The sequence below is a fragment of the Acrocarpospora corrugata genome (assembly GCF_009687845.1).
GTDB classification, from domain to species: domain Bacteria; phylum Actinomycetota; class Actinomycetes; order Streptosporangiales; family Streptosporangiaceae; genus Acrocarpospora; species Acrocarpospora corrugata.
The window spans coordinates 119,806-176,715 of record NZ_BLAD01000044.1; the positions used below are offsets into that span (position 1 = coordinate 119,806).

Here is a 56,910-nt window from a genome sequence, read left to right on the forward strand (position 1 = left end):
AACGTCGCACCCGTCGAGGTGATGTTGGACGCGGTCGGGGTGCCCGGCGTCGTCGGCGGCGTCGTGTCGCCGGGCGTCGTGGTGTTGAGGCCGAAGAACTGGATGGCCAGCGCCGCCTGGCCGCTCAGCGGCAGGCTGTGGCCGGTGTTCGCGATGCTGTACGCCTCGACCTTCAGCGTGCCCCCGCTGTCCCGGTACTGGGTCCTGGTCCAGTTCGGCTGCGGCGTGGTCGTGGAGGACGGCGTCTGGCTGATGCCGTGCACGTTCGTCCACTGCTTGATCTGCTCGTTGAAGTTCGGGTACGCCAGCGTGGTGTCGGTGGTGCCGTGCCAGATCTGCATCGGCGGGCGCGCCCCCGTGTAGCCGGGGAAGGCGTTGCGCACCAGGTCACCCCACTGCTGCGGGGTCATGATCCGGTTGCCGCCGGAGCACTGGCTGTTCCACATCGAGCCGTCGGTGGTGGCGAAGCAGGCGAACGGCACGCCCATGAACGCCGCGCCCGCCTTGAACACGTCCGGGTACGCGCCGATCAGCACGTTGGTCATCATGCCGCCCGAGGAGGCCCCGGTGACGTAGACGCGGTTGGCGTCGCCGTTGCGGTTCTGCACCGCCCAGCGGACCATCGACACGATGCCCACCGGGTCGCTGCCGCCGTTGTGGGTCAGGGCCTGCTGGGAGGACACGTCGAAGCAGCTGCCGCTGCGGGTCGCCGTGGGGTAGATCACGATGAAGCCGTACTGGTCGGCCAGGGACGCGAACTGGCTGCCCGAGAAGAAGGCGGGGCCGGTTCCGGTGCAGTAGTGCACGGCCACCAGGATGGGCGGATTCGGCTGGACGTTGTCAGGCACGTAGATGTGCATCCGCAGGTTGGTCGGGTTGGTCCCGAAGCCGGTCACCTCGACCAACGACGCCGCGGCGGCCGGGCGGGCGAGCACCAGGCTCGTCAGCACCAGCATCGCTGCGACGGCCAGCCGGAATGGGCTTTTCAGCTTCCCCATTCGCCGTTCTCCTTAGAAACGTTTCGCAAGCACGAGCGATCGTATTCGCCGCGAACGTAGGCAGGGCTCGGGTTCGGGTCAAGCACGAGGCCTGGCCGCCTGACGGGGCCGCCGGTCTGAGCAGGGGCTCAGCGAGGTTTCAGCGATGTTTCAAGGTGCAACTTTCATCGGGGCGGCGCGGTGCTGGCCCGGACGATGAGAGTGGTCGCCAGCTCGACCCGGCTCTGCGCGGGCTGTTCCCCCGCGGCCAGCGCGATCGCGATCTCGGCGGCGGTGGCGCCCATGTCGGCCAGCGGCTGGCGGACCGTGGTCAGCGGCGGGCCGCACCAGCGGGTGAACTCCAGGTCGTCGAAGCCGACCACGCTCAGGTCCCGAGGCACGTTCAGCCCGGCCTCCCTGGCGGCCTCGTAGACGCCGAGGGCCTGCAGGTCGTTGCCGGCGAAGACGGCGGTGGGCCGATCCGGCAGGGCGAGCAGCTCGCGGCCGAGGGCCAGGCCGTCCTCGAAGGCGAACGCGCCGTCCCGGATCAGGCTCGGGTCCACCGGCGCCCCGGCCGAGTCCATGGCGGCCCGGAAGCCGTCCAGCCGGGCCCGCGCGCACAGGAAGGCGGGCGGGCCGCCGATCTTGGCGATCCGGCGGTGGCCCAGGTCGAGCAGGTGCCGGGTGGCGGCCACGCCGCCGCTCCAGTTGGTCGCGCCCACCGAGGGGATGGCGTGGCCGGGCTCGCCGGTCGGATCCAGGGCGACCAGCGGAATGGAGCTGCTGTCCAGCAGGCCCTGCTGCTGCGGGGAGAAGCCGGCGTAGACCGCGATGACGGCGGCCGGGCGGCGGGCCAGCACCTGCTCCAGCCAGCCACGCCCGGGGGCCAGCCGACCGCGCATCTCGGTGAAGCCGACGGCCAGCTCGTGCTCGCGGGCGACCGACTCGACGCCGCGCATGATCTCGATGGCCAGATGGCTCTCCAGCGCCGTGAACACCACTTCGAGGATGGCGGCGGGGCCGACCGCCTCCGGGCGGCGGTAGTCGTGCTCACGCAGCAGCGCCTCGACCCGCCTGCGGGTGTCCAGGGCCACTCCGGCCCTGCCGTTGATCACTTTGGAGACCGTGGGCGCGGAGACTCCCGCCAGCCTGGCGATGGAGGCGACCGTCATCTCGCCCCGCCGGCGCCCGCGCCGCCGCGCCTCCGGATCCGCCGTCGTCACGCGCGCAGTTTACCTCGGTCACAACTGGATTGCGGCACTTGACTGGTTCGGAAAGTTTCTTTACTTTCTTTGAGTGGTTAGGAAACTTTCCTAATCGGCGCTTGGAGGACAGCACCCGTGACCCAGCTCGTGCCCGGCACCCCGAGCCTGCTGCGGGCGATCAACGACAAGGCCGCGCTGCAAGTGCTGCTCGACCGCGGGCCGCTGACCCGGCCCGAGCTCGGCGCCCTGACCGGACTGTCCAAACCGACCGCCTCCCAGCTGCTGTCCCGGCTCCAGGAAGCCGGCCTGGTGGTGCTGGACGGCATCCGCGAAGGCCTGCCGGGCCGCACAGCCGAGTTGTACCGCATCAACGCCGGCGCCGCGCACGTGGCCGCGCTGGACGTGACCCCGGCCAGAATCGACGTCGCCGTCGCCGACCTTACCGGCACCGTGATCGCGGAGCACCGGCTGCGCACGCCGGGGCGCGCGGCCGGGGACCCCAAAGGGGTCGTGGCGAAGGTCCGGGCCGCGCTGGCGGGGGCCGGCCCGGACCTGCCGCCGCCGCACCGGGTGGTGATCGGCATCCAGGGCGCGCTCGACCCGGGCACCGGGCGGCTCGGCTACGCGGCGCACATCCCCGGCTGGCACATCCCCGACCTGCTGGGCGCCCTCAGGGACGGGATCGGCGTGCCGGTGGACGTGGAGAACGACGTCAACCTGGTCGCGCTGGCCGAGCGGGCGCACGGCACCGCGCGCGGCCACCGCGACTTCGTGCTGCTGTGGGCGGACGCGGGCATCGGCTCCGCGCTGGTGCTGGGCGGGCGGCTGCACCGGGGCGCGACCGGCGGCGCGGGCGAGGTCGGCTACATGCCCGCGGTGGGCGCGCCGACCGTCCGCGAGGTCGGCGAGGACGCCGACCACGGCTTCCAGGCCCTGTCCGGCGGCCCGGCCGTGCTGCGGGTGCTGCACGGCCACGGCCTGCGCGGCACCACCCCGGCCGCGGCCGTACGGCAGGCCGTCCGCACCGCCGCCGGCGCGACCAGACTCGCCCCGGCCGCGGACGCGGCGCTACGCGAGGTGGCGGCGCGGCTGGCCATGGGCCTGGCGGCGGTGACCGCGGTGGTCGACCCCGAGCTGGTCGTGCTCTCCGGCGGCATGCTGATGGCCGGCGGCGAGACGCTGCGCGCCCTGATCGAGCGGGAGCTGCACGCGCTGTGCCTGCCCCGCCCGCCGCTGCGGCTGTCCACCGTGGTCGGCAACCCAGTGCTCGCCGGCGGCCTGCATCTGGCCCTGGAGGCCGTCCGCGACGAGGTTTTCAGTTCCACGAAGGTTCAGCTGACAGGAGCACATGGGTGAAGATCGCCGTGGTCGGGGGCGGCTCGACGTACACGCCCGAGCTGATCGACGGGTTCGCGCGGCTGCGCGACGAACTGCCGGTCACCGAGGTCGCGCTGGTCGACCCGGACGAGGGCAGGCTGGCGCTGATCGCCGGGATGTCCCGGCGGATGCTGGCCAGGGCCGGGCAGCCGGCCCGGGTGACCACCTGGACGGACGTGGCCGCGGGCGTGGCCGGCGCAGGGGCGGTGCTGCTGCAGCTGCGGATCGGCGGGCAGGCGGCCAGGAACGTGGACGAGACGCTGCCGCTGGAGTGCGGCTGCGTCGGGCAGGAGACGACCGGCGCGGGCGGGCTGGCCAAGGCGCTGCGGACGGTCCCGGTGGTGCTGGACATCGCCGCCAAGGTGCGGGAGCACGCGCCGGACGCGTGGATCGTCGACTTCACCAACCCGGTGGGGATCGTCACCAAGGCGCTGCTGGCGGAGGGCCATCGGGCCATCGGCCTGTGCAACGTGGCGATCGGGTTCCAGCGCAGGTTCGCGCAGCGGCTCGGGGTGGACCCGGGCCGGATCTCGCTCGGGCACGTCGGGCTGAACCACCTGACCTGGGAGCGTGCGGTCCTGCTGGACGGCGTGGACGTGCTGCCCCGGCTGATCGAGGAGCACGGCGACGGGATCGCGGCCGAGATCGGGCTGCCCGCCTGGGTGCTCCGCCATCTCGGCGTGGTGCCCTCCTACTATCTGCGCTTCTTCTACGAGCACGACGCCGTGGTGGCCGAGCAGCGGGCGAAGCCGTCCCGGGCGGCCGAGGTGAAGGCCATGGAGGACGCGCTGCTGGAGATCTACGCCGATCCGGCCGAGGACACCAAGCCGGAGCTGCTCGGCAAGCGCGGCGGCGCGTACTACTCGGAGGCGGCGGTGGCGCTGATCGCCTCCCTGGCAGGCGACCGGGGGGACGTCCAGGTGGTCAACACCCTGAACAACGGGACGCTGCCGTTCCTGGACGACGACGCCGTGATCGAGGTCCCGGCGACCGTCGGCGCGGGCGGCGCCACCCCGCTGCCCGTTCCCGCCGTCGAGCCGCTGTTCCGCGGGCTGATCGGGAACGTCTCGGCGTACGAGACGCTGGCCCTGGCGGCGGCCCGGCACGGCGGCGCGGACCGGGTCAGGGACGCGCTGCTGGCGCACCCGCTGATCGGGCAGGCCACCCTCGCGGCCGGGCTGGCGGACCGGCTGATCGCGGCCAACCGGGACTACCTGCCGTGGGCGGCCCGGTGAGGACCGTGCTCGCGGTCGACGGCGGCAACAGCAAGACCGACGTGGCCCTGATCGCCGAGGACGGCGAGGTGCTGGCCGTCGGCAGGGGGGCGGGGTTCGAGCCGCAGAGCGCCGGGGTGCCGGCCGCCATCGACGTGATCGGCGAGACGGCCGGCCGGATGTTGCCCGGGGTGCCGCCGCCGTACGCGGACCACATCGCCGCCTACGTGGCCGGGGCCGACCTGCCGATCGAGGAGGAGCGGCTGCGCGCCGAACTCCTCAGGCGCGGCTACAGCCGCAGCGTCGTGGTGGGCAACGACACCTTCGCCCTGCTGCGGTCGGGTTCGTCGGCGCGGTGGGGGGCCGCCGTGGTCTGCGGCGCGGGGATCAACGCCGTCGCCGTCGCCCCCGACGGCCGCGTCGCCCGCTTCCCGGCCCTCGGCCGCCTCAGCGGCGACTGGGGCGGCGGGTACGGCCTGGCCGAGGAGGCCCTCTGGCACGCCGCGCGCGCCGAGGACGGCCGCGGCCCCGCCACCGGCCTGACCGGCGCGGTCGCCGCCGCCTTCGGCACCCGCACCGTCGAGGAGGCCGTGATCGCCTTCCACTTCGGCGACCTGCCCATGGACCGCCTGCACGAACTGGTCGCCCCGCTGCTCGCCCTGGCCCCCGCCGACCCGATCGCGCGCGGGATCGTCGACCGGATGGCCGAGGAGGTCGCCCTGCTCGGCACGGTCGCGATGCGCAGGGCCGGGCTGCTGGAATCGCGCTGCGAGGTCGTCCTGGGCGGCGGCGTGCTCACCGCCCGCGACCCGCTGCTCACCGCGCTGATCGAGGAGCGGTACGCGGCGGCGGCCCCGCACGCCACGCTCATCGTCACCGAGGTCCCGCCGATCGTCGGCGCGGCCCTGTACGGCCTCGACCACTTCGGCGCGCCGCCCGCCGCGTACGACCGGGTCCGCGCCCGGTTCGTGGGTCAGCGCGTCGAAGGTCAGGGCGCGATAGCGGGCGGCCGGTAGTCGTACGGTGTGCTCAGCACCACCGTGGTCCGGGTCGAGACGTTGGCGGCGGCCCGGATCTGGTTGAGCAGGTCCTCCAGCCCGAGCGGCGAAGACACCCGGACCTTGAGGATGTAACTCTCGTCGCCGGCCACGCTGTGGCAGGACTCGATGGCGGTCAGATGCCGCAGCCGGTCCGGCGCGTCGTCGGCGGCGGCCGGATCGATCGGCTTGATCGAGACGAACGCGGTCAGCGGCAGGCCGATCTCGTCGTAGTCGATCAGGGCCGCGTATCCCCGCAGCACGCCCCGTTTCTCCAGCCGGCGCACCCGCTGGTGCACCGCGGACACCGAGAGCCCGGTCTCCTTGGCGAGGTCGGTGAAGCTCATCCGCCCATCGGCGGCCAGCAGCGTCACGATGCGGCGATCGATCTCCTCCACCCGCAAACGGTACTGCCGCCGTGACCACTCCCGAGCCCGGATGTGGTCACGTCCTGATTCCATCACGTGGCCCATCCGCCCCACGCGATTGGGGACGGATCGTCCGGGCATGCTGGTCGATAGGCATCGCCGCAGGTCAGGAGGCTCTGATGGCCGATGAACGGCCGATTCTGGTGACCGGCGCCGCCGGGGACGTCGGCGCGGTCGGCCGTACCGTGGTGGAGCTGCTCCGCCGGGACGGGCTGCCGGTGCGCGCGCTCGTCCGGCGGGAGGACGAGCGGGCCGGGGCGCTGCGGGCGATGGGCGCGGAGGTCGTGGTCGGCGACCTCACCAGGGCGCCCGATCTGGTGCGGGCGGTGGACGGCTGCGGGCGGATGTACTTCGGGATGAGCGTCACCGCGGACTACCTGGAGGCGGCGCTCACCGTGGCCACGGTGGCGCTGCGCTACGGCGTGCTGGAGGTGTTCGTGAACATGTCGCAGATGACCGTCTCGCAGATGGATCTGTCCAGCACGCAGGAGTCGATCCACCAGCGCTACCACTGGCTGGCCGAGCAGGCGCTGAACTGGTCGGGCCTGCCGGTCGTGCACGTCCGGCCGACGGTGTTCATGGAGAATCCGCTCTTCGCCAGGCTCGCGGCCGCCTCGATCAAGGAGGACGGGACGATCCGGCTGCCGTTCGGCTCCGGCCGTACCTCCCCGGTGGCGGCGCACGACGTGGCCGAGGTCATCGCCGCCGTCCTGCGCTCCCCCGGGCAGCACGTCGGCAGGGTCTACGAGCTGACCGGGCCCGTCTCGCGCGACATGCCGGCCGTGGCGGCCGAGTTCGCCGCGGCGCTCGGCCGGCCGGTGAGCTACGCCGACGTCCCGCTGGCCGAGTGGGCCCGCCGGGAGCTGAAGCCGCTGGGCCTGTCACCGCACCTTTTCGACCATGTGCTCACCATGGCCGAACTCCACGCCGCGAACCACTACGACCGGGTCACCGGTGACGTCGAACTCCTCACCGGGAAGCCCGCTTCGGACATCCGCGACTTCGTCGACGCGCATCCGGGGCTGTTCCGGTGACTCAGTCGGCGATGAAGCTGATGCTGGCCACTTCGTAGCCCCTGGCCTTGGATCCGCGCACGTGCATGAAGACGGCGCCGCCCTCGTAGGAGTAGGCGCACGAGTAGCCCTTCGGCTCCTTGCTGCAGCCCTGGTAGAAGTGGGTGACCCCGTCCGGGTCGTACGCGACCTGGAAGCGCTTGTCGACGGCGACCTTGGTGGCCACCTCCAGCGCCCGCCGCCGGTCCCCCAGCACGTACGACTGGTGGAAGTACTTGGTCACCGTGGCCGGCGAGGCGTGCCGCGACCGGTAGACCCGCGTCACCTTGTTCCCCGTCACGACCATCCCGAGCCCGTTCAGGTCCCCCGGCACGTTCACGCTCGTGTGCACGAACCGGCAGTAGTTCCCCGAGCATCCGGCGAACTTGTCCGGCGCCTTGAACGAGTAGGCGAAGATGCTCTTCACCGCGCCCGGCGTGGCCACCTTGCCCGCGGCCACTTTGTCGTTCTTGAGCCAGGCTTTGAACAGCTGCTTCGCCACCGTGGCGGGGGCGGGCGCCTGCTGGGCGGACGCCGCGACCGGAACCATCAACACGGCGCCGACCGCGACCGCGGCACCACCGAGAACCATTCGACTGATCATGCACCGAAATTTAGCGGCATTCCCTTGCACGGAAGTTGACCCCGGCTTTCACCAGGCCGACTACTGCTTGGGGGCCAGGCAGAGCACGTAGCCGGTGCTGTCCTCCTTGCCTTCCCAGAAGGACTGGTCGGCGCTGGGGAAGGCCGAACACATCGCTCCCTCCTGGTCGGCTTCCCATTCCTTCTGGGTCTTGTCCTCGACCCGGCCCGCGACCGTGAGCGTGGCGGTGGGGTCGGTGCAGGCGACGACCTTGAGGTCGTCGGCCGAGGCGCCGGCGAGGCAGTCGCCGGCTTTGGCGATCTCGGGAGCTCCGGTCATCTGGTTGTACACGTAGCCGCCACCCGCGAGAAGGATGGCGCCGACGACGCCGGCCGCGACGCGCTTGACGATGAGCTTGCCCGCGCCTTTGCGCTTCTCACGGAACGTGACGGGCTGCTGGGGGGTTTCCGTCATTTCTCTTTTCCTGCTTTGAGACGACATGACGAGACAGCAACTTAACAGGGCTTCAACGATGCCGAGCGTGCCGAGTCATGCTGGGGCAGGGTGGGCGCGGGGCCGCCGGCCGGGCTCCCGGTGCCACCTGGGAGCCCGGCCGGCGGAGTCTTGCGGGTGCTGTTCTACCGGTGCGGTTTTACGGGGTGGTGCAGGTGTAGCCGGTCGGGACCGCCGTGTTGCCGTTGGGGCGGCTGCCCTGGAAGCCGAAGCTGGTGCTGGCTCCGGCGGCCAGGTTGCCGTTGTGGGCGACGTTCTTGGCGGTCACCGTCTGGCCGCTGACGGTCACGTTAGCGTTCCACGAGCCGGTGATGGTGTGGTTCGCGGGCAGGGTGTAGGTGACGGTCCAGGAGGTGATGGCGGCGCCGCCGGCGGTCACGGTGACCGGCTGGATGACGTAGCCGTTGCCCCACTGGGTCTGGGTGGTGGGCGTGACCGTACAGGCCCCGCCGCCTCCGCCGGCGGTGGTGGTGAAGGTGCCGAGGGGCGAGTTGCCGGACAGGTTGCCGGCGTTGTCACGGGCCCGGACGTACACCTGGTAGGCCGTGCTCGCGGTCAGGCCGGTGAGGGCGAGGGTGGTGCCGGTGGTCTGGCCGAGGAGTGGGTCGGTGGCGCCCTGCTCGCGGTAGACGTTGTAGCCGGCCAGGCCGGAGCAGCCGGAGTCGGTGGAGGCGGCCCAGTTGAGGGTGGCGCCGGAGGAGGTCACGCCGGACGCGGTCGGGGCGCCCGGTGTGCTGGGTGGGGTGGTGTCGGTGCAGGTGCCGGCCTGGGTGGTGAAGGTGACGAGGCCGGAGTTGGCGGACAGGTTGCCCGCGGCGTCCCTGGACCGGACGTAGATCTGGTACTGGGTGGCGGGGGTCAGGCCGGTGAGGGTGACCGTGTTGGTGGCAGGCGAGGCCAGGAGCGGGTCGGTGGCGCCCTGCTCTCGATGCACGTTGTAGCCGGCCACGCCGCCGGTGCCGCCGGTGGAGGCGGTCCAGTTGAGGGTGGCGCCGGTGGCGGTCACGCCGGAGGCGACGGGCGTGCCGGGGACGGTGGGCGGGGTGGTGTTGCCGCCGCCGATCAGCGGGGCGAGCACCGGGTACCAGGCGTTGGACATCTTCTGGTCGCCGGCGGCGTTCGGGTGCACGCCGTCGTAGGTGTCGGTGGTGGTGTTGAAGCCGGTCCAGTGGTCGACCACGGTGATCGGCGAGGCGGCGGTGGTCTTGCCCGCGGCCCAGGCGGGGATGGCGTTGTTGAAGTCGATGACGCGCTGCGGGCACGGGCCGCAGGCGCTCGCCGCCATCGGGATGATCTTGGCGACCAGGATCTTCATGTTCGGGTTGCTGGCCCGCATCTGGTCGACCAGCTTGCTGAACGCGGTCAGGATGGCGGCCGGGGCGATGTTGCTCCACACGTCGTTGGTGCCGAAGTGCATCAGCACGACGTCCGGGCTGGTGGCCGACAGCCAGGGCGGCAACTGGTTCCCGTTGGCCACGTTGGTGGCGAGGAACCCGCCGTGGCCTTCGTTCTCCCCGTCGTACGGCGCCCCGCAGCCCTGCGGGGCGAGCGTGCCGACGAAGTCGACGTTGGTGAGACCGGCGCTCTGCAAACGGTTCCAGAGCAGCGCCCGCCAGCAGCCGGGCGAGCCGGTGATCGAGTCGCCCAGCGCCATGACGCGTACGGGCGCGGCCTGGGCGGGGGACGAGAAGCCGAAGACGGTCGCCCCCACCATGGTGAGTAATACCGTGAGGAAGGTACTGATTTTTCGACGCACGTGAAACTCCTCTGATCGGCTCAGGCGATGCTAGGAGCGGACCGATTGGTAGGGCATGTCACACCTCAGACCGATATCGGTCACCTGCGGCTTCTCCGATACCGGAATGTAATTTTCGCCATTCCGGCTGATGGCCGCCGGGCATAATCCCCGCTGAGAGCCCTGCCCCGCCAATATAGATGATCTTCGTCATTGCAACTTTCGGATTACCGACCTAATTTTCGGGTGCCCATCCGGTGCGAGAAGGAGGCCCCATGTCCAGAATCGTGGCACTCGTGGCGGCGCTCGCGCTGATCCTGGCGGGGAGCCCGGCCGCGGCGGCGGCGGCGGCCGTGCCGGTCGGGGCGCAGTTCACCGACACGGGCGGTTCGCTGCTGCACGCGCACGGCGGCGGCGTGCTGAAGGTGGGGACCTATTACTACTGGTTCGGCGAGAACCGCAACAGCAACGGCACATTCCGGTACGTCTCGGTCTACCGGTCGACCGATCTGCGGATCTGGGAGTTCCGCAGCAACGTGCTCACCCAGTCGAGCGCGGCGGAACTCCAGGTCGCCAACATCGAACGGCCGAAGGTCATCTACAACGCGAGCACCGGCCAGTACGTGATGTGGATGCACAAGGAGAACGGCAGCGACTACGGCGAGGCGCGGGCGGCCGTGGCGGTGTCCTCCACCGTGGACGGCAACTACACCTATCTCGGCAGTTTCCGCCCGCTGGGGCACATGTCGCGGGACATCACGGTGTTCGTGGACACCGACGGCACCGGCTACATGATCTCCGCGGCGGACGAGAACTTCGACCTGCACATCTACCGGCTCACCCCCGACTACCGGTCGGTCTCCGCGCTGGTCCGGATGTGGGACGGCGACCACCGCGAAGCGCCCGCCCTGTTCAAGCGGAACGGCGTCTACTTCCTGCTCACCTCGGCCGCCACCGGCTGGCAGCCCAACCAGGCCAAGTACGCCACCGCGACCAGCATCACCGGCCCGTGGAGCGCCTGGCAGAACGTCGGCGACAGCCTCACCTTCGGCTCCCAGTCCACGTACGTACTGCCGATCCAGGGCACCCAGACCACCTCGTACCTGTATATGGGCGACCGCTGGGCCGGCGCGTGGGGCGGCCCGGTCAACGATTCCCGCTACGTCTGGCTGCCGATCCAGTTCCCGAGCAGCACCACCATGAGCCTCACCAACGCCCGCCAGCTCAGCGTCGACACCGCCACCGGCACCCTGTCCGCGACCGGCTCCGGCTACGACCGCCTGACCCTGCGCCACTCCGGCAAATGCCTGGACGTGCGCAACCAGTCCACCGCCAACAGCGCCGCCGTCGTCCAGTACGCGTGCAACGGCGGGACCAACCAGCAATGGCGCATTCAGTCGATCAGCGGGGGCTACGTCCAGGTCATCGCCCGCCACTCCGGGAAATGCCTCGACGTGAACAGCGCCGGCACCGCCGACTACGCCACGATCCTCCAGTTCACCTGCGGAACGGGCGCCAACCAGCAGTGGACCCTGCAGGACGCGGGCGGCGGCTACCTGCGCCTGGCGGCCCGCCATTCGGGCCGCTGCCTGGACCTGCCCGGCAGTTCCACCGCCGACAACGTCCAGCTCCAGCAGTACGCCTGTCACAGCGGCAACCAGCAGCAGATCACGCGTACCGCGCTGTAAATGATTTGTCCTGATTGAATGTGGTGCATGGCTCTGTGGGGGCGGGACGCCGAACGATCGGCCCTGGATGATCTCGTCGGGGCGACCCGGAGCGGGCTGAGCGGCGCGCTGGTGCTGCTCGGCGAGCCGGGCGTGGGCAAGACGGCGCTGCTGGAGTACGCGGCCGGGGCCGCGGCCGGCCTGCGGGTCATCCGGATCTCGGGGATCCAGTCGGAGGCCGACTTCCCGTTCGCGGCGCTGCACCGGCTGCTGATCCCGTTCCTGGCCGGGCCGAACCGGCTGGCCGACACCCAGCGCGACGCCCTGCTGGTGGCGTGCGGCCTGGCGGAGGGGCCCTCGGCGGACCGGTTCCTGGTCGGCCTCGCCACGCTGAGCCTGCTCGCCGAGGCGGCGGCCGAGCGGCCGATCCTGTGCTGCGTGGACGACGCGCAGTGGCTGGACAGTGAGTCGATCAACGTGCTGGCCTTCGTCGGGCGGCGCGTGCACGCCGAGGGCATCGGCCTGCTGTTCGGGGTACGGGAACGGTTCGGCGCGCTGGACGGGCTGCCGGTCACCGAGATGTCGGGGCTGGCGGCGCCGTACGCGATGGAGCTGCTCAGGTCGGTGGCGCCGGGGGCACTGGACGCCCGGGTGGCGGCGCAGATCATCACGGCGACCGGCGGGAACCCGCTCGCCCTGACCGACCTGGCGCGGGAGCTGTCGGCGGCGCAGCTGACCGGCGGGGTGCCGCTGCCCGAGCCGCTGCCGGTGGGCAGCCGCCTGGAGGAGCACTACCTCCGCCAGGTACGTGCGCTGCCGGCGGCCACCCAGACCTGGCTGCTGCTGGCCGCCGCGGAACCGAACGGCGACCTCGGATACATCGGGGCGGCGGCCGTGCTCCTGGCCGTCGGCGCGGACGCGACCGGCCCCGCCGAGGCGGCCCGGCTGATCGCCCTCGGCTCCGAGGCGGTCTTCCGGCACCCGCTGGTCCGTTCCGCCGTGTACGGCGGCGCCACCAGCGTGGCCAGGCGGCGGGCGCACACGGCGCTGGCGGCGGCCACCACCAGGACCGCCGACGCCGACCTGCGCTGCTGGCACCGGGCGGCCGCCGCGACCGGGCCGGACGAACCGGTCGCCGCCGAACTGGAGACCTCGGCCGAACGCGCGGGCCGGCGCGGCGGTTACGCGGCCCGCGCCACCTTCCTGGCCAGGGCCGCCGAACTGACCGAGGCGGGACCGGTCAGGACCGGACGCCTGCTCGGCGCGGCCGAGGCCGCCCAGATGGCGGGCGCGACCGTGCAGGCGATCGCCCTGCTCGACGCCATCGACCCCGCCCACCAGGACGAACCCGGGCGCGGCCGGGGACTGACGATCCGCGCCAGCGTCCAGATCGGCATGGCGGAACCCGGCGTGCACGGCGAGGTCGCCGCTCTGTTCCTGGCCGCCGCGCTCGCCATGGGCGACACCAAATCGGGCGGCGTGGCGCTGCTGCGCGCCTGCGAGAACACCATCGTGAGCGAGGGCCTGCTGCGAGGCACCACCCCGGCCAAGGTCGCGGAAGCCGTGCTGGCGCGGCCCCGCCGCCGGGACCTGACGGGGTTGCTGACCTACGCGTTCGCCGTACTCGCCACCGAAGGGTACGAAGCCGCGGTGCCGCACATCCGGCGGGCGGGCGCGGCCCTGCTGGACCCGGACACCCCCGACGAGGACGTGCTCCGCAGCTACCAGCTCGGCGTCTCGCTCACCATGATCCTGTGGGAGCGGGAGATCCGGCTGGGCATCATCCGCCGCGCCGCCGCCATCGCCCGCCGGACGGGCGCCCTCTGGCAGCTCGACACCGCGCTGTTCTGCGCCACCATGACCGAGACCATCCTCGGCGACCTGACCGCGGCCGACGCCTCACTGGTCGAGGGCCACCAGATCCGCGCGGCGATCGGCGCGACCGACCAGGCCTGGGATCTGTACCGCCACCCCGAACTGCTCGCCTGGCACGCCTCCGACGACGCGCTGGAGATCGTCCTGCGGCGCGCGACGGACGCGGGGAACCTGCTCGGCAACGGCGCGATCGTGTCCATCTCCCGGATCGGCTCGCTCATCCTGGAGCTGGGCCGGGGCCGGTACGCGGAAGCCGCCGCGATCGCCCGCGACCTGGTCGAGCAGGACGCCCTGGGCATGCACACCCGGCTGCTGCCCGACCTGGTCGAGGCGGCGGTGCGGGCCGGTGACCGGGTGCTGGCCGCCGGCGCGCTGCGCACCCTGGCCGCGCGGGCGACCGCGAACGGCACCGCGTGGGCGCTCGGCCTGCTCGCCCGCTGCGAGGCGGTGCTGGCCCATCCCGACCACGCGGAGCCGCTCTACCTGGGCGCGATCGACCTGCTCGGCTCGGCCGGGTGCGAGGCCGACCTGGCCAGGGCGCACCTTTTGTACGGGGAGTGGCTACGGCGCCGGCGGCGGCGCAGGGACGCGCGCGACGGGCTCCGTACGGCGCTGGAGATGTTCGAGCGGATGGGGGCGGCGGGGTTCGCCGAGCGGGCCCGGCTGGAACTGGCCGCCACCGGCGAGCAGGCCCAGAGCCGGTCGGCGGGCGCGCCGTCCGGGCTGACCCCGCAGGAGACGGCGATCGCCCAGCTGGCGAAGGGCGGCGCGACCAACGCGGAGATCGCCGCGCACCTGTTCATCAGCGTGAACACGGTCGACTACCACCTGCGCAAGATCTTCCGCAAGCTGGACGTCAGCTCGCGGCGTCAGCTGGCGCGGGTCCTGCCCGGCTGAACACGTCACGACTACGCGTTCCACGGGATTCGGGCGCGGCGCACGGCGTACCAGGATCGGAGCGGCACCGCACGCATTCCGCCAGGCACGGAAGGGACTCCGCCATGACCGCACCCGACACGATCGTCCTGATTCACGGCTTCTGGGTGACGCCGCGTAGCTGGGAGCACTGGATCACCCACTTCGAGGCGAAGGGCTTCCGCGTGCTGGCCCCCGCCTACCCCGGCTTCGAGGCCGGGGTGGAGGCGCTCAACGCCGACCCCACCCCGATCGAGCAGGTGACCATCCCCCAGATCGTCGAATCCCTGGAGACCCTGATCGGGGGCCTGGACCAGCCGCCGATCCTGATGGGCCACTCGGCCGGCGGCGTGTTCACCCAGATCCTGCTCGACCACGGGTACGGCGCCGCCGGGGTGGCCATCAACTCGGCCCCCACCGAAGGTGTCGCCGTCGTCCCGCTGTCCCAGCTCAAGGCGACCTTCCCGGTCCTGAAGAACCCCGCCAACCGGCACAAGGCGGTCGCCTTCAACCACGACCAGTGGCACTACGCCTTCACCAACACCTTCACCGAGGAGGAGTCGCGCGCCCTCTACGAGCGCTACGCGATCCCCGCCTCCGGCAGCATCTTCTGGGAGAGCGCCCTCGCCACCCTGCAGCCGGGCCGGCAGGGCTCCTGGGTCGACTACCACAACGACGACCGCGCCCCGCTGCTGTTCATCTCCGGCGAGCTCGACCACCTGATGCCGCCGAAGGTCCAGCAGTCCAACGCCAGGCACTACAAGTCCAGCACGGTCACCGAGATCAAGGAGTACGCGGGCTACTCCCACCTGCTGCCCGCCCAGGAGGGCTGGCAGGAGATCGCCGACTACGCCCTGGACTGGGCTCTGAAGCACGCCAGGTAGCGCGGAGAACGGCCTCCTCCTTGCTCTTGGCGGAGGCCGTTTCCGGGTCAGCCCTGGCGGAACGGCGTGAACTTCAGGACGGGGGCCAGCGTGAACAGCGGCTCGCCCGCCTTCAGGACGGGCTCGCCCAGGACCTTGTTGATGATCTCGGCGAGGGCCGGGGAGACCTTGAAGGGCCACGGGCGGATGCCGCCGGTCGCGGCGAGATACCACTTCGCTCTGGCGCTTCGTTCGGACGGCTCCGTGTGGGGCTGGGGTTCCAACCCGCAGGGACAACTCGGCTCCCTCCCGGGATCCGTCACCAACATGACCAAGGTCATGCAGACTGGCGTCACCCAGATCGCCGCCGGCGCGAACACGTCCTACTTCACGCATGACAACGGCCAGGTGCTCTCCGTCGGTCACAACCCCGAGGGTCAGCTGGGCGCGGGAATCGAGGTGGACCGCTCCTCCACTCCGGTTGCTGTGGTCGGTCTCACCAGGGCCACCCGGGTGTCGGCCTCCAGCGCCAACCAGCACAACGCGTTCGCGTTCAGCTCCACGCAGCCGCTGCCGCCCACGTTCCGCCTGGGCTTCAGCCCGGACTCCGGCGTGTTGCTCCGCAACAAGACCATCAAGTCGCAGGTGGTCACCTCCGCCGTCAACGGATCCACCCAGAGCATCACCCTGACCGCGACCGGTCTGCCCTCCGGCGTGACGGCCTCCTTCAACCCGCCGGTCGTCCAGGCCGGAGGCACCTCGGTCATGACGCTGACCAGAAACACGGTCATCGAACCGTTCGACACACTCGAGATCACCGTCACCGGCACCGCCGGATCCACCAGCCGACAGTCCTTCTACCTGCTCACTCTGGCCGACCCGAACCCGGCATCAGGACACGCCGTACCCGGCCCGAAGAATGACGCGCCCTTTACCCGCCTATTAGTTCGCGGTAATTCGTGAACGGGGATGCTCAATTCAGCCTTGCTCCCTTCCACAAGCCAAGGACGGAAAAATGAGTAACTCGACAACGGAAAAATCCCAGAACGGGCTCCTGCGCGGGCATGAGGAATCGGACTGGATCGCCGGTGACCCGGCCTATGACCTGGTCACCCAGGTCCGTACCGAATATCAAAAGATGACGCTGCCGGGAATAGAGCCCAGTATCATTCCCCGCGGCAAATCAGCCGACGCGAGACTCCACCTGATGGAGTCCCTGGCCGACAAGCTGGACCTGCGCCGGGAGTACGACGCCTGGGTGCAGAGCCGCGACGGGCGGACCGACTATCTCACCATCCCCTCCGACAGCAAGAAGTCAACGCTCCCCAAGTACGGCTACGAACCCCTCCCGGAGCCCCGGGCCGCGGGCATAGGCGAGATGTGGTGGGCCCGTACGGACTGGGGCTGGCCCGCCACCGGCAGCGGCACCACCAGCTCGATCCTCGTCGAGAACACCTCCCGCGGCCTGAGCATGAGCGGCCACCTCAAGCGGGTGAACGGCGACCTGTGGCAGGCCAGCATCAACGTCGTCGCGCAGTTCGTGCTGTCGCCCGACCGTATGCCGCCGGGCGGTCCAGGCAGGTTCACCTCCCAGCCGACCTGCACACTGGACGGCCCCATGACCGGGTTCACCCAGGACCACTGGGGTGACAACTGGTCCAAGTGTTTCCTGCGCCTCGACCAGATCGTGCACGGCGGCCCGGGCGGGCCCATCATCGGGCAGGGTCACGAACGCCGGACCCTGATCAACCTCTCTCAGGACAATGAGATCGCGAACATCTCGCTCCCTGGCTTCCTGCGGTTCCCGCGGGTGGACTTCGCGCTGAACCCCGCCCATCCTGTGACGACCTTGCTGGGGCTGAACCTGGACTTCCAGCTGGAAGGGTACGCGGGTCTCGCCTTCGGCCGTACGGTCGGCACCAACCTGCAGTTCGTGAGCGCCCTGCTGCGCATGTCCCAGTGGACAATCAACCGTTTCTAGTTCACCGGGCCGGTCGTGATCGGCTTCATGGCCGGCCGCTTTGCCGCGTCCAGGCGTTGTATCTCGGGGAACCCCGGTCACGGGAAATCCCGCCGCGTCCGTACGAGCACGACCCGCGTGTCGGTCGGACACGACCGGCATCGCGGCTGGGTCCCCGAGGGAGGTTGCTGTCGCAGCCGCCGGCTCGGGCTCCTACCGCTCCTGAACGCCCGCCTGCCACTTAAGATCATTTCATGTCTCGCGCGAGGAGATCGGCGGCGAGGGCCAGACCCCCCTTTACGGGCACCCGTCCGAATCGCCTTGTACGCAGTCGTGGTCCTTTGCACCATGCTTGCCGGTTTTGCGCTGCTGGCGGACGTCCTGGTCCCCCGGTGCTGGTTCGGTCAGGTCGTCAGGCGAGAGGTGCCGGTGCCGCCCGTCTCGGCCGGGCCGCGGGAGGTGGTGAGCGCCTACATCGAGGCCGTACTCGGCAAGGACGAGAAGACCGCGCGTGCCATCATGGTGCCGGAGACGGATTTCGACAACGAGTTCAATAATTCGATCAATCCGTTCCGGGACTGGATCTCGGCGAGCGACATCGGCATCGACGAGCCGCGCACATCGACCATCGGCTGCCCGGACGGGGAGAGCTGCCAGCGTATGACGGTCATCATGGATCTCTGCGCGGTCGACAACGGGTCATACCCCGACGGCACCTTCGCTCAGAGGGCTTTACGTGAGTCGAAGTCTTTGATGCCACAGTGTGATCGATTGGATTTGTAGCGTTACCGCCGGTTGGTGGGCTCGGATGTGCTGGGATGGCTCGGTGAGCGAGCGCAAGCCGTACCGCAGCGACGTGTCCGACGAGCAGTGGGCACTGATCGGGTGAGGTGCCCTAGAGATTCCGGACAGCTCCCCAACTAGGGTTGGGGTAACCGGAAGGACGTAGAAGTTGGCACGGCGCAGGGTCGCGTATTCGCGGGAGTTCAAGGACGAGGCCGTCCGCATGGTGCTGGACGGGGACCGTCCGGTGACGCATGTGGCCAGAGAGCTCGGTGTCCACGACACCACGCTGCACAACTGGGTGCGCGCGTGGCGGCGTGAACACGGAGGCGTCGAACCCGGCGTCAATTCGGACGGCGGGGAAAAGAGCGTGCGGGAACTGGAGTCCTGCTGCTGATCACCGGTCCGAGCTCCAGCTCCATCGCGGGAGCCGCCGTCGTGCTGTGGGCTGTGCCGGCCGGTGGGATGGCCGTGGTGCTGCAAGCCGCGGTCCTGCGCACCGCCGCCATCGTCGTCCGCAGGTCCGCAGCTTTCAAATCGTCCTGAGCGTGCTTCCTGTGATTTCGCTTACCTTCTGTTGGGTAGCGGTGGAAACAGAATCTCCAAGAACCGGTGCTTTACGTTGTAGATTTATTGCTCGCCGATTTGCCGACCTCGGCCATCGTGCATCTCTGCACCCATCCGCGCTCCCCAAACCGGTAGTATGATCCCCGGGTATGAGCGACGCTAAAAGGCGCATCACCATCACCGTGGACCCGGCAGCAGCCGACTACGCCGAACAGCTCGTCCAGGCGGGCCGCGAACAATCGGTATCCGCCGCGTTCAATGCGGCTCTTCTGGCCCGCCGCCGCCGCGAGCTCCATGGGCTGGCGATGTTGCGCGAGCGCGCAGCCCTCGCCGACCCGGCCAGAGTCGCCCGGATACGCGCGCACGTAGACAAACAAGCCCGCGACAGCGGCTTCCAGGTAGCGGCCGGTGAGTGATCACACCCCGACGCCGTACATCCTCGACACCAGCGTCCTGCAGGAACTGGTCCGCGGAGACGGCGACCTCATCAGCCTCATTCAGGACTTCGACCGGACCGGCCAGCCCATGGTGGCGCCGGTACTGGCCGTAGCCGGAGCGTTGCTGGCCAACCGAGGCGTCGCCGACGCTGAGGCGCTGCTGGCCGGATTGTCAGCGTTCGGCAGCGTCGTCGTCGCTCCGCTGGATGGCGTCGATCAGGCAGCTGATCTCATCGACATGATCTCCGCCACCGGACTCGACCCGTGGGATGCGCACGTTGCGGCGATCGCCAACATCTCGGTCTGCCCAATCCTCACCATGAACGCCGCCGTTTGGCAGGACTCTTCAGCCGCGCTTGAACACCCGCTCCACACAATCGAAATAGCCGAACCCGACAACTAGCGGTAGTTCGGTGCGTTTGGGCGCACTCGGCGACGAGTCCGGCACCCACACCTCAAACCGGGTGTTCTCCTGGTCCCTGTACCGGATCGCGATGGCCGTGCCGTCCGGGCTGAACGCCAGATTCGGCTTGTATTCGCGGTACGGAACGCCCGTCGTGCCACGGGGACGGCCGGTCGCCGAGCGAACGTTGTCCCACCATGTCCCATAGATGGATGCGGCTTCCGCCCTCCGCGTCGTACACGGCGAGCGTCGACCCGTCGGCGCTGAAGTACGCCATCCACACCGAGACGAACCGGCCCTCCACCCGGCCGAGGCGCGAGCCCGTGACCGAATCCGAGAGCCACCCCCTGGTACGACAAGACCGTGGACAGATCGGGGCCCCTGGGGACCGGCCGCGTCTTCTCCGGCGGGGGGATCGACCCGTTTCACCCGGTGCACACACCGCCGGCCGGGTGGGGACCCGGCACCAGCCTAGCTTTCGCAGGTCACTGCAGGTCATCCCACGTCCAGGGAGCGGCGGCGTTGCCGTCGGGTTCCCGCCCGAATCTGAACCGCTCACGGTGATTGCCGATTTCCAGGTACCGGTCGAAGCGGCCGGCGGCGGGAAGCCGTTGAGCCAGCACGGTGACCTCCTGGCTCATCCCGGCACTCTGCAACGCGTCCAGCAGTCCAACCAGATGTTTCGATTTCCTAAATGTGGTGTGGCTGGCTGCTCGCTTGGCCAGCACCGTGACCTGTTCGTTCTCCTCGGCCAACCGCAGCGCCTCCAGCAGCCTGGCCGTAGCGCTCGGGTGGCTGATTGGGATGTGAGTGGCTGCTCGCTTGGCCAGCCCTGTGACCTGTTCGTGCTCACCGAGCTCCCGCAGGACGTCCAGCAGCCGGGCTACGCCGTACGGCTCGAGGTCGGCGTGGGCGGCGGGGCAACGGGCCAGCAACGCGCCGACCTGCTCGCTCGCCCCGGCATTGCGAAGTGCGTTCAGCAGGGCGGCCGCACCGTACGGGTGGTTGAGAGGGGCGTGGGCGCCGGGGTCGCGTGCCAATAGCGCGCTGGTCTGCTCGTCCGCCCTGGCCTCCCGTAGCCCGTTCAGCAGCGAAGCCACGGCAGCCGGATTGTCGAGGCTGACGTGAGCGACAGCACGTTTGGCCAGCGCGGCAACTTGTTCGCCGGCCTCTGCCTCGCGCAGCGCGACCAGCAGCCTGGCCACGCCCTGCGGGTCGAGAGCGACGTAAGTGGCGGGGTCTCGGGCCAGCAGCGTATTGACCTGTTCGTCTGCCCCGGCTTCTCGCAGCGCGTCCAGCAGTGTGGCCACCGCGCCCGGGTGGTCGAGGGTATGGGCGGCGGCGGCACGCGCGGCCACTGCTGTGACATGTTCGTCCGCCCCGGCCTTTCGCAAAGTGCGCAGCAGTCTGGCCACGGCGCGTGGGTGGTCGAGGGTGTGGGAGGCGGTGGCGATGCTCGTCGGCAACGTGCGGGAGAGCAGCCGCTCGGCCTTCTCGCTCGCCCCGGCCTCTTGAAGCGCGACCAGCAGGTCGGCCAGGTCATGAGGGCTGCTGAGGCTTGTGTCGGCGGCGGCGCGTTCAGCCAGTATCGCGACCTGTTCGCCGACCCCGGTCTGTCGCAGCGCCTTCAGCAACTCGGCCACGGCGTACGGGCTGTGGAAGGTGATGTTCGCGGCAGCACGCGCAGCCAGCGTTGCGACTTGTTCGCCTGCACCTCCCTCGCGCAGCGCGACCAGCAGATCGGCCACACTGGACGGCTTCTTCAGTGCGACGTGGACGGCGGGGTCGCGGGCCAGCAGCGCGCTCATCTGCTGCTCCGCCCCGGCCTCCCGTAGCGTGTTCAGCAGCGAAGCCACGGCGGCCGGATTGTCGAGGCTGACATGAGTGACGGCACGCTCAGCCAGTGCCGTGACCTGTTCGCCTGCCCCTGCCTTTCGCAGCACCTTCAGCAGCTCGGCCACAGCGTACGGATTGTCGCAGACTGCGTGCGTGGCGGCCCATTGAGCGGGACGGTGATCGCCAGGATGCACGGCGTGAACGTGGTCGACCAGGGCGGCAGCGTCGGCGGGGTTGCCGTGGGCGGCAGCGTGTTTGTAAAGCTGGGAGGCGTCGCGGTACAGGCCGCGCCGCCAGGCGGCATACCCGAGGGCTCCCAAGTCGCTGAGGTGGGCGTGGGCGGCGGCCGCGGTCCAGAAGTCGATGGGCTCGATCTGCTCGGTGCGCTGGTGGCGGCCGTGCTGGTCGAGGTAGTCGGCCAGCCGGTAGATCGGCCCAGATCCGGCCTGCGATTGAGCAGTGGTGCTGGGGCCGGTGCGCTGGTTACGGGGAGTACCGGGGACCGCGGTGAGAATGCCGGGGATGCCGTTGCAGGGGGTGGTCACATAGTCCAGGGCGTGTCGCAGCCAGTCCTGGCCGGTGTGGTCCCATTCGGTGTCGGATAGATAGCCGGGGGCGGCACCGGCCAGCAGCGCCAACGACAGATGTGGTCCGCAGCCGAGTCGCCGGGCGTCCATGGCCGCGTGAATCACTGCCTTGGTCGCGGGTACGGCATCGCGGTAGCGGTCCATCAGTACAGGCACCCCGGCCAGATACTGGGTGATCTGGCCGTCCCGGGCATGACCGGCGGCCTCTTTGAGGCGAGGGTCGACCTCGGCCCGCTGGGCCAGCGCGTCCAGGTCAGCTCCGGTGAAGGCGTCCGGCACACGGATCTTGTGCCCGTCCAACAACTCCCGGGCTTGGGCGTGCGCGTCCGGGCCGGAACGGGTGGTCAAGGTATCCCAGTGATTGAGCCACAGGGTGGCCAGTATCAGTACCGGCACTCGGTCCGGGTCGCGCAGCAATTCGCGCAGCCCGGCGGCGACGCGTTCGCCCAGGGCGGGGTCGGCGAGGTAGAACTGGGCTTCGTTCAGCCACACCACCGTGGACGGCCCGATCCGCCCCAGTTCGGCGAGCGTGGCGTCGGCGCGGGTCGGGTCGATCGGATGCCATAACCGCCACCCGGGGAATCGCTCGCGAAGCGGCCGTAGCGCCTGCCAGCAGGCGCGGGTCTTGCCGGTGGAGGAGCCCCCGACCAGCACCGCGATCTGGCTGGTCCCGGCTGCGGCCTGCGCGACCACCTCACCCAGCACCCGGTCATGTGCGCGCTCGACGTAGGCGGGCAGTGCTGGCAGCCCAGCGGTGGGGGAGTCGATGGCGCGGTGCACCTCCAGGGCGAACGGGTCGCGCACCTCGCCCAGCGGCCGGCCCGGTCGTGACCGCTCCAGCGCTGCCCGGCCCTGCTCTGCCTGCACCGCCGTGCGCGTCCCCTCCGCCAAACGGCCGGCCTCAGCCATATAGGCGGCACGCCATCGCCCCGCTTCCAGCAGCGCGGCCTCGCCGCCGTGCATCGGCCCGGCATGTTCCGCCTGTCCCCGCACCGCGCTCAGCAACGCCAGCACCGGATCGATCCGCTGCGGGAACCGGTCCCCGCGTAGCCACTTCCCGACCGTGGTCGGGCTGACCTGCGCAATCTTGGCCAGGGTACGGTCGGACGGCTGCCCGCCCAAGCGGTTGGCGCGGAAGTCGGCCAGCGCGGCGATCAGCGCGGCGAAGTCGGCTTCCCCCTCCCCGGCCGCAGAGCTCGCCATCACCGGCACCTTCCTGATCATCCGTCAAGGGACCAGGCAGAGGTGGGTGTCCAGCCCGCCCCGGGACATCCGGCCTGGACACAACCTCTGCCTGACTCGCACCCTAGGCCGCCCGCCTGCACCCGCAACCCCGATCTGTGCAATCTGGGATCGCACTCCTGCGGGACGGCCTTCTGGACGGCCAGCCTCGGCCTCATCCACCGGCCCTGTCGGGCACGCGACCTCACTGGAGAGCCCCGAGATGACCCTGACCGAGATCCTGCTTCTGCTGCTGGCCCTTTCCGTCGCGCTCAACATCGCGATCATCGCCGGCCTGATCGCCCGCACCACCGGATTGAGCACCGCCCAGGCGATCCTCACCGGCGCGGGCGCGGCCGCAACCAGCCTCGCCCTCTACTTCGCCGCCGTAGCCGCCTACCAGTGATCCGGGCCACACCTCGCAAGAAACAGACCGCTGGTCGAAGTCGGCCCATAACGGATGATCTTGTGAAACACCCGACAAGCGACGTTCCCGCTTGGGAGAGCCTGACGCGGCAGCATCCGCCCCGCCAGCTTGATGTACCCGCTTCACCGCTCCCCGGTTTCGCCTTCCGCGAGCCCTGTCGCGGGTGATGCGAGCAGGCCGTTCCCAGCTCCGCCCTAGATATGAGACCAAATGGTCTCATATGCTGTTGTCGTGGACGACGACCGGGTCTTCAAGGCGCTGGCGGACCCGACTCGGCGGCTGTTGCTGGACCGGCTGTTCGAGCGGGATGGGCGCACGCTGACCGAGTTGGAGTCCGAGCTGGAGATGAGCCGGTTCGGGGTGGCCAAACACCTGCGTGTGCTGGAGAAGGCCGCGCTGGTGGTCACCCGCCGGTCGGGCCGGGAGAAACTGCACTTTCTCAACCCGGTGCCGATCCGGCTCATCCACGACCGCTGGATCGACAAGTACAGGGAAGGGCCGGCCGCGCTGCTGGCCGACCTGAAGAACGAACTGGAGGCGGAGTGATGACCACGACGACATCGGCCACGCAGATCTACCGGGTGTTCATCAAGGCCAGCCCGGAACGGATCTGGCAGGCGATCACCACCCCTGAGGCGACCGAACGCTACTTCCACCGCGCCCGCATCACCAACACCCGCGACGGGCACATCGCCCGCGGACCCGACGGCTCGAACTGGGGCGACGGCGCGGTCACCGTGTTCGATCCGCCGCGGCGGCTGGTACACGAGTGGCGTTCGCTCTACGACCCTGACCTGGCCGAGGAGAAGACCAGCCGGGTCACCTGGGAAATCGAGCCGCAGGACGGCGGCTACTGCAAGCTGACGCTGACCCACGACCAGCTCGACGACTCCCCCAAGACTGCGGAGAGCGTCTTCGGCGACGGCTGGATGTTCGTACTCAGCGGCCTGAAGACCCTCCTGGAGACCGGCGAGCCGCTGTCGTGACGCACGGCTACGTACTCTCCGGTAGTTGACCGTTGGCCCGCGAGTCCATGCCTTACGCCTCACTGACGCATGGATGATTCTGGCTTCTCCGTGCCGGACCGCAGGCCCGGGCCAGGACTCGCCCGCAGCTCCGCATACCATGACCGCATGAAGATCGTCGTTCTGGACGACTATCAGCGGGTGGCCCGCGACCTGGGCTTCGACTCCCTGCCCGGGGAGGTCGAGGTGCTGCACGAGCACCTCGCCGGCCTCGACGAGCTGGCGGCCGCGCTGCGCGGGGCGCAGGTCGTGGTCGCGATGCGCGAGCGGACGCCGTTCCGGGCCGAGACCTTCGACCGGCTGCCGGATCTGCGCCTGCTGGTGACCACGGGCATGGTCAACGCGGCCATCGACCTGGCGGCGGCCGCGGCCCACGGCGTCACGGTCGTCGGCACGACCATGTCCGGCTCGGCCAAGAGCTCCAGCACCGCCGAGCTGACCTGGGCGCTGATCCTGGCCTGCCGGCGGCACGTGGTGAGCGAGGACCGGGCGCTGCGCGAGGGCCGCTGGCAGACCACCGTCGGCACCGGCCTGGCCGGCAGCACGCTGGGCGTGCTCGGGCTGGGCCGGCTGGGCACGCAGGTGGCGCGGATCGGCCAGGCCTTCGACATGCGGGTGATCGCCTGGAGCCACAACCTGACCCCCGAGCGGGCGGCCGAGGCCGGCGTGACCTGGGTGCCCAAGGGCGAACTGCTCGCCGCGAGCGACGTCCTCACCGTCCACCTCAAGCTCAGCGACCGGACAACCGGGCTGATCGGCGCGGCCGAACTGGCCGCCATGAAACCCACCGCGATCCTGGTCAATACCTCGCGCGGGCCGATCGTGGAGGAGAACGCGCTGGTCACCGCGCTGACCACCGGCACGATCGCCGGGGCCGGGCTGGACGTCTACGACACCGAGCCGCTGCCCGCCGGCAACCCGCTGCGGGGCGCGCCCAACACCGTGCTGCTGCCCCACCTCGGGTACGTCACCGAGGCCGGGTACCGCACGATGTACCAGCAGGTCGTCGAGGACATCGCGGCCTGGCGGGCCGGGTCCCCGATACGGGTCCTGACTGCCTGAACGCGCGGCCGGCATCGGAGAGGGGTGCGTCAACGTCCTGATCCTGCCGATGGCGATCGCCAACCGAACCGGCGTCGACCTCTAGGAAGCGTTCCGGACGAAGGAAGATCAAAACACAGGTGCACTGGGTGTAACCCGCCCCGGGCCACAGCCGGGCGGGAGACGCTCTACCTGGTTGATTGAAGGTCGAGCAGCGGCTCCCCCGATTGTTTGAGCGCTGTCACGGCTGGGGGACGACCTCTTCGGACCGCACGTTGGCGGCCGTCGTCGAACAGTCGCCGCGGCAATACCCATGGGAGACGATCAACCGGCCTCTCGACGGAGTGCAGGCCTCGGCCGGCGCGGGAGTGCGCACGCCACGGCATGTCGCACACTGAATGGGCTGTCCTTCAAGCATGATGCTCTTTCCGACGTTTCGGAACAGGCCCAGTCGGTGCGGAGGGCCTGACGGCGTGCGTACATTGTCCTGATAGCACCGTACGTGGCTTCCCCCGGGGTGGCGCGTAAAACGGAATCTCCACGAGCCGAGGGCTTTACATTGTAGATTTATTGCCCAGCCGCTAGGCACCGGCCAGGTCGGTTTCGCTGCTGATCGGAGCCGAACTGTCTCTGCCGCGGTCCTGGCGGGCCGGTCCTCTCCTGCAGGTCGGCGATCCCTGGCGAGACGAAGTTCGCCACCAACGCCGTCCAGGTGCAGACGATACTGGACCACGCGCTGGAGGCTGGTCCGCGTCGGCTGGGTGACCGCTGACGAGGATCACGGCTTCCGTCACCACCTGAAGCACCGCCAGGTCGGATACGCGCCACCGCTGCTGCGCTGACCGTTCGGCCCGGAGCTGTCTCTTCGATGCTGAAGGGCAAGCACTTACAGCTTAAGAGCTACGCCCCATAGACGTCGATGTGCTGCGCTGTGCTGACCTCGGACTCCGCCAGCCGCCAGTACGTGATCGGGACCAACCCGGGTTCGATCATCTCCAAACCGTCGAAGCATTGGCCGAGTTGCTCGAGATTGCGCAAGTAATAAGGGATGGCTCCGGTCTGGGTGAGCCTCTCGCTGCCTTCTTTGACGGCCGTGCCTGTGTCGGTGCCGTCCCACAAGACCAGGTAGCTGCCGGATGGTACGGCGTCCATCACGCGGGTCACGATCGCCCGTACCTCGTCGAGTCGCTCCACGTAGCCGAGGATGCCCATGAACATGACGGCGATCGGCTTGGCGTTGTTCCTCAGCCTCTCCTGGTCCTCGAACGGCGACCTCTATTTCACCCTGATCTTCGCGATGAACATCGCCGCGGAGCTGCTGATGATCGTTTGGCAGGCCCGCTCCGCCCACGACCTGGCCGGCCCGCCCGCGCGGCAGCCGGCCGCCCGGCCGGTCCCGGTGAAGGTCCCGCTCCGCTGGTGGCCGTTCGCGGTGGCGGCGATCGTTCTGCCCCTGCTCCCGGCACTCCCCTACCTGGCCCGCGGCATCCCACGGTGGCTCGAACCATTCGGACCGATCGATTCGTTCCTGTCGCCCAGCCCCGGGCTGGTGCTGCTCTGGCTGGCACTCAACATGCTCGTGGGCACGGGCGGCATGGCCGTCCTTGTCCTGATCACGGTCATCCGCAGAACCCGCCGCCTGGTACGCGCGACGATCACGGTCCTGATACTGGCAGCCGGCGCCAGCGCCCTCACCTACCTGGACGCGGACGAACGGGATTTCCTCGCCCCCAACATCCGGAGGTATCCCGACTGGCTCGTGAGCGGCGAAACCGGCACCTCCCCGCTCTGGTACAGCGCCGCCTTCGCCGCCACCGCACTCCTTCTGCACCTGTGTACGGCACCCCGCCGCGACGCACCCGCCTCCACGTCGCCACGGCGGCGATCGCCACGGCAGGAACACTCCTCTTCCTTCCCGCCGCCGACCACTCAGCCGGCCGGACCACCTCCCCCAACGACTGCGATTCACCGGACGGCACCACCGCCTTCCTCTGCCTGGTACGCAACACCGACGCACTGCCCGCCGTGAAGCACCACCCCGACCGCACCGTCATCGCCTACGGCCGGCGCGGGCCACTACCGGATCCGCGTCCACTACGACCTGATCCCCGAAAAGGACGACCTGGGCACCCAGCGCCTGCTGATCCTGTCCTATCCCGGACGCGGCGACGACGTCGTCGTCCACCGCGAACGCGAGCCCAGGTGGGTGCCCCGCCGAACTCCGACCGGATGTCGAAACTTTGGTGCTCCAACTTGCCGCTCAGCGATGATGACCGTTTGACCCATTGACCAAATCGCCATGTAGGACCTACGTTTCAGAAGCGAAAACTCTCGGAGATCATTCGAAAGTTTTCGTCCCCACATGTGGAGGCGCCGGCGGATCGGCGCCCGCCGGCGCCTCCATTCAGCTCAGAACTCCGACGTGTAGGTGGTCAGGGATTGCGTGTTCACCCGGGCTCCCGCGTTGTAACAGGCCACGTTGCGGACGACGGCGACGCTGCCGCTCGTCAGCCACGGCGCCTGCAGGTTGCAGAACTCGGGCCCGCCGCCGTACGCCGTCGCCTGGACGTGGTCGCGCAGCACGCCGACCCTCGGGAACTGCACCAGGCGCAGGCCCAGCCCGCTGGACTGCACCGTGTTGACGCTCGCCTGCGAGTTGAAGTTGATCCCGACGGGGGTCGGCGCGTACGGGCCGGGGTTGGCCGGGTTGACGTCGAAGGTGTAGGCGAAGTTCTTCGGCGGAATCGCCCCGCCCGTGATCGCCCGCTGCCGCTGGTAGGTCAGGTTCCAGCCGGTGTTGTACAGGTTGTTGACCCCGTCATGGCAGCGCACGATGACGGTCTGCAGGGCGGCGCCCGGTGACCAGCTGCCCACCTTGCATCGCGCGGGAGCGCCCGGATTCACCGCCGTCACCTGCAGGTTGCCCGCCGGGGCCGGGGAGCCGAGCCCGTTCAGGGTGACCGTCCAGGTGCCCAGCCCGCTCGGTACCACGGTGTTCGGGGCCAGCACCGAGTTGTAGGAGCCGGTGATCGCGGCGCCGTTGTAGGCGACGTACCCGAAGGCGTGGCTGCCGGCGGGGAGCGGGCCGCTGCTCTCCTCGTACAGGACGGTGAACGGCACGAACATGGGCACCCCGCCGAACCGGTAGCACCGCACCGTGACGACCTCGTCCGGCAGGGCCGGCACCCACGACTCGACCTGGCACCAGGCGTTGGTGGGCACCACGGCCGTCACGTGCACGATGCCGCCGGGGCCGCCGATCTGCGGGAACCGGACGAACGTCTGCCCCACCACGCCCGGCGTGACGGTGACGTTGAACGCGGGCGCCCAGCTGCCCGCCTGGTGGCTCGGATCCGGCACCCCGGCGGGGATGTTGACGTACGCGAACCCCCACCGGTTCGGCACGGCCGCCTGCGCCGATCCGCTCAGCGCGGTCAGCCCCGCCACCACCAGAAGGGCCGAGAGCATCGAGACGAGAATCCTGCGCAGAAGTAATCGGATTGGCGACATCACGCGTCCTCACCACTCGGGGAATCGGCCAGTGCAGGCCGTCCCGTCGTTCATAAGCTGGAAATCTCCCGTTGAGAAGGCTCATTTCTTGCTGTGGACACCAACTCATCCGTCAAGGCCCTGTGAAGTGCGAATTCGAGTTACTCGCCCATTCGTTCGACGAACGATTCATCGGTACGGCATGATGGGTCGGTGGAACACTCTGCCCTGGCAGTAGCAATCGCCAAGTCAGTGCTGACACAGGCGGCCGAGCCCACTGGGCGACACCGAACAGACGCTCCCCGTCACCCCCGGTCCACATGTTGGACAATTCGGCAATTCATTGCCGGTCGGCGGGAAGAGCACCACGACCGCATATTCAACAAACTCCGCGAGCGCATTTCGGCTGCCCTTATCCCGGCTCATTTTCGTTAACCGGAAGGACGTCAATGGGAAACGGCCTGCGCAGGGCCCGGATCGGCACGACGCTCACCTTCATCCTCGCGGGAATCTTCTCCGGCACGGTGGCCGTGCGATTACCCGCGCTGACCGAGAAACTGGAGCTGTCGGAGGGGCAGCTGGGGGTCGCCCTGCTGGCGTCCGGGATCGGCGCGCTGGTGAGCATGCAGGCGGCGCGCCCGCTGATGCGGCGGATGGGCAGCCGGGGCATCCTGACGGCGGCGGCGCCGAGCTGCGCGGCGACGCTCGCGCTGGTCGGGGCGGCTCCGTCGTATCCGCTGCTGCTGGTCGCCACCAGCCTGTTCGGCGTCACCTTCGGGCTGCTCGACGTCGCCATGAACGCGCAGGGGTCGGCGGTGGAGGCCGGGTACGGCCGGCCGCTGCTGAGCGGCATGCACGCCGGCTGGTGCTTCGGCGCGATCGTGTCCGGAATCCTCGGCTTCGCCGCCATCCGGCTGGGGCTGACGCTCACGCCGCACCTGATCGCGGTCGGCCTGGCCAGTATCCCGGCGGCGTTCGCGCTCATCCCGACATTCCTGGCCGATCCCCCGCCGGCCGAGGAGGACGGCGGTTCCCGGCGCGGCCTCCCCCGGGTCGTGTACGTCCTCGGGGTCGTCGTCTTCGCGGCGTTCACCCTGGAAGGCATGGTCGCCGACTGGAACGGCCTCTACCTGCGGGACATCCTCGGTTCCCCGGAGGAGGTCGCCGCGCTAGGATACCCGCTGTTCGTGACCGGCATGCTCGCCGGACGCCTGGCCGGCGACCGGCTCCGGGCCCGGTACGGCGCCCGCGCCCACCTCACCGCGAGCGGCGTCGCCACGGTGATCGCGTTCGCGGTGGTGGTGACGGCCCCGGCGGTCGCGGTCGTGCTGCCGGTGCTCCTGCTGGCGGGCCTGGCGATCGCGCCGGTCATCCCGTTCGCGCTCTCACTCGCGGGCGGCGCCGACCCCGCCCAGTCCGGCCCGGCGATCGCCCAGACGGCGACGATCGGCTACGCGGGCCTGCTGCTCGGCCCGGTCATCATCGGCTTCCTGGCCGACGCGACCTCGCTGCGGGTGGCCATGGCGTTCGGGCTCATCCTCGGCGTGCTGATCGCCGCGATGTCCCGCCTCCTGCCCGGCGACACACCCGAGCGGCCGGTCCCGGACGAGATACCGGAGGAATCCCAGGCGCGTTAGCCGGACGTGGCGACGCTGGCCGGACGTGGCACCACGGGACTCGCGGGACTCGCGGGCGACCCCGGCCGGACGTGGCGTCGCAGGGCTCCCCCGGCGTTAGCCGGCCAGTTCGGCCCGGACGATGCGCGCCGCCTCGGTCATCGCCTGGAGTTTGGCGAAGGCGCGGGCGCGCGGCAGGTATTTCATGCCGCAGTCCGGGGCGATCTGAAGCTTGTCCGGGGCGTGGTAGCGGAGCGCCTCGCGGATGCGGGCCGCGATCGTGCCCGGGGTTTCGACGGCCGGGTCGGACAGGTCGACGACGCCGAGGATGACGCCCTTGTCGGAGAGCTGCCCGAGGATCGACAGGTCGAGGCCGGGCTGGGCGGTCTCGATGGCGATCAGGTCGGCGGCGCAGTCGTTGAGTTCGGCGAGGAAGGAGTAGCCGGGCGGGCGCTCGTGCACGATCGCGGCGTAGCCGAAGCAGGTGTGCAGGGCGATCGTGCCGGGGAGGCCCTCGACGGCGCGGTTGATGGCCTCGATCGCGTACTCGCGGGCGGCTTCCGGGCGGGCCTGCAGGTAGGGCTCGTCCAGCTGGACGATGTCGGCCCCGGCCGCGAACAGGTCGGTCACCTCGGCCCGTACCGCCTCGGCCAGCGCCAGCGCGAGCGAGCGACGGTCGCCGAAGAAGTCGTCCTGGGCCTGCTGGGCCATGGTGAACGGCCCCGGCAGGGTGATCTTGACCGGGCGGTCGGTGTTGCGGCGGAGGAACTCCAGGTCCTCGACTCCGACGGGGCGGACGCGGTGGATCGGCCCGACCGCGCGGGGCACCGGGTTGGGGTGGCCGGTCCGGTCGATCGCGGTGCCCGGGTTCTCCACGTCCATGCCGTCCAGGGCGGTGGCGAAGCGGTTGGAGTAGCTCTCCCGCCGGATCTCGCCGTCGGTGACGATCTCGATGCCCGCGCGTTCCATGTCGCGGATCGCGATGATCGTCGCGTCGTCCTGGGCTTCGGCGAGGAACTCCTCGGGGATCCGCCAGATCTCCTGGGCCCGCACCCGCGGCGGCAGCCTGCTCCCCAGCATCTCCCGGTTGACCAGCCAGTCCGGCTGCGGATAGCTGCCCACCACTGTCGTCACCAAAGCGTCATCGACCGCCATTTGGGACCTCCCTCACCCCCCGAGCTTTCCGTGCCCCGGCGATCTCCGCAAGTGCCGCCGTCCTGTTAGGACGACACTTCTCGTAGTACGATAACCGTCGTATTAGCGGAGGAGACGCGTCATGCTGTTCGAACCCCTCACCCTGCGATCGCTGACCATCCCCAACCGGGTCTGGATGTCGCCCATGTGCCAGTACTCGGCCCGCGACGGCGTGGCCGACGACTGGCACCTCACGCATCTCGGCGCGCGCGCCGTAGGCGGCGCCGGGCTGGTCTTCGCCGAAGCCACCGCCGTGTCCGCCGAGGGCCGGATCAGCTCCGGCGACCTCGGACTGTGGAACGACGACCAGGAGGCCGCGCTCACCCGGATCGCCCGGTTCGTCGCCGGGCAAGGCGCCGTCCCCGGCATCCAGGTCGCGCACGCGGGCCGCAAGGCCTCCACCGACCGGCCCTGGCGCGGCGGCGGCCCGACCGGCGAATGGCAGCCGGTGGGGCCCAGCCCGATCCCGTTCGCGCCGGGCCACCCCGCCCCGGACGAACTCTCCCCCGCCGCGATCCGCCGGATCGCCGGTGACTTCGCCGCCGCCGCCCGCCGCGCGCTGCGGGCCGGCTTCCGGGTCCTGGAGGTGCACGGCGCGCACGGCTACCTGATCGGCGAGTTCCTCTCCCCGCTGAGCAACCACCGCACCGACGCGTACGGCGGCCCGTTCGAGAACCGTGTCCGCTTCGCCCTGCAAGTCGTGGACGCGGTCCGCGAAGCCTGGCCCGCCGACCTGCCGCTGTTCTTCCGCATCTCCGCCACCGACTGGCTCGACGACCGCCCCAGCTGGACCGTCGACGACACGGTACGGCTGGCGCCGATCCTGCTCGCGCACGGCGTCGACCTGCTCGACACATCCAGCGGCGGCAACGCCGCCGACGCGCGCATCCCCACCGGGCCCGGCTACCAGGTGCCGTTCGCGGCCCGGGTACGCGCCGAGACCGCGCTTCCGGTGGCCGCCGTGGGGATGATCACCGATCCGTACCAGGCGGAACAGATCCTCGCCGATGGCGCGGCCGATGCCGTGCTGATCGGCCGTGAACTGCTGCGCGACCCCTACTGGCCGCGGCGCGCCGCCCGCGCGCTCGGCACGGCCACCCGGTGGCCGGACCAGTACCACCGGGCAGTGTGATCGCACCCGGGGTGATCACACCCGGGCGCGGGCCCGCCGCGACGCCGCCTCGATGACGCTGTCCAGCAGCCCGGGGAAGAGCCCGTCCAGATCGTCCCGGCGCAGCGCGTTCATCTTCGCCGTCCCCCGGTAGACCTGCGTGATGACCCCCGCCTCCCGCAGCACCCGGTAGTGGTGCGTGCCCGTCGACTTGCTCACCGCCAGATCGATGGCCGAGCACGCCACCTCGCCGCCCGTCTCCGCCAGGAAGCGGACGATCTCCAGCCGAGCCGGATCCGCCAGCGCGTGCAGCACGCCTTCCAGCCGGATCTCCCCGGCCTCCGGATGCGCCAGAGCCCTCGTCGACATGCCGCCATCGTAGTCGGCCCGCCTCCGGCGGTGCGGACAAGCGGACACCGTGCCAGATCTGGACGCCCGGTGGAACGGAATGTCACGCAATGGGAGTAACACGGAAATTGCAGGAATGCACGGGGGATAGGCATGGACGTTGAAGTCAGGGGATCAGATCAGGAAGAGGCGCCCGTTCCCGATGTCTCCCTGCGCGAAGTCCGCGAAAACGATGCGATCAGCAAGAAAAAACTGTTTCATCGGCATGAGTGGCTGGAGATCGAGCGGATCGGGAACGTCGTCACCAGCCAGTGCCTGTGCGGGCAGAGCAAAACCCGGGTCAACTAGACCCCCAGGGTGTCTGACCTAGGGTTTTCCCTAGGTCAGAACCCGATCCTGCCCCGCCTCCGCGCGTCTAACGTGGTCTCGCCACAGGCGCGGAGGTGACGCATGAGCATGCCGGAAGGTCCCGGCGGGGCGGGGCCGGAGATTCCCCGGGAGTACGGCGCGGCGTCCGGCGGACCCGCGCGGCGGGGGCATGTCCCGTCCGCCCCGGCGCTGATGGCCGACTCGATCATCTCCAAGCCGCTGATGGAGCGGATGGCGGTCGCGGACGGCCGCAAGCTGGGTGTGGTGATCGAGTTGCGCACCTCGCATCCCGGTGGCGTGCGGGGTGCGTACGAGCAGGTGAACGCGCTGATCCGGGAAGTGGCCGACACCGAGCCGCGGCCGGTCGGCTCGTATCTGGCGGTGGCGCTGACCGCCGAGGAGATCCGCGCCCTGGTCGATTTGGACATGGCCAGCGGCCGGGAGGTCGCGCACACCGACCTGGCGGCCCCCCGCTGGGCGATCCACCGGCTGTGGCCCAACTTCGAGGTCGGCGCGCTCACCCACCGCAGCGTCATCACGACCAAGTGCGCGGCCGCGCACCGCACCTTCGAGGCCTCCGGCGAGGGCATCGTCTGGGCGGTCCTCGACTCGGGCATCGCCCCGCACGCCCACTTCGACCTGCACCGCAACCTCGACCTGCCGCCCGGCGTCCGGCACCGCAGCTTCGTCCCCGGCCAATCCGACGACGAGGCCCTGGCCGACGAGTTCGGCCACGGCACCCATGTCGCCGGCATCCTGGCCGGCGAGTCCGTCAGCGCGGACCTGAAGAAGTCCCCGCTCGTCGCCGCCGCCTGGTACCAGGACGAGCGCAACGCGATGACCGAGCAGCTGGACGTGCGCCGCCTGGAGGTGCGGTCGTTCCGCGGCATGGCGCCGCAGTGCCGCCTGCTGTCCTGCAAGGTGCTCCGCGACGACGGCAACGGCGACGTCGCCGCCGTCCTGGACGCCCTGCAGTATGTCAACGACCTGAACGCGGGCGGCCGCGAGCTCAAGGTGCACGGCGTCAACCTGTCGGTCGGCTACCCGTTCGACCCCAGCTGGTTCGGGGCCGGGCTCACCCCCGTCTGCCGCGAGGTCGACCTGCTGGTCCGCAGCGGCGTCGTCGTCGTGGTCGCCGCCGGCAACACCGGCTACGGTTTCGCCCAGGACGCCCAGAACCGTGCGGTACGGCTCGGCCTGGACATGACCATCAACGACCCCGGCAACGCCGACCTGGCCATCACCGTCGGCTCGACCTCGTGCCGCCCGCACGTCAGCGGCGTCTCCTATTTCTCGTCAAAGGGCCCGACCGGGGACGGGCGGCCCAAACCCGACCTGGTCGCCCCCGGGGAGCGCATCGTCAGCGCGGGCTCGGGCAAGCTGCTGCGCAAGGCCACCGCCGGCGTCCCGGACGCCACGTTCGTGGAGGATTCGGGCACGTCGATGGCCGCGCCGCATGTCTCCGGCGTCGTCGCTGGCTTCCTGTCGGTGCACCGCGAGTTCATCGGCCGCCCCCAGGAGGTCAAGGAGACACTGCTGCGCTCGGCCATCGACCTGGGCCGGGATCGGGCGTTTCAGGGCGCGGGGCTGGTCGACGCCATGCGCGCAATCCAGCTGGTGTGAAAGAGAGGATCTCCGTGCGTTTTCCATTCGCGAAGGTGCAGTTCCGGTCCGACGGCGAGCTGCACGACCCGGCCGAGCGGCAGCGGGCGCTGGACATGGTCCGCGCTCCCGGCGTCACCGACGTGCTGCTGCTCTCGCACGGCTGGAACAACGACATGGCCGCCGCCGAGCGGCTGTACGAGAAGCTCGCCGAGAGTCTGGACGAGGTGCGACGGCCGCCGTCGATGCGGCTCGCGGTGATCGGTGTGCTGTGGCCATCGGTGCGGTGGGCCGAACCCGGGCTGCTCGCCGGGGGCGGGCTCGGGGCCGACGACGGCCAGGCGCTGCTCCGGGCCGAGATCGAGGAGACGGTGGAGGACGCGGAGATCGCGACAGCGCTCCAGGCGCTCGTCCCCGACCTGCACTCCCCCGGTGCCCAGGCGAGTTTCCTGGACCTGCTCCGCCGCTCCCTGCCCGCGCCCGCCGACGGCGACGAGGAACCGCCGCCCTCACTCCTCACCGACGGCGACCCGGAGGCCGCCTTCGACCTGGCCGCACAACCGCTCCCACTCGGCCTGCTCCCAGAAGCGCCCGGCGGCGCCGCCGGTGACGCGCTCGGTGGAGGGACCGCTGGAGGAGCCGCGCCGGGGCTCAGTGGAGGGGCCGGTGGAGGAGCCGGTGGGGGGCTCAATGGAGGGTCCGGGGCGGGGTCCGGTGGAGGAGCCAGTGGGGGGCTCGGTGGAGGGGCGGGTGGAGGGGCCGGTCTGCCGTCGTTCGGGGATGTGCTTCATGCCGGTCGGCTGCTGCTGAATACGACGACGTACTTCACGATGAAGGAGCGGGCCGGGACGGTCGGCTCGGTGGGGGTGGCCCGCCTGATGGACGACCTGGCCGCGCAGGCTCCCGGGGTTCGGCGGCATCTGGCCGGGCATTCGTTCGGGGCCCGGCTGGTGACGGCCGCGGCGCAGCGGCACGCGCCGGTGCATTCGGTCAGTCTGCTGCAGGCGGCTTTCAGCCATTACGCCCTGGCCACGGATTACTCGGGGACGAAGGACGGGCTGTTCCGGAACGTGCTGTCTCCCGGGCGGCTCGCGGGGCCCATGGTGATCACGCATACCGTCAACGACCGGGCGGTCGGGATCGCGTACGCGATCATCTCGCGGCTGGCCCAGCAGAACGCCTCCAGCGTGGGCGGCCCCGACGACAGCTACGGCGGAATCGGCCGCAACGGCGCACTGCGCACCCCGCAGGTGAGCGCGCCGCCGGACGAACTGCTACCCACGACCGGCGAGTACGACTTCCGCGCCGGCCGCGTCTACAACCTCAGATCCGACGACTTCATCCACGACCACGGCTCGGTGACGGGCCGCGAGGTCGCCAACGCGATGATGCAGGCGATGGCGCTCAGCCACCGTGATGGGTGAACGCCGCCCAGATGGACACGGCGGCGAAATCCTCCTCCGAATCCGGCGTGTCCGGCCCAAGCTCCTGGAGCAACGCCCGATCCCCCCGCAACATCCACACCTGCGCCATCCGCAACGCCTCCGCCGCATTCCCCACTTCTCGCAGGAAGTGATGAAAAATCGCCATCATGGTGCCGGTGCGGCAATCGTCGTCCAATGCCCAGCGGGAACCGACCACATCCGCGGCCCCCGCGGCGACGAGGGCGGTCGACAGGGTGAGGGCTTCGTCGAAGTCCTTATCCGACAGATCCGTCAAACACGCCGAGAGCACTACCAGCGACCCCGGTGCGGTGGCTTCCCGCAGAATCCGGCGCACCGGGAGTTCACCGTCGGCAAGCAGCAGGTGAGAGTGAGCTGAGGAGTAGCCGGACGCGCCATGCCCCGCGTAATGCACCACCGCCGCACTCCGAAGCGCCGCCAGGATGGCATCACCAGTCGCGGGCGCGGCCTCCTCCGACCCACGCCGCCACCGCCCAAGACGCACCGCCTCCGGGTAACTACTCCGCTGAATCTGCTCACACTCCCACCGCCCCCAGGCCAACGCCTCCCCAGCCGGATCTGCCACAATCACGGCAGAACCCCCGAAACCCCCGAAACCCCCGGTCTTCGCACGGCCAGTGGCCGTTCCCAAGCGACGCGCGGAGGCGGCGTAGGAGAACAAGGCACGCTCACACGCGTACCGGCCCTCCCAGCGGGCGGCGTGCCAGGGCACAGCCCCGGCCAGCCCCCAAGGCACCAGAATCACCCTCGGATCGTGGTCAACGCGCAGCCCCCGGAGAACGGGCGCGATCACCTCCTTGCCCGCCCAATCACAAACCGCCTCCAACGCGCTCTCCCAACGCACCCGGGCCGCCACCCGCTCCACCGCGTCGTCCTCCTCCAGCCCGCTGCTTAAACCGGACACGCCGGATTGCCCAGCAGGTCGGTGAATAGGGCCGCTGCTTGGGCGGTTCTCCGGACCGTTGTCAGAGCCGGGCCCACCGGGTCCCCCAGCAGGTGGGTGAAGAGGGCCGTTCTCCGGGACGTTGCTTGGGTCGTTCCCTGGGGCGCTACTTGGGGCGTGCGCCGGGGTGGTGTTCTGGCTTCGGAGGGCTCGTTCGGCGGAGACGAATTCGTGGATGTGGGTGCCCTCGCGGGTGTCCAGGCTGGGGAGGCGGAGTTGGAGGACTGTGCGGTCGGCGCGGATCAGGATGGCGTGGCCGGGGCCGTTGCGGGAGCGGGGTAGGAGGTGGACCAGTGCGTCCCAGCCGTTGGATCGGAGGTGGTCGGCGATTTCGTTCACGGTGGGGACGGCGAGTAGTCGGTGCTCCCCCGGGGTGTCGTGGAGTGCGTGTAACGCTCGGGCGCGGAGGGTGCTGGGGATGTCTACGTCGAGGTCGCCCGGCTGGTTGCCGCCGGTCGGGGTGGTGTGCAGGGCGGTGTCCCATTCCTCGGCCAGGTCGCCGGCGCCGGCCGCGCGGAGGAGGTCGCCCGTTTCCGTGGTCAGGGTGGCGGCGTGCAGGACCATGCCGCGGCCGAGTTCCAGTGCTTGGACGGCGGTCTGTTTGTCGCCGTCCTCCAGTGCCCATGAGGCCACTTCGACGGCGATTTCGGCGGCTTCTGTGGACATGTGCAACGAGCGTTCCGTACCGCTCTGGAGGAGGAGGTCGCCGTGGCGGGCGCGGAGGGATTCCAGCCCGGCCGCCACGGCCGGTGCGCCGTCGCCGTGCTGGCGGCGGGCTCTGCCGAGGTTGATGAGGATCTTGGCGGCCCAGCGGACTCCCGGTTCCGCTCTGGCTCGGTCGGCCGCCCGTTCCAGGAAGGTGACCGCTTCGTCGAGGTCCTCGCCGCCGTGTTCCCAGCTGCGGGCCATCAGTGCCATGCCCAGCACGCCGTCGGTCGGCAGGTGCGTGAGCAGGTAGGTGCCGGGCAGTGTCAGCGCCCGGCGGAGCAGCGCGATGCCCTCGTCCAGGGCTTGCGCGTCGCCCGCCATCCCCCGCTGAACCAGCAGGACGCCGTGGCGTTCCACGTCCAGGCGGTGGACCGGCTGGCTGGAGCCGTCGGCGGAGGGGTAGATCATCGGCGGGGGGCCCAGTTGGAGGGACAGGTCGCGATCGCCGTCGATGCCCTCCACGATCGCTTCGAGCACGGTCAGCATCTGGGCGGATTCCTCGTCCTGGACTCCCGCGCGGATGTCGCTGATCGCGTCGTGGGCCTCCGCCATGTCGTAGGTGACCATGGCGCGGTGCATCCGGACGTGTCCTCGTAGCGCGGCCACCGCTCCGGCGTACTCCGCGTCCTCCCCCGGGGGGACGGACCGGGCCAGCAGGTCGCAGCAGTGTTCGGCCCGGTCGAGGAACTCCAGCGAGTTGGTGGCCACGTAGCGTTCGACGAAGAGCGGGATCGCCGGGAAGCAGAGCATGAGCGCGCGGCCGTCCTCCTGTTCCTTGTCGATGAGGGCGGCCAGGTGGGTGGCGGCGGTGGTGACGTGGGAGCGGTCGCGCTCGATCCAGGATCGGACGCCGGCGGCGCAGGCGAGGGTCAGGTGGTCGGCGCCGGATCCGATGGCGGCCAGCAGGCGGGAGAAGTCGGCGGGCACCTCGTCGAGGAGCATCCCGGTGACCAGCGCGTGCAGCGTGAGGATCCTGGCCTCGTCGGACGACTCGGCCGAAGAACTTTCGAGGACCTCGGCCAGCAGGTCGAGGGCTTCGCCCAGCGATCCGGCGGCGGCCGGCGACTGCTGGACGGTGGCCAGAGTGCGGGCCAGCGGCAGGGCGAGGAGGCCGCGCCCCCGATGCCCGGCGGGCAGCGTGCCGAGGGCCCGTCTCAGGACCTGCGGCCCACGCTCTCCCGAAGCGGCGGCGGACAGCACAGCGCGAAGCGCGTCGAGCTGATCCCGCTCATCCGGGCCACCAGCCCGCGCCGTGCTGTTCGCCCCCACCTCGTCCGCATCACCCGGCCGCGCCACCACCTCGGCCTCACCGGCCCGCGCCGCCGCCACCTCGGCTGCGTCACCGGCCTTCACCACCACCTCGTCCTCACCAATCCGCGCCGTCGCCACCACCTCGGCCGCGCTGCGGGCGTCGCCGATGAGCAGGCTCATCGTCGCGTGTGAGAGTTGTGTTTCGAGATCGGCGGGGGCGAGCACGGCGGCGCGGCGGAGATGGGAGACCGCGGTTTCCGCGTCGTCGGGGTCGACGCCCGGGGGCAGCGAGTCCGCGAGGGCGGCGCGCGCGAAGTCCTCGGAGGAGCCGCCAACGATGAGTTCGGCGACCAGTTGATGTGCTCTGGCCAGCAATGCCACGAGGTCGTGCCCGGCCGACGCCATCGCCAGTCTGTCCTCAAGATCGCGAACTACCGTCCTGGCGGTGGCGAGATCGCCTTCCGCGGCGGCCTTGTAGAGGAGCAGGCTCGCTCGGTACAGCACCGCTTGCGGGAGGTCGGGATGCCCTGCGGGGAGGGTCGCGATCAGCTGATCGAGTTGGGGGAGATCGTCGAGGCCGTCCGTCATGGCGCAATCCGATCGACTTGAGCTGACTAAAGCGGTGAAGTCAACATCCAGTCCCAATATACGTAAGGAAAAGCCTTATGTGGGTAAGGCGGGCTTGGGTCCGCTTTCAGGCTATGAGCGTTCCCACAAGTCCCAGCGCCAGGCGATCCGCATGCCCACGCTTTCGTACAGGACGGTCGCTCCGGTCGGGTTTCCGGAATCGACGTTCAGCATCGCGTCCCGGAGGCCGCGCCCGGCGAAGGTGGCGAACGAAAGGCGCAGGAGGTGGGCGCCGATTCCGCGTCCCCGGTGGGAGGGCACGACCCCGACCTCGCCCACCCAGCCGCGGTCGTCTTCGGCGCTCGCGGTGAGAGCGCCGACGGGCCTTCCGTTGTCCCGCACCAGCAGCCAGAGCGCCGGATCGTGGTTCGGGTTTCCGACCGCTTCCTCGGCCCACTGGTCGTACGGCTCCGGGTGGTAACCCCAGTCACCGGCGAACGCCTCCTGAAGGACGGCGTGCACGGCCTCCAGATCACCTGGCGCGGCGATTCCGGTGATCTCGATTCCCGGCGGGGGCGGACCCGGCTCCTGGAGTTCGGCCAGGTCGATCCCCATGTACCAGAAGTGGCGGACCGGCCGCAGGCCCCGGGCCTGGAGGAGTGCGGCGGCGGCGTGGTCGTCCGCGTTCATCGAGTGGCGGAGGCGGGCCGCGGGAAGATCGCCCAGCAGTTCGCGGGCCCGCTCCTCGATCCGGTCCAGCAGCGCCGAGCCGATGCCCCGGCTCCGGTGCTCGGGGTGGACGGTTCCCCATGATCTGACGGCGCCGGGCTCCTCGGGGGACGCCTGGCCGTACCCGACGATCACGGCCGCGCCGTCGAGGGCCACCCATGCGTCGGTGGCGAGGTCGAAGCCGGTCCGGGCCCACTCGGCGCCCACGAATCCGGCGCCCAGGATGCTCTGTCCGGCGCCGAGATCATCGGCGATGAGCACGGCGGCCACCGCGGCCAGATCGTCCGGTGTCGGCGCGCGGAATTCGTACCCGGCGGGCGAAATCACGCCCCGGAAACTACCACCGGCGGGAAGGCGCGGCGACCGAGTTTTTGGGGGCCTTCAACGGCTTCGTGCGGTGAATTGGGACGGTGGTTGACGCGGACCGTGTGACGGCTGAGGCTGCGTGAGAGATGCGAGTGATCCGAGGGAGAGGGAACCCAGATGCCGCACATCACGTTGACTTCCGGCGAGCCGGGAATCCGTGGGCTGTTCAGATTCCGGCCGGAAACGGCGCGTCCGCTCAACGAGCTGGTGGAGAGTCTGCTGCGCGCGGACAACACGCTGTCGCGCGGCGAGCGGGAGCTGATCGCCGCCTATGTCTCGGCGCTCAACGAGTGCCGTTACTGCTTCTCCTCGCACGCGGCGTACGCGGCGGCGCAGCTGGAGGGCGGGATGGCGCTGGTGGAGCAGGTCCGCGCCGACGTGGGGGCCGCGCCGATCTCGGTCAAGATGAAGGCGCTGCTGGCCATCGCGGCGTCGGTGCAGCAGGGCGGGCTGAACGTCACCGAGAAACTCGTGGCCGCCGCGCGCGAAACGGGCGCGACCGACGTGGAGATCCACGACACGGTGCTGATCGCCGCCGCCTTCTGCATGTTCAACCGGTACGTCGACGGGCTGGCCACGATCGCCCCCGACGACCCGGACTCCTACGCCGTCCGGGCTGAGCGGATCGTCTCCATCGGCTACCTGGGACTGCTGGAGGAAGCCCAGAACAAGTCAAGCTGACCGGCGAACCCACCGGACGCGAAAACTCCGAAGGGCGCGCTGACCATTAAGGCGCACATCTGATTCGTGCACTCACCCTCGAAGGCCGTCCGAATGTTCCGGCGGCTCCGCGGGCAGGTTGCGAGCCTGCCGGGCGCTCCGTAAATCACTGGCGCGCTCGACGAAGAACCGGACTTGGAGCCGCCCGGCCATTGGTGTCGGGCGGCACCCGCGGCCGTACCCGGCTCGGCGAAGTAACGCGCCGGGTGTTCCGTCAGGAAGAATGCAAGACCACGAACTAGTCGCCCACCGTTAGTGGGCCGCCTCGTAGGCTTCGAGGATGGTGGCGGCGATACGGCCGCGCTCGTTCACCGGGTGGTTGTTGGCCTTGGCCCATTCTCTGATCTCCTGGGACTTCTCCCGGCTCAGCTTGCTCTCGCCGCCGCCGGACCGGCGACCGCGGGCGGGCCTGGCCTCGCGGACGAGTCGCCCATTGGCGATGTAGGGTGCCAGGAATTTCTCCAGCTTGTCCTTGTTGCCCTGGGCGAGGTCGATCTCAAAGGTGTCCTTGCCCCAGCCGAACCGGTAGGTGGCGGCACCCTGAGTGCCGTCCAAGTCGTCGGTGACCTGCTCAATGACCTGCTTGGCCATGATCTACTCCTCATGCTGCCGTGATATTTGCAATACCCTAACGCCTCAACAGGGCTGACCAAAAACTGGGAGGACCATTCCTTCCGCAAAGAAACTCCCTGCCGCTTCTTCACAGTGCCAACCTTGCCGATGGTTATGGCCCGCGGGGGCGTAACCGCCGGAGAAATCGAAGCCGAGCTTTCGAAATGTGCCCGGTTTCGCCTCACTGCTGCCGGATGGGTACACGGCGGCGCGCACAGGTGTGCCCGGGGTGGGCTAACCTGCCCGACTTGAGGGGTCCTCGCATTTCTCCGGGCCCAGCCGACACAAGGAAGACGGACGAGATGACCAATCAGACTGGCCAGGCCGGCCTGCGGGGCAAGACCGTGGTGATCACTGGCGCCAGCGCCGGTGTCGGCGCCGCCGCCGCACGGCGGATGGCCGAGCTCGGCGCGACCGTGGCCGTGGTCGGCAGGTCGCCGGAGAAGACGGCGGCGGTCGCGCGCTCGATCGGCACCGAGCCGATCATCGCCGACTTCGGCCGCCTGGCGGACGTGCGGGCGCTCGCGGAGACCCTGCTCACCCGCTACCCGGTCATCGACGTCCTGGCCAACAACGCCGGGGGCACCATCGCCCGCCGGACCGTCACCGAGGACGGCCACGAGATGACCTTCCAGGTCAACCATCTGGCCCCGTTCCTGCTCACGCATCTGCTGCTGGACCGGCTGACCGAGACCCCCGACGCCCGGGTGATCGCGACGAGCAGCCAGGCGCACGGCATGGGCCGCGTCGACCTGGACGACCTCGACAGCTCGCGCGGATACCGCTCCTTCCCCGTCTATGGGACGACGAAGCTGGAGAACATCCTCTTCACCCGTGAACTGGCCCGGCGCACGCAGGGCACCAGCGTCACCGCGACCGCTTTCCACCCCGGTGTCGTCGCCAGCGACTTCTACCGGGGCTACGGCCTGGCGGGCCGGATCATGCGCTCCCCGATCGGCAGGGCCGTCACCGTCACCCCCGAGAAGGCGGCCGAAGCACTGGTACGGCTGGCCACCACACCCGATCCGAAGTCGGTCAACGGCGCCTACTTCAACCTGCTCAGGCGGCGAGAGCCCAAGTATCGCCAGTCCGGCGACCCCGAACTCGCCCGCCGCCTGTGGGAGCGCTCGGCCGCGATGCTCGGCATCACCGCCACCGAGCCCCTGACCAGCTGACCGCTATGTCCCGTCGGCCGTGATCAAACTAAGGTGACCTTGCCGTACAAGCCGAAGGGACCAGATCATGGGTGCACAGTCCGCGGGCCGTTTCGGGATAGTGGGCAGCGGGTGGCGTTCGGAGTTCTTCCTCCGCCTGGCCAGGCGGTTGCCCGAGCGGCTGTCGGTGTCGGGCGTGGTGACCAGGTCGGCCGGGCGGGGAGCCGAGGTCGAGGCCCGCTGGGGAGTGCCCACGTTCCGCTCCGTCGGCGAGATGCTCGCGGCGGAACGCCCTGAATTCGTCATCCCGTCAGTGCCGTGGCCGGTCACCCCGGCGGTGACCAAGGAGCTCGTGGGATTCGAGCTCCCGGTGCTGGCCGAGACCCCGCCCGCCGCCGACCTGGAGGGGCTGCGCGACCTGTGGCGGGCGGTCGGTTCCAGCGGTCTGGTCCAGGTCGCGGAGCAGTACCTGCACATGCCCGGTCACGCGGCGAGGCTGGCGCTGGTCCGCGAGGGGGTCATCGGCCAGGCGACCTCCGTCCAGGTGTCCTCCACCCACCTCTACCACGCCGTGTCGATGGTCAGGCATCTGCTCGGCGTCGGCTTCCAGGAGGCCACCGTCAGCGCCCGCTCGTTCGCCGCGCCACTCGTGGACCCCGTGTCGAGGGACGGCTGGTCCGGCGACCTGACGCCGAAGCCGGCCTCCACCACGATCGCCACGCTGGAGTTCGCCGGCGGCATGGGCCTGTACGACTTCACCGACAACCAGTGGTGGAATCCGCTGCGCGGCCGGCGGATCGTCATCCGGGGCTCGCTGGGCGAGGTGGTGGACGACCGGGTCGTGCGCATGGTCGAGCCAGGCGCCGCGGTGGAATCGCACCTGATCCGACGCCAGACCGGGATCGATCTGAACCTGGAGGGTTTCGACCTGGATCACATCAGCTTCGACGGGCGGGTGGTCTACAGGAATGGCTATCAGGGCGCCCGGTTCTCCGAGGACGACCTGGCCGTCGTCAGTCTGCTGTGCCAGATGACGGCCTGGTGCCGGGGCGAGGCCGCGGAGCCGTACCCGTTGGCCGACGGATGCCAGGACCACTTGATCAGCCTGGCGATCGGAGAATCCCTGAGCTCCGGGACGAGCGTCACCACCAGCCGTGAAGCCTGGGCCTGAGCTGAACATTTCACGCGGGCCGGGAGCTCTGCCAGCTCAGGTTCGCCGGAGACGAAGGGGAATGGCGGCGGTCTGTCGTCGATGCGATGCTTCCCGCAACTTCGCTGCCCGGGGAGTTCCTCGATGAAGATCAGACGAATGCTCGTCGCGTTGGTGCTCGGGGCGGGCGTGATGCTCGGCGCGCCCGGTCCCGCGGACGCCGCCGCGACCACGGTCTCGTACCGCATGGCCGCCAGTTGGGGGCTCGGCTTCCAGGCGCAGCTGACCGTGACGCCGAGCGCCGCCGTGACCAGCTGGACGATCGAGTTCGATCTCGCCGCTCAGCAGGTGGTCACCGCGGCGTTCTTCGCCGATTTCACGCAGACCGGCCAGCATGTCGTTCTGTCCAACCGGCCGTTCAATGGCGCCGTTCCGGCGGGTGGCGCGCTCAGTCTGGGGATTCAGGTCGGCAATCCGGGTCTGATCAATGTGCCGCCCGGCGCTTTCACGTTCAATGGCCAGCCCGCGACGTACACGCCCGAGCCTTACCTGCTCGCGAGCATCGCGCGGGTGCAGATCCCCGAGGGCGGGACCGTGTCGTTCAATGTGCGGATCAGCCAGATACCGGTTTCGCCCATCGTCGTCGAATTGGGCGGCGGCGATGCGAGCCAGGCGGTCGTCGTGACGCCGCGGCAGCTCACCTTCTCCAATAATCCGAGGTTCTGGAACCTCCCGCAGACGGTCGTCGTCACCAGGCTCGACGACCCGGGCGCAAATGGCCAGTCCGTGTTCATTCCGATCACCCAGTGGAACGGTAAGCCGGGTTATGCCATGGAGGCGGTCATCGCCGATCTGATCGGCTAGACCATCGGGCGGTAAAAGATGATTTCCCAGTGGGATGGGCTATCTGGCCCAGCTGGGGGAATCGCTTGGCCCGGCCCCGGAGATAACGCCCCTGCCAGGAGAAACTTACGGGGACGGGGCAGATTATGGATTCGGCTGGGGGCCCGGCCACCGGGCTGCGCGACGCGGCGGGGGTGCGGGACGCCGCCGTCATGGCGGACGGCGACGGGGTGCGGGCGGCGGCGTCGGCGCGGGTGGCCGGGCACAGTCAGCAGCGGCGGCGGAACATCGCCGTCCTGGCCGAGCCGGGCGGGATGGCCCGGGCGGACGAGCCGATCCGGGTGGCCACCCGGATCGACCGGCTCAGCCGGCACTACCGGGATGTGCGGCCGGTCAGCCCGCGCGCGATCGCGGCGGGGGATCCGGCCGCGATCGCGTCCGCGGAGGCGGTGCTGGAGCGGATCATCCAGACCGATGATCTGCTCGCGGTGGGTTACCTGGAGGGCGGGGTGGCGGCGGCGCGGGCGGTGGGCCGGATCGTCATCCGCGATCAGCGGGGGCGGGTGGCCGGGTTCGGGACGGGTTCGCTGGTCTCGCCGGAGTTGCTGCTGACCAACCATCATGTGCTGGGGGACGCCGGGATCGCGGCGACCAGCGGCGTCGAGTTCGACTTCCAGGACGGCGTCGACGGCCGGCCGCTGCCGCTGCGGGAGTTCGGCCTGGATCCCGGCCGGTTCTTCTTCGCCGACCGGGAGCTGGACTTCGCGCTGGTGGCGGTGAAGGCCGGGCCGGGTGAGCTGGCCCGGTTCGGGTTCAACCCGCTGGTGGAGGCCGAGGGCAAGGCCATCGTCGGGGACTTCGTCACGATCATCCAGCATCCGCGCGGGGAGAAGAAGCAGATCGCGCTGCGGGAGAACCGCATCGTCGACGTCCTGGACCTGTTCCTGCACTACCGGACGGACACCGAGCCGGGCTCGTCGGGCTCGCCGGTGTTCAACGACCAGTGGGAGGTCGTCGCCCTGCACCATGCCGGGGTGCCCGCCCCCGACCAGGCCGGCGGCGTCATCAACGAGGGTGTGCGGGTCAGCCGGTTGCTGGCCATGCTGCGCGCCCGGCCGTTCCCGCCCGCCCAGCAGGCGCTGATCGAGCGGCTGTTCACCGGGCAGGCGGCCCCGTCGATGATCCCGCCGCTGCCCGACCAGCCTGCGGCCGATGGGATGTCGCCGCAGACGATCTCACTGACGGTGCCTTTCGATGTACGGCTGCGCTGCGACCGTGACGACGCGAGCGCACCGGGGCGAACGACGAACGGGGAGGCTGTCCGGATCGACCCGGACTACACCAGCCGGGAAGGGTATGACCCTGATTTCCTGAGCCCGCAGCATCAGGTGCCGTTGCCGGTCCTGCACCCGGACCTGGTCCCGCTGGCCGCCGGCGGCCCCGGCTACGTGCTGCCGTACCACCACTTCAGCGTGGTGATCAACAAGAAGCGGCGGCTGGCCTTCTACACCGCCGTCAACATCGACGGCGCCACCAGCCAGCGCCTGCGCCGCGAGCCGGACCGCTGGACCTTCGACCCCCGGCTGCCCGAGGACGAGCAGACCGGGGAGAGCGTCTACCGCGACAACCCGCTCGACCGCGGCCACCTGGTCCGCCGGCTCGACCCGGCCTGGGGAGGCTCCCGTACGGTGGCCAAGTCCGCCAACGACGACACCTTCCACTTCACCAACTGCACGCCGCAGCATCAGGACTTCAACCAGAACCAGACCACCTGGGCGGGGCTGGAGGACTACATCCTGGAGAACGCCGACAACCGGGACCTGCGGGTGAACGTGTTCACCGGGCCGATCCTGGCCGCCGACGACGATCCCTACCGGGGCGTCCAGCTGCCCCGCCAGTTCTGGAAGGTCGTCGCCATGGTCACCCAGGCGGGCGAGCTGTCGGCGACCGCGTACCTGCTCAGCCAGCAGGAACTCATCGACGGCCTGGAGATCGCACCCGAGCGGTTCTCCTACGGCGCGTACCAGACCTACCAGGTGCCGGTACGGCGGGTCGAGGAACTCACCCGGCTGGCCTTCGGCCCGCTCGCCGAAGCCGACCCTTTCACCCGCACCGAAGCGGACGCCCCGGCCAAGGAGATCAGCCACTTCCACCAGCTCGTCCTCTGAAGCCCGCGCGTAGCGCGCGAAGAACGCTCGGATGCGGCATTCGCATCCGAGCGTCCCGGCCGAATCGGCGCCATGCTCAGGCGTCCTTGAACGTCGCGTAGACGATCAGCAGCGGGAGACGTGTGGGGCTTGTCCCGTCCCTTACTCAACCGACCCGGTGATGTTGAAGTTGTCCCGGAAGACGTTGTCGGGGTCGTGCCGTGCTTTCAGGGCGCGCAGCCGCCGAAGCGTCTCGGCGGGGTAGGCGTCCGTGAGCCGCTCGGGGCGCAGGTCGGTCTCGAAGTTGAGGTACAGGCCGGAGAAGTGCCCGGCCATCGCGTCCCAGACCCGGTCCAGGCGGGTACGGCTCGCGCCGAACGCGACCACCTGGAAGTTCGCCGAACGATGCGCGTACGCCGTGGCGTCCGGGGCGACGTCGGCCACCGCCCCGCCGACCGAACGGATCTGGAAGAAGTAGGCCTCCCCACTCATGATCAGTTCCGTCGCCGCCGCGGCGAATTCCGGGGTGATGTGCTCGACCAGCCCGGACCGGGTCACCGGCTCGCCCTGACCGTTGTGCGTGCCCCGCGGCACGTGCATGATCTCGGCGTACGGCAGCCGCTGAATCGTGTGGTCCAGCAGCGGCCCGGCATCGGCCAGCGGCTGCAGCCGATCGAGGATCGTCTCGGTGTCGTCGCTGTCGACCGCGGCCATCACCTGCGCGAGAACGGGCTGACCCGGCCGCGGCGGCCCCATGATGAGGAAACTGGTGAGATCCCGTGGCGCGGCCTCGACCGCGGCCCCCCAGCGCTCCAGGAACCCGGCGGTGTCCCCCGCGTCGAACACCAGCCGGCCGAACCCCACGTCGCCGACCTCGTCGGCCTCGAACTCGAACGAGGTGACGATCCCGAAGTTCGCGCCGGCTCCGCGTACCGCCCAGAACAGGTCGGGGTTCTCGGTCTCGCTGGCGCGGGTGACGGTCCCGTCGGCGAGGACCATGTCGACGGCGCGCAGATGGTCGATGGTCAGGCCGTGCTCGCGGACCAGCCAGCCGATCCCGCCCGAGGTGGCCAGCCCGCCGACGCCGACGCCCCCGTAGTCGCCGGAGCTGAGCGCCCACCCGTGCGGGGCGAGCGCGGCGGCGACGTCGCTCCAGCGGGCGCCCGGCTCGACGCGGATCCTGCGCGTCTCCTTGTCCAGGACCTCGATCTGGTGGAGTTCCGCCAGATCGATGACGATGCCGCCGCGGTTGGTGGAGCGTCCGCTGATGCCGTGCCCGCCGCTGCGGATCGACAGCTTCACCGGCTGCCGCCGCGCGAAGCCCAGCGCGTCGGCCACCTCGGGCACGGTCCGTGGCCGCAGGACCAGGCCGGGCGCCCCGCCCCGGAGGTAGGTGGACCGGACGGCGGCGTATCCGGCGTCGCCCGGTTCGATAGCCGCGCCCGCCAGCGAGGGCGGGAGGTCGTCGTAGGCGATGTCCGCCTCGCGGCGTGAGCGGACACTGGAAACTGAGGACTTGACCGTCCCGCGTTCGGCGGCGACCAGTTCCCGCAGCGCGGGAGCGACCTCCTGGCCGAAGACCTGGATGGCGGCCGGATCGTCACCCATCAGGATGTAGCCGGAGAATCCGTGCTCCAGGGTCAGCATCGCCAGCTGCTCGACCCACTGCTCCGGCGGCCCGGACAGGCCGCCGATGTTCAGCAGGCGGCGGACCGCCGCCGGGTCGCGCCCCGCTTCCGCGGCGGCCGTGTCGATGATCGCGTTGCTTTCCGCGATCCCGTCCAGACCGCCCTCCAGGTACGCCAGGGTCGGCAGCCACCCGTCGGCCTTGGCACCGGTCAGGCGGAGCATCTTCGGCTTGTACGCCCCCAGCCAGATCTTGATGTCATGCGCCGGGGCAGGCCCGCGCTTGGCGCCGTCGACCTGGTAGTACGTGCCGTCCACCCGCAGAATCGACGGATTGCCGGCATCCCAGACCCCGCGGATGACGTCGATGGCCTCACTGAGGGCCCGCACACCCTGCCCCGGTGTCAGCCGCCGCCCGCCCATCGCGCCGATCGCCTCCCAGAAGCCGCCCGCGCCCAGGCCGAGCTCGAACCGGCCGCCGGACAGCAGGTCGAGGCTGGCCGCCGCCCGCGCGAGCACGGCGGGCGGGCGCAGCGGCAGGTTGAGGACGTTCGCCGAGACGTGGATCCGCTCGGTCCGCGCGGCGACGTAGGACAGCAGCGTCCAGGTGTCCAGGAATCCGGGCTGGTACGGGTGGTCCTGGAAGGTCGCCAAGTCGAGTCCGGCGGCTTCCGACGCCCGCGCCAGGCCTACGACCTGCTGCGGCGCGTTGTTGGCCGGGGTGATGAAGGACCCGAAGATCAGGTCATGGCCGTAGTCGGGCATCGGTACGCCTCTCCGCCGAGCAAGACGCTCCGCATCCAGATGAGTTGTCCCACAAACTATATTCATCGCAGATGTTTTGTCTAACAGCGCTTGTGCGGCTACTATTTCGGCATGAGCGGCATGGCATCCCAGCGGCGGAGCGGCCCGGGCGTGCACACAGAAGGCGACTTCGGCTGGCATCTGGGCGTGCTGCTGGCGGCCTACCACGGCTCCGTCTCACCACTGCTCGGCGAACTCCCGCACGCCACCCGCGGCTACCAGATCCTGTCCACAGTGGTCCACGGCGACCAGCCCACCCAGGCGGCCCTCGCCGCCCACCTGGGCATCGACCGCACCGTGATGACCTACCTCATCGACGACCTCGCCAAGGCCGGCCTGGTCGAACGCCGGCTGAACCCGGCCGACCGCCGGGCCCGCAAGATCGTCGTCACCCCGCTGGGCGCCAAGACTCTCGCCGAACTCGAACAGCGGGTCCGCGAAGCGGAGGAGACCCTCCTGGCCGGGCTCGACGACGCGCAGCGGGCGACCTTCCGCGACCTGCTACGCCACCTGGCCTGCGGCCTCCGCGACATCGAACCGCAGGTCGACCCGTGCACGGCCGCCGAGCATCTGCTGCCGCCCGCCTAGCGTTGGGTGGACCGGTCACGGCAACAGGATCACTTTGCCGTTGACCGTACGGGATTCGGCGAAAGTCAGTGCCGCGGCCACCTCCTCAAGGGGGTAGCGCGCGGCGATGTTGGGCTTCAGGGTCCCGTCGGCGAGCAGGGCGAACACGTGTCCCAGGTCTTCTTCGAGGCGCTCGCGGAAGCGGGCCGGTCGCGTCCGGTGGCCTGCCCACAGATCGTAGAACGTCGCGCGGTGCCCGTTCGGCAGCGCGTTCCACAGCAGCACCCGGCTGAGGGCTTTCACGAACGGCAGCACCAGGCCGCCGGTGTCACCGACCCCCGCGATGATGGCGTAACAGACCAGGGCCCCGCGCGGCGCCGGCAGCCCGTAGGAGACGCGCGTCATGGGCCCGCCGATGTTGTCGAACACCGCGTCCACACCCCGGGGGGACAGCTCCCGGACGCGGTCGGCGAGGTTCGGGTCGTTGTAGTCGACGGGTTCGACGCCGGCCGCCCTGAGCGCGTCGTGATGGCGGGGGGACGCCGCCCCGATGACCCGGATTCCCGCGTGCTGTCCCAGTTGGATGAGGATTCCGCCCACGCCGCCGTTGGCGCCGTGCACGAGGATGGTCTGACCGGGTTGGACGCGCGCCGCCCGGTGCAGCATCTGCCACGCGGTCACTCCGTTGACCACGACGGTCTCCGCGTCGGCCGGATCGACGCCGGCCGGCACCAGGACGCTGTCGCGTGCCTCGACCACCGCGTGAGTGGCCCAGCCGCCGGTCTTGGTCAGCGTCGCGACTCTCGCGCCGATGAGCGAGGCGTCCACCTTGGGGCCGACCTGGAGGACCGTACCGACCAGGTCGTATCCGGGGACGAAGGGGAACTTCGGCTGCCCGAAGTAACGGCCGCGGCGCATCGCCTGCTCGGCGTAGGAGATGCCGGTCGCTTCGACGGCGAGGAGGAGCTGTCCCGGGCCCGGGACGTCCAGCGGCCCGGTTTCGAGGATCAGGCCGTCGGGCTCCACGAGGCCGGGCAGAACGACTCTCCTGGCCGAGGTGGGGATAGGCGTCAGACGTACGGCGTCACCAGCGAGCGCAGCAGGCCGGGCCATCGGGGACCGTTGTGGACCCGTTCGGGTACCAGATAGCGGTAAGGACCGACGGGGCGGATCTCGTCGTCACGCACTGGCAGCACGACGAGCTCCAGCGAGAACGGTTGCGCCGTGCGGCCCAGCTCGTGCTCGGCCTCGGCCACCACCTGGCCGGTCGGCACCTTCTCATCCAGATGCAGGCCAGACGCCAGGCCGGCGCTCTTGCGGGCGTTGTGCCAGCGATGGGCCTCCTCCCAGCCTCCGGCCACGGCCTGCCGCAGCGCGGGGAAACCATGAAGGCCGGAGAAGGCGGGCGGTGCGAATGACCACTCCACCGGCGGGTTCTGACGATCCAACGGCAAGGTCGTCGAGGGGGCGGTGACCAGGGACCGCCACCAGGCCAACCAGCCCTCGGTCAGTTCCGCGGCGTCCGACGGGGCCGCACGCCGGTCCGGCGGCGGCTCGACATCCATCGGCCCGGGTACGACGCCCCCCACCTCCACCTGGATGCGTTCGGCGGCGCGGAACCACAGCGCCATGTCGTGCGACCTCGACCACCGGTCAACGCTGATGCGCCACGACATCGAACCAGCTCGCTGCATCGCCCCCACCTACGACCGCCGACCTTCGGGTCATTCTCCCCACGACAGGTTCACCTGCGATAGCCATGCCGGACATTACGTTGGCCGACGCGATACCACTAGCCCCAGCCTTTGAGCGCACCGCTTCCCCCGGGCCCCCGACGTGATCACTCCAGATCTTGCCACCCCCAGCGGGCGGCGGCGCTGCCATCGGGTTCCCGCCCGAACGCGAACCGCTCCCGATGATCACCGATTTCAAGGAACCACCCGAATAGCTCTCCGGCGGATAGCCGTCCGGCCAGCACGGTGAGCTGGTCACTAGGGCACCCTCTTTCTTGCGGGCACGATTACGGTGCTCGTTGTTGGGACTCGGCGGGAGCCGGGGTGACGGTCTGTGTTGGTCGCCGTTTGACGGCCTGCATGACACCACCGCCCCCGGTTCTCGCGGGGCTTCGGACCGGCAACAGGGAGACGCGCCGTAGAGCGCCGGTTAGTGACCACCCGGGAGCAGGCCTCGTCGCCCTCCCCCGGGAACCGGCGCTACCGGTGGCGTGGGCGGTGCGTCGGCGCCGATTGCGGACGGCGCCGGACTTGACGGCGGCCAGGATGCCGGGAATGCCGTTGCAGGGGGTGGTCACATACTCCAGCGCCCGCTCCAGCCACTCCTCCCCTGCCTGGTCCCACTCGGTACCGGTCAGGTAGCCGGGAGCGGCCCCGGCCAGCAGCCCAAGCGGCAGATACGGCCCGCAGCCCAGCCGGCGGGCGTCCATCGCGGCGTGGATCAAGGCTTTGATGGCGGGCGGGGCCTGCTCGTAGCGGTCCATCAGCACCGGCACCCCGGCCAGGTACTGGGTGATCTGAGCATCCTGGGCGCGTTCAGCGGCCTCGCCGAGACGGGGATCGCCGCCGGTGTGATCGGCCAGGGCCCGCAGGTCCGACTCGGTGAACTGGTCCGCCACGCTGATCTTGTGCCCGTCCAGGAGCTCGCGGGCCTGCGCGTGCGGGTCACCGCCGGTGCGGGTGATCAGGGTGTCCCAGTACTTGGGCCACAGGGTGGCCAGCACCAGTACCGGCCCCCGGCCTGGGTCGCGCAGCAGTTCCCGCAGCCCGGCCGCGACGCGTTCCCCCAACTGCGGGTCGGCGAGGTAGAACTGGGCCTCGTTCAGCCACACCACCGTTTGCGGCCCGATCCGCTCCAGCGCGTCCAGGACGGCGTCGGGCCGGGTGGGGTCGATCGGATGCCGCAGCCGCCACTCCCGGGGCTGGTCGCGCAGCGGGTGCAAGGCTTCCCAGCAGGCCCGGGTCTTGCCGGTGGAGGACCCGCCCACCAGCACCGCGACCCGGCTCGCCCCCGCCGCCGCCTCCGCCACCACCGCACCGAGCGCCTGGTCATGCGCTCGCGGCACATACGCCGGCAGCGCCGGCAGCCCGGCCACCGTGGAGTCGATGGCGCGGTGGATCTCCAGCTGGTGCGCGAACGGGTCGGCCACCTCACTCAGCGGCCGGCCCGGCTGCGGCCGCTCCCGCACGGCCGCCTCCCGTGGCCCGGCCGCAGAGCCGATCATTAGGATGGTCGCGTGGTCGCCGGAGGAGATGATCCCGGAATTGTCACGCCCCACAGCGACCCCGGGCGAATGCACTGCCATGTCCCTCGGCCACCCCGCCGACTTGGGACAACGGCACAACACCCTGGTCCGGGGCTGGTCCGGGAGCGGGGCTGTCCGGCTCACCCATGGCCTGCTCCCGGTCAGGCCGATCCGGGCTGCTCACCGGACCCGGATGTTGGCGGCGTCATCCCCGGTGGACGCGCCGCCGCCGCCGATCGCCGCAGCGATGTAAGGAACCGTCTGGGCCCGCTGGCGCAGCGATGTCATCCCGCCCCCTTCGCACACCCCCGAAGGTCAAGCCGATCGTATCCCCGCCATCCGCCCACGATCCCCGGGTCCTGCCAGATGAGCCAGACCGCGTCACACCTTCCCGCTGCCATCCCACCCGGTACGGCCGAGATGAGACACCGAAATTCACCGCCTCCCCGGCCCGCGTTCTACTTCGTCGCGACCGCCAGATAATGGTCGTCGCCATCGTGGAAGTCGACAAGATTCCAGCCGCCGGCGGTCAGCAATGGGTTGAGGTTCGCCTCCGCGCGGATATCGTCCGGTGACAGTGTTCTGCCGTGCCGGGCCGCGAGAACAGCCCGGCCCACGGGGTGGAACAGGCCCAGTCGGGCGTCCGCGGTGGTCACTCTGGCGAGTTCGCGGAGCAGCGCCGTGGGGTGACGGACGTGGGAGATCAGGCCTGCCGCCAGCACTCCATCGACGATGCCGTCGCGTAGTGGGAGTCGTTCGGCGTCGGCCATGAGCAGGCGGCCGTGGTCTCGGCGGCCCCGGTCGCGGGCGGACCAGATCATCTCGGGGGTGACGTCGACGCCGAGGACCTGACCGTCGGGGCCTACCGCCGCTCGCAGCAGCGGCAGTGCCCTGCCTGTGCCGCAGCCCGCGTCCAGGGCCACGCCGCCGGGCGGCAGGTCCAGCTTCTCGATGGCGGCGGCGAACACCGGCCCGTCGTCGGGGAATTTCTCCTCCCACGTCGCGGCCCGCGCGGCGAAGAATGCTCTGGTCTCGTCCACAAGCCGACGCTATCTTGTACGGCTCCGGCCCGAATGAGGTCAGGCGTCGGCCCGGGTGCGGTAGCGGTCGATCCATTGCCGGTTCAGCGCGTCGGCCTGGCGCGCCGCGTGGCTGAATACCGGCATACCAAATAGTTGGTGAACATCTTCATTTGGTTGGACTTGTCCAGATGTCATCTATTGTCACGCTTCATGATTAAGCGTCTGATCTTGGGGCCGGCCGTTGCCGTCGTGTCCGCCGTTGTTTTATCCGCGCCCGCCGCGGCAGCCGTACCGCCTCTGACCACGGCGGAAGTCAGGGCCGCCCTGCTGACCACCAAGAACGTCGGGACCGGCTACACGGTCAAGACGGCCCGCTACAACCTGTCCGTCCCGTTGAAGGCCACCTACCCGACTGCTGCCTGTAACAAGGCGGTGAAAATGTAGGACGCGGCGGTGCGGGGGCGGGCGGTGACCACCGTCACCTTCCTCAATGAGGACACGGTCACCGCGCTGTCGCACGCCGTCGTCACGGGGACGCACACCCGGTTGAACGCGATCGCCGGTGGTGCGAGGGACATCGGCCGGTACTGCCATGGCCTGCGGCCCAAGGGTGACCCCGAGGGCCTCAAGGTCGCCAGGAGGGCCATCGCCAACCTGGGCGACACGACGTCGGCTTTCCGCATGACTGACATTCCGGAGGCCGACGGGGTCACCTACGACGTGGTGTTCATTCGCTACCGCTCGGCCGTGACGGTCGTGCAGCGCGTCTCCAACCAGACCGAGGAAGAGTGGTCCCTGACGCTCTCCACCGCCAAGAAGGCCGCCGTCAAGCTCAAGGCGGTCTACGCGAAGCGCCGCTGAACCGGAATCGCGGCCGGGGATGGGGTCCCCGGCCGCGATGACCGTTGGTCGGAGCTCCGCCGAATCCTCTGTCAGAGAGCCGCGCGAATATCTGAAGAGCCGCGCGAAAGTCAGAGAGCCGCGCGAATCCTCACAATCGCCGTGGTGCTGAAGGCGGAACCCGCGCCGACGGCGGTCAGCGTCACCTTCTCGCTCGGAGTCCCGGCGGGGATCGTCGCGGCGAAGGAGACCATGCCGCCGGCGTCGGCGAGCGCCCGTCCGAGCGGCGCCGAGTTCAGGCGGAACTCGACGCTCTCGCCGGCCCGGTAGCCGCCCGCGCGGAGCGTGGTGACCGACCCGGGATAGACGACGCCCGTGACGTTCAGGTGGCCGGGTTTCTGCGCCGCCGCGTACTCGGCGCAGACGTCGCCGGGGACGCCGAACGCGGGGGCGGGGGTGCCGCCGGTGACTCCGTCGTCCTCGCGGACGGTGAAGGTGCCGAAGCCCTTGTCGCCCATGACCGCGTGGGCGACGTTGGTCGCGGAGACCTTGAACGACGTGGCCGGGGTGCGGCTGGGCAGCTGGTCGCCGAGGGTCGCGACCGGCACCGGCACACACAGCTGGCCGGGCGCGAAGGTCACCTGCCGCATCTCGGCGCCGGCCGCGCCGGTGGCGGAGCCGA

General features: G+C 70.1%; 52 protein-coding genes (1 of these 52 only partly in view). 31 read left to right on the plus strand and 21 right to left on the minus strand.

All coding sequences use genetic code 11. The annotated features are described in order from the left end of the window. Positions 1-998 (minus strand): extracellular catalytic domain type 1 short-chain-length polyhydroxyalkanoate depolymerase (locus tag Acor_RS12115; RefSeq protein WP_155336767.1); only part of this gene is annotated, 998 nt, incomplete at its 3' end. A 164-nt stretch (positions 999-1,162) separates the two neighbouring features. Continuing rightward, on the minus strand, positions 1,163-2,200 hold the full coding sequence (locus Acor_RS12120) for a LacI family DNA-binding transcriptional regulator (RefSeq protein WP_246238603.1): 1,038 nt from the start codon (positions 2,198-2,200) through the stop codon (positions 1,163-1,165). Between the two features lie 117 nt (positions 2,201-2,317). Between Acor_RS12120 and Acor_RS12125 the strand changes: the two genes are divergently transcribed. The 3 genes from Acor_RS12125 to Acor_RS12135 are packed head-to-tail and all read left to right on the plus strand — an operon-like array spanning position 2,318 to position 5,789. Further along, positions 2,318-3,538 carry an ROK family transcriptional regulator gene (locus Acor_RS12125; protein WP_155336700.1) on the plus strand — a complete coding sequence of 407 codons (1,221 nt, stop codon included), beginning with the start codon at positions 2,318-2,320 and terminating at the stop codon, positions 3,536-3,538. Further along, positions 3,535-4,794 (plus strand): 6-phospho-beta-glucosidase, encoded by a 1,260-nt coding sequence (locus Acor_RS12130; protein ID WP_155336701.1) that lies wholly within the window; start codon positions 3,535-3,537, stop codon positions 4,792-4,794. The genes Acor_RS12125 and Acor_RS12130 overlap by 4 nt, the downstream gene beginning before the upstream one ends. After that, a complete protein-coding gene (locus Acor_RS12135) occupies positions 4,791-5,789 on the plus strand; it encodes an N-acetylglucosamine kinase (protein ID WP_218034243.1) in 999 nt (332 codons plus the stop codon). The genes Acor_RS12130 and Acor_RS12135 overlap by 4 nt, the downstream gene beginning before the upstream one ends. Here Acor_RS12135 and Acor_RS12140 read toward each other — a convergent pair. Continuing rightward, positions 5,762-6,208 (minus strand): Lrp/AsnC family transcriptional regulator, encoded by a 447-nt coding sequence (locus Acor_RS12140; RefSeq protein WP_218034244.1) that lies wholly within the window; start codon positions 6,206-6,208, stop codon positions 5,762-5,764. The genes Acor_RS12135 and Acor_RS12140 overlap by 28 nt on opposite strands. 149 nt (positions 6,209-6,357) lie before the next feature. Here Acor_RS12140 and Acor_RS12145 point away from each other — a divergent pair, with 149 nt between their 5' ends. After that, positions 6,358-7,272, plus strand: coding sequence for an NmrA family NAD(P)-binding protein (locus Acor_RS12145; RefSeq protein ID WP_155336702.1), 915 nt, complete (start codon positions 6,358-6,360; stop codon positions 7,270-7,272). A gap of 1 nt (position 7,273) precedes the next feature. Here the strand turns inward: Acor_RS12145 and Acor_RS12150 are convergent, their stop codons facing one another. From Acor_RS12150 to Acor_RS45395, 3 genes are all read right to left on the minus strand, one after another. Continuing rightward, positions 7,274-7,894 carry a hypothetical protein gene (locus Acor_RS12150; RefSeq protein WP_155336703.1) on the minus strand — a complete coding sequence of 207 codons (621 nt, stop codon included), beginning with the start codon at positions 7,892-7,894 and terminating at the stop codon, positions 7,274-7,276. Between the two features lie 60 nt (positions 7,895-7,954). Next, complete coding sequence (locus Acor_RS12155; protein WP_155336704.1) at positions 7,955-8,347, minus strand: LppU/SCO3897 family protein; 393 nt, start codon at positions 8,345-8,347, stop codon at positions 7,955-7,957. Positions 8,348-8,525: 178 nt separating this feature from the next. Continuing rightward, positions 8,526-10,142, minus strand: a complete 1,617-nt coding sequence (locus tag Acor_RS45395; protein ID WP_281353208.1) for a fibronectin type III domain-containing protein — start codon at positions 10,140-10,142, stop codon at positions 8,526-8,528. Positions 10,143-10,396: 254 nt separating this feature from the next. Here Acor_RS45395 and Acor_RS12170 point away from each other — a divergent pair, with 254 nt between their 5' ends. The 3 genes from Acor_RS12170 to Acor_RS12180 all read left to right on the plus strand — a co-directional run bounded on the left by Acor_RS12170 (position 10,397) and on the right by Acor_RS12180 (position 15,462). Next, positions 10,397-11,809 carry an RICIN domain-containing protein gene (locus tag Acor_RS12170; RefSeq protein WP_155336705.1) on the plus strand — a complete coding sequence of 471 codons (1,413 nt, stop codon included), beginning with the start codon at positions 10,397-10,399 and terminating at the stop codon, positions 11,807-11,809. 27 nt (positions 11,810-11,836) lie between these two features. After that, positions 11,837-14,560 carry a helix-turn-helix transcriptional regulator gene (locus Acor_RS12175; RefSeq protein WP_155336706.1) on the plus strand — a complete coding sequence of 908 codons (2,724 nt, stop codon included), beginning with the start codon at positions 11,837-11,839 and terminating at the stop codon, positions 14,558-14,560. A gap of 104 nt (positions 14,561-14,664) precedes the next feature. Then, on the plus strand, positions 14,665-15,462 hold the full coding sequence (locus Acor_RS12180; protein WP_155336707.1) for an alpha/beta hydrolase: 798 nt from the start codon (positions 14,665-14,667) through the stop codon (positions 15,460-15,462). A gap of 47 nt (positions 15,463-15,509) precedes the next feature. Here the strand turns inward: Acor_RS12180 and Acor_RS42120 are convergent, their stop codons facing one another. Next, positions 15,510-15,725 carry a hypothetical protein gene (locus tag Acor_RS42120; RefSeq protein ID WP_170316887.1) on the minus strand — a complete coding sequence of 72 codons (216 nt, stop codon included), beginning with the start codon at positions 15,723-15,725 and terminating at the stop codon, positions 15,510-15,512. Here Acor_RS42120 and Acor_RS12185 point away from each other — a divergent pair. The 6 genes from Acor_RS12185 (at position 15,649) to Acor_RS12215 (ending at position 19,591) form a co-directional block, all read left to right on the plus strand. Further along, positions 15,649-16,404: an RCC1 domain-containing protein gene (locus Acor_RS12185; protein WP_422664801.1), complete on the plus strand. Its 756-nt coding sequence runs from the start codon at positions 15,649-15,651 to the stop codon at positions 16,402-16,404. The genes Acor_RS42120 and Acor_RS12185 overlap by 77 nt on opposite strands. A 52-nt stretch (positions 16,405-16,456) precedes the next feature. Further along, positions 16,457-17,422 (plus strand): hypothetical protein, encoded by a 966-nt coding sequence (locus Acor_RS12190; RefSeq protein WP_155336709.1) that lies wholly within the window; start codon positions 16,457-16,459, stop codon positions 17,420-17,422. Positions 17,423-17,749: 327 nt separating this feature from the next. Then, on the plus strand, positions 17,750-18,184 hold the full coding sequence (locus tag Acor_RS12195) for a hypothetical protein (protein WP_155336710.1): 435 nt from the start codon (positions 17,750-17,752) through the stop codon (positions 18,182-18,184). Positions 18,185-18,353: 169 nt separating this feature from the next. Next, positions 18,354-18,581: a transposase gene (locus Acor_RS12200; protein ID WP_155336711.1), complete on the plus strand. Its 228-nt coding sequence runs from the start codon at positions 18,354-18,356 to the stop codon at positions 18,579-18,581. Positions 18,582-18,900: 319 nt separating this feature from the next. Then, positions 18,901-19,167, plus strand: coding sequence for a hypothetical protein (locus Acor_RS12210; RefSeq protein ID WP_155336712.1), 267 nt, complete (start codon positions 18,901-18,903; stop codon positions 19,165-19,167). Then, entirely contained in the window at positions 19,160-19,591 is a 432-nt protein-coding gene (locus Acor_RS12215; RefSeq protein WP_155336713.1) for a PIN domain-containing protein, read from the plus strand. The genes Acor_RS12210 and Acor_RS12215 overlap by 8 nt, the downstream gene beginning before the upstream one ends. A 485-nt stretch (positions 19,592-20,076) precedes the next feature. Here Acor_RS12215 and Acor_RS12220 read toward each other — a convergent pair whose 3' ends face one another. After that, positions 20,077-23,217: a hypothetical protein gene (locus Acor_RS12220; protein WP_155336714.1), complete on the minus strand. Its 3,141-nt coding sequence runs from the start codon at positions 23,215-23,217 to the stop codon at positions 20,077-20,079. A 241-nt stretch (positions 23,218-23,458) separates the two neighbouring features. On the opposite strand from Acor_RS12220, the gene Acor_RS12225 reads away from it, so the two are divergent. The 4 genes from Acor_RS12225 (at position 23,459) to Acor_RS12240 (ending at position 25,749) form a co-directional block, all read left to right on the plus strand. Beyond that, positions 23,459-23,641 (plus strand): hypothetical protein, encoded by a 183-nt coding sequence (locus tag Acor_RS12225; protein ID WP_155336715.1) that lies wholly within the window; start codon positions 23,459-23,461, stop codon positions 23,639-23,641. 252 nt (positions 23,642-23,893) lie between these two features. Then, positions 23,894-24,208, plus strand: coding sequence for an ArsR/SmtB family transcription factor (locus Acor_RS12230; RefSeq protein ID WP_246238605.1), 315 nt, complete (start codon positions 23,894-23,896; stop codon positions 24,206-24,208). Further along, positions 24,208-24,648, plus strand: coding sequence for an SRPBCC domain-containing protein (locus tag Acor_RS12235; RefSeq protein ID WP_155336717.1), 441 nt, complete (start codon positions 24,208-24,210; stop codon positions 24,646-24,648). Before Acor_RS12230 ends, Acor_RS12235 begins: the two co-directional genes overlap by 1 nt. A gap of 147 nt (positions 24,649-24,795) precedes the next feature. Next, positions 24,796-25,749: a D-2-hydroxyacid dehydrogenase family protein gene (locus tag Acor_RS12240; protein ID WP_155336718.1), complete on the plus strand. Its 954-nt coding sequence runs from the start codon at positions 24,796-24,798 to the stop codon at positions 25,747-25,749. Between the two features lie 879 nt (positions 25,750-26,628). Here Acor_RS12240 and Acor_RS12245 read toward each other — a convergent pair. After that, entirely contained in the window at positions 26,629-26,946 is a 318-nt protein-coding gene (locus Acor_RS12245; protein WP_155336719.1) for an SAM-dependent methyltransferase, read from the minus strand. Between Acor_RS12245 and Acor_RS12250 the strand changes: the two genes are divergently transcribed. After that, positions 26,939-27,757: a hypothetical protein gene (locus Acor_RS12250; protein ID WP_170316889.1), complete on the plus strand. Its 819-nt coding sequence runs from the start codon at positions 26,939-26,941 to the stop codon at positions 27,755-27,757. The genes Acor_RS12245 and Acor_RS12250 overlap by 8 nt on opposite strands. A 380-nt stretch (positions 27,758-28,137) precedes the next feature. On the opposite strand, the gene Acor_RS12255 is transcribed toward Acor_RS12250, so the two are convergent. Then, positions 28,138-29,196 carry a hypothetical protein gene (locus tag Acor_RS12255; protein ID WP_155336721.1) on the minus strand — a complete coding sequence of 353 codons (1,059 nt, stop codon included), beginning with the start codon at positions 29,194-29,196 and terminating at the stop codon, positions 28,138-28,140. Positions 29,197-29,666: 470 nt separating this feature from the next. Between Acor_RS12255 and Acor_RS12260 the strand changes: the two genes are divergently transcribed. Next, positions 29,667-30,854 carry an MFS transporter gene (locus Acor_RS12260; protein ID WP_170316890.1) on the plus strand — a complete coding sequence of 396 codons (1,188 nt, stop codon included), beginning with the start codon at positions 29,667-29,669 and terminating at the stop codon, positions 30,852-30,854. 96 nt (positions 30,855-30,950) lie between these two features. On the opposite strand, the gene Acor_RS12265 is transcribed toward Acor_RS12260, so the two are convergent. Then, positions 30,951-31,988, minus strand: coding sequence for a uroporphyrinogen decarboxylase family protein (locus Acor_RS12265; protein WP_155336723.1), 1,038 nt, complete (start codon positions 31,986-31,988; stop codon positions 30,951-30,953). Positions 31,989-32,109: 121 nt separating this feature from the next. Here Acor_RS12265 and Acor_RS12270 point away from each other — a divergent pair, with 121 nt between their 5' ends. Beyond that, complete coding sequence (locus Acor_RS12270; RefSeq protein WP_155336724.1) at positions 32,110-33,159, plus strand: NADH:flavin oxidoreductase/NADH oxidase; 1,050 nt, start codon at positions 32,110-32,112, stop codon at positions 33,157-33,159. A 15-nt stretch (positions 33,160-33,174) separates the two neighbouring features. Here Acor_RS12270 and Acor_RS12275 read toward each other — a convergent pair whose 3' ends face one another. Further along, positions 33,175-33,507, minus strand: a complete 333-nt coding sequence (locus Acor_RS12275) for an ArsR/SmtB family transcription factor (protein WP_155336725.1) — start codon at positions 33,505-33,507, stop codon at positions 33,175-33,177. A gap of 132 nt (positions 33,508-33,639) precedes the next feature. On the opposite strand from Acor_RS12275, the gene Acor_RS12280 reads away from it, so the two are divergent. From Acor_RS12280 to Acor_RS12290, 3 genes are all read left to right on the plus strand, one after another. After that, positions 33,640-33,834 (plus strand): hypothetical protein, encoded by a 195-nt coding sequence (locus Acor_RS12280; protein ID WP_155336726.1) that lies wholly within the window; start codon positions 33,640-33,642, stop codon positions 33,832-33,834. A 102-nt stretch (positions 33,835-33,936) separates the two neighbouring features. Further along, positions 33,937-35,478, plus strand: a complete 1,542-nt coding sequence (locus Acor_RS12285) for a S8 family peptidase (protein ID WP_155336727.1) — start codon at positions 33,937-33,939, stop codon at positions 35,476-35,478. Between the two features lie 14 nt (positions 35,479-35,492). Beyond that, positions 35,493-36,881: a hypothetical protein gene (locus Acor_RS12290; protein WP_155336728.1), complete on the plus strand. Its 1,389-nt coding sequence runs from the start codon at positions 35,493-35,495 to the stop codon at positions 36,879-36,881. On the opposite strand, the gene Acor_RS12295 is transcribed toward Acor_RS12290, so the two are convergent. Next, a complete protein-coding gene (locus Acor_RS12295; RefSeq protein WP_155336729.1) occupies positions 36,862-40,410 on the minus strand; it encodes a CHAT domain-containing protein in 3,549 nt (1,182 codons plus the stop codon). The genes Acor_RS12290 and Acor_RS12295 overlap by 20 nt on opposite strands. 111 nt (positions 40,411-40,521) lie before the next feature. Next, positions 40,522-41,445: a GNAT family N-acetyltransferase gene (locus Acor_RS12300; RefSeq protein WP_155336730.1), complete on the minus strand. Its 924-nt coding sequence runs from the start codon at positions 41,443-41,445 to the stop codon at positions 40,522-40,524. A gap of 156 nt (positions 41,446-41,601) precedes the next feature. On the opposite strand from Acor_RS12300, the gene Acor_RS12305 reads away from it, so the two are divergent. Continuing rightward, entirely contained in the window at positions 41,602-42,165 is a 564-nt protein-coding gene (locus tag Acor_RS12305) for a carboxymuconolactone decarboxylase family protein (RefSeq protein WP_155336731.1), read from the plus strand. Positions 42,166-42,456: 291 nt separating this feature from the next. Here the strand turns inward: Acor_RS12305 and Acor_RS12310 are convergent, their stop codons facing one another. Further along, the gene (locus Acor_RS12310) at positions 42,457-42,795 is read right to left on the minus strand and encodes a histone-like nucleoid-structuring protein Lsr2 (protein WP_155336732.1); all 339 of its coding nucleotides are present in this window, start codon (positions 42,793-42,795) and stop codon (positions 42,457-42,459) included. Between the two features lie 323 nt (positions 42,796-43,118). Here Acor_RS12310 and Acor_RS12315 point away from each other — a divergent pair, with 323 nt between their 5' ends. From Acor_RS12315 to Acor_RS12330, 4 genes are all read left to right on the plus strand, one after another. After that, entirely contained in the window at positions 43,119-43,991 is an 873-nt protein-coding gene (locus Acor_RS12315) for an SDR family NAD(P)-dependent oxidoreductase (RefSeq protein WP_155336733.1), read from the plus strand. A gap of 67 nt (positions 43,992-44,058) precedes the next feature. Then, a complete protein-coding gene (locus tag Acor_RS12320; RefSeq protein ID WP_155336734.1) occupies positions 44,059-45,141 on the plus strand; it encodes a Gfo/Idh/MocA family protein in 1,083 nt (360 codons plus the stop codon). Positions 45,142-45,264: 123 nt separating this feature from the next. Then, complete coding sequence (locus Acor_RS12325; protein ID WP_170316891.1) at positions 45,265-45,984, plus strand: cellulose binding domain-containing protein; 720 nt, start codon at positions 45,265-45,267, stop codon at positions 45,982-45,984. A 125-nt stretch (positions 45,985-46,109) separates the two neighbouring features. Beyond that, positions 46,110-48,131, plus strand: a complete 2,022-nt coding sequence (locus Acor_RS12330; protein ID WP_218034245.1) for a DNA/RNA non-specific endonuclease — start codon at positions 46,110-46,112, stop codon at positions 48,129-48,131. Between the two features lie 141 nt (positions 48,132-48,272). Here the strand turns inward: Acor_RS12330 and Acor_RS12335 are convergent, their stop codons facing one another. Further along, entirely contained in the window at positions 48,273-50,501 is a 2,229-nt protein-coding gene (locus tag Acor_RS12335) for an LLM class flavin-dependent oxidoreductase (protein WP_155336736.1), read from the minus strand. Between the two features lie 111 nt (positions 50,502-50,612). Between Acor_RS12335 and Acor_RS12340 the strand changes: the two genes are divergently transcribed. Next, on the plus strand, positions 50,613-51,128 hold the full coding sequence (locus tag Acor_RS12340; protein ID WP_246238606.1) for a MarR family winged helix-turn-helix transcriptional regulator: 516 nt from the start codon (positions 50,613-50,615) through the stop codon (positions 51,126-51,128). A 15-nt stretch (positions 51,129-51,143) separates the two neighbouring features. Here Acor_RS12340 and Acor_RS12345 read toward each other — a convergent pair whose 3' ends face one another. The 4 genes from Acor_RS12345 to Acor_RS12360 form a co-directional block, all read right to left on the minus strand. Continuing rightward, entirely contained in the window at positions 51,144-52,220 is a 1,077-nt protein-coding gene (locus tag Acor_RS12345; RefSeq protein ID WP_155336737.1) for a medium chain dehydrogenase/reductase family protein, read from the minus strand. Further along, positions 52,178-52,738, minus strand: a complete 561-nt coding sequence (locus Acor_RS12350) for a hypothetical protein (protein WP_155336738.1) — start codon at positions 52,736-52,738, stop codon at positions 52,178-52,180. Before Acor_RS12350 ends, Acor_RS12345 begins: the two co-directional genes overlap by 43 nt. Positions 52,739-53,127: 389 nt before the next feature. Further along, the gene (locus Acor_RS12355; RefSeq protein WP_155336739.1) at positions 53,128-54,426 is read right to left on the minus strand and encodes a hypothetical protein; all 1,299 of its coding nucleotides are present in this window, start codon (positions 54,424-54,426) and stop codon (positions 53,128-53,130) included. A 398-nt stretch (positions 54,427-54,824) separates the two neighbouring features. Beyond that, entirely contained in the window at positions 54,825-55,406 is a 582-nt protein-coding gene (locus tag Acor_RS12360) for a class I SAM-dependent methyltransferase (RefSeq protein ID WP_155336740.1), read from the minus strand. A 192-nt stretch (positions 55,407-55,598) separates the two neighbouring features. Here Acor_RS12360 and Acor_RS12365 point away from each other — a divergent pair, with 192 nt between their 5' ends. Continuing rightward, the gene (locus tag Acor_RS12365) at positions 55,599-55,832 is read left to right on the plus strand and encodes a hypothetical protein (RefSeq protein ID WP_155336741.1); all 234 of its coding nucleotides are present in this window, start codon (positions 55,599-55,601) and stop codon (positions 55,830-55,832) included. Positions 55,833-55,841: 9 nt separating this feature from the next. Beyond that, a complete protein-coding gene (locus Acor_RS12370; RefSeq protein WP_155336742.1) occupies positions 55,842-56,249 on the plus strand; it encodes a hypothetical protein in 408 nt (135 codons plus the stop codon). A gap of 110 nt (positions 56,250-56,359) precedes the next feature. Here the strand turns inward: Acor_RS12370 and Acor_RS12375 are convergent, their stop codons facing one another. Then, positions 56,360-56,910, minus strand: partial view of an alpha/beta hydrolase gene (locus Acor_RS12375; RefSeq protein ID WP_155336743.1) — the 3' end only. It continues 2,287 nt past the right edge of the window; the window shows 551 of its 2,838 coding nt (coding positions 2,288-2,838); the start codon falls outside the window, past its right edge; its stop codon occupies positions 56,360-56,362.

Bases quoted from the DNA above. Each gene is read 5' to 3' on its own strand.
- Acor_RS12145 (WP_155336702.1), top strand. From the start codon at position 6,358: ATGGCCGATGAACGGCCGATTCTGGTGACCGGCGCCGCCGGGGACGTC.
- Acor_RS12150 (WP_155336703.1), bottom strand. From the start codon at position 7,894: ATGATCAGTCGAATGGTTCTCGGTGGTGCCGCGGTCGCGGTCGGCGCC.
- Acor_RS12155 (WP_155336704.1), bottom strand. From the start codon at position 8,347: ATGACGGAAACCCCCCAGCAGCCCGTCACGTTCCGTGAGAAGCGCAAA.
- Acor_RS12170 (WP_155336705.1), top strand. From the start codon at position 10,397: ATGTCCAGAATCGTGGCACTCGTGGCGGCGCTCGCGCTGATCCTGGCG.
- Acor_RS12175 (WP_155336706.1), top strand. From the start codon at position 11,837: ATGGCTCTGTGGGGGCGGGACGCCGAACGATCGGCCCTGGATGATCTC.
- Acor_RS12180 (WP_155336707.1), top strand. From the start codon at position 14,665: ATGACCGCACCCGACACGATCGTCCTGATTCACGGCTTCTGGGTGACG.
- Acor_RS12185 (WP_422664801.1), top strand. From the start codon at position 15,649: ATGCCGCCGGTCGCGGCGAGATACCACTTCGCTCTGGCGCTTCGTTCG.
- Acor_RS12190 (WP_155336709.1), top strand. From the start codon at position 16,457: ATGAGTAACTCGACAACGGAAAAATCCCAGAACGGGCTCCTGCGCGGG.
- Acor_RS12195 (WP_155336710.1), top strand. From the start codon at position 17,750: ATGCTTGCCGGTTTTGCGCTGCTGGCGGACGTCCTGGTCCCCCGGTGC.
- Acor_RS12210 (WP_155336712.1), top strand. From the start codon at position 18,901: ATGAGCGACGCTAAAAGGCGCATCACCATCACCGTGGACCCGGCAGCA.
- Acor_RS12220 (WP_155336714.1), bottom strand. From the start codon at position 23,217: ATGGCGAGCTCTGCGGCCGGGGAGGGGGAAGCCGACTTCGCCGCGCTG.
- Acor_RS12225 (WP_155336715.1), top strand. From the start codon at position 23,459: ATGACCCTGACCGAGATCCTGCTTCTGCTGCTGGCCCTTTCCGTCGCG.
- Acor_RS12235 (WP_155336717.1), top strand. From the start codon at position 24,208: ATGACCACGACGACATCGGCCACGCAGATCTACCGGGTGTTCATCAAG.
- Acor_RS12240 (WP_155336718.1), top strand. From the start codon at position 24,796: ATGAAGATCGTCGTTCTGGACGACTATCAGCGGGTGGCCCGCGACCTG.
- Acor_RS12250 (WP_170316889.1), top strand. From the start codon at position 26,939: ATGAACATGACGGCGATCGGCTTGGCGTTGTTCCTCAGCCTCTCCTGG.
- Acor_RS12245 (WP_155336719.1), bottom strand. From the start codon at position 26,946: ATGTTCATGGGCATCCTCGGCTACGTGGAGCGACTCGACGAGGTACGG.
- Acor_RS12255 (WP_155336721.1), bottom strand. From the start codon at position 29,196: ATGCTCTCGGCCCTTCTGGTGGTGGCGGGGCTGACCGCGCTGAGCGGA.
- Acor_RS12260 (WP_170316890.1), top strand. From the start codon at position 29,667: ATGGGAAACGGCCTGCGCAGGGCCCGGATCGGCACGACGCTCACCTTC.
- Acor_RS12265 (WP_155336723.1), bottom strand. From the start codon at position 31,988: ATGGCGGTCGATGACGCTTTGGTGACGACAGTGGTGGGCAGCTATCCG.
- Acor_RS12270 (WP_155336724.1), top strand. From the start codon at position 32,110: ATGCTGTTCGAACCCCTCACCCTGCGATCGCTGACCATCCCCAACCGG.
- Acor_RS12275 (WP_155336725.1), bottom strand. From the start codon at position 33,507: ATGTCGACGAGGGCTCTGGCGCATCCGGAGGCCGGGGAGATCCGGCTG.
- Acor_RS12280 (WP_155336726.1), top strand. From the start codon at position 33,640: ATGGACGTTGAAGTCAGGGGATCAGATCAGGAAGAGGCGCCCGTTCCC.
- Acor_RS12285 (WP_155336727.1), top strand. From the start codon at position 33,937: ATGAGCATGCCGGAAGGTCCCGGCGGGGCGGGGCCGGAGATTCCCCGG.
- Acor_RS12295 (WP_155336729.1), bottom strand. From the start codon at position 40,410: ATGACGGACGGCCTCGACGATCTCCCCCAACTCGATCAGCTGATCGCG.
- Acor_RS12305 (WP_155336731.1), top strand. From the start codon at position 41,602: ATGCCGCACATCACGTTGACTTCCGGCGAGCCGGGAATCCGTGGGCTG.
- Acor_RS12310 (WP_155336732.1), bottom strand. From the start codon at position 42,795: ATGGCCAAGCAGGTCATTGAGCAGGTCACCGACGACTTGGACGGCACT.
- Acor_RS12315 (WP_155336733.1), top strand. From the start codon at position 43,119: ATGACCAATCAGACTGGCCAGGCCGGCCTGCGGGGCAAGACCGTGGTG.
- Acor_RS12320 (WP_155336734.1), top strand. From the start codon at position 44,059: ATGGGTGCACAGTCCGCGGGCCGTTTCGGGATAGTGGGCAGCGGGTGG.
- Acor_RS12325 (WP_170316891.1), top strand. From the start codon at position 45,265: ATGAAGATCAGACGAATGCTCGTCGCGTTGGTGCTCGGGGCGGGCGTG.
- Acor_RS12330 (WP_218034245.1), top strand. From the start codon at position 46,110: ATGGATTCGGCTGGGGGCCCGGCCACCGGGCTGCGCGACGCGGCGGGG.
- Acor_RS12335 (WP_155336736.1), bottom strand. From the start codon at position 50,501: ATGCCCGACTACGGCCATGACCTGATCTTCGGGTCCTTCATCACCCCG.
- Acor_RS12340 (WP_246238606.1), top strand. From the start codon at position 50,613: ATGAGCGGCATGGCATCCCAGCGGCGGAGCGGCCCGGGCGTGCACACA.
- Acor_RS12345 (WP_155336737.1), bottom strand. From the start codon at position 52,220: ATGGCCCGGCCTGCTGCGCTCGCTGGTGACGCCGTACGTCTGACGCCT.
- Acor_RS12350 (WP_155336738.1), bottom strand. From the start codon at position 52,738: ATGGCGCTGTGGTTCCGCGCCGCCGAACGCATCCAGGTGGAGGTGGGG.
- Acor_RS12355 (WP_155336739.1), bottom strand. From the start codon at position 54,426: ATGGCAGTGCATTCGCCCGGGGTCGCTGTGGGGCGTGACAATTCCGGG.
- Acor_RS12365 (WP_155336741.1), top strand. From the start codon at position 55,599: ATGATTAAGCGTCTGATCTTGGGGCCGGCCGTTGCCGTCGTGTCCGCC.